This window comes from Pseudarthrobacter sp. RHLT3-21, assembly GCF_059383495.1.
The window spans coordinates 1-53848 of sequence record NZ_JBWZCI010000027.1 but is presented as its reverse complement, the minus strand read 5'-3'; the positions used below and the strand labels follow the sequence as shown (position 1 = coordinate 53848).

Below are 53848 nucleotides of genomic sequence, written 5' to 3'. Positions count from 1 at the left end.
CGTCGGGGCCGATCACTTCGACGGCTTTGCGCACCAGGACCCGGCGTACCGGCTCGGGCTTCCACGGTGAGGACGAGACGAACTGCTGCAACTGCTGGTAATCAATCCCCAGCCGGCCGCCCATCGGCTGCATGGATTTCCGCCGGCCGTCCAGCATCAGACCGTGTAAGTACAGGTTCCCCTTGTTCCGCTGATCCGCCCGCGGAAGGGAGGCGAACACATCCGCCACGAACGCTTCCAACTCAGTCCTGGTCTCGGCAAGCTCATCGGGTTTCATGCCTCGAAAATTAACAGGATCGGCCAGGGATTAAAAGCCGCCGCGCCGGACCTAACTAAGTACTACTAGTTGGAGGGGAAGTTGTAGGAAGCGCCGGAGGCGTGGCTTGCTTCGGGCCAGCGCGAAGTGATGACCTTGCCGCGGGTGTAGAAGGAAACGCCTTCCGGGCCGTAGATGTGCTTGTCGCCGAACAGCGAGGCCTTCCGGCCGCCGAAGGAGTAGTACGCCACGGGGACCGGCAGCGGGACGTTGATGCCGATCATGCCGACGTCGACGGAGCGCTGGAACTTCCGGGCCGCCGCTCCTGACGAGGTGAAGATCGCGGTGCCATTGCCGTACGGGTTGGCGTTGATCAGCCTGATGCCCTCTTCCATGTCCTGGACGCGGACCACAACGAGGACCGGTCCGAAGATTTCCTCGGTGTAGGCGGTCATTTCGGTCTTGACATGGTCAATGACCGTAGGGCCCACCCAGAAACCTTCCTCGTGGCCGGGGACCACCAGGTCGCGGCCGTCCACCACCATCGCGGCGCCCGCGGCTTCGGCTTCGGCGATGGTTCTGACGATGAAGTTCTTGGAGTCTGAACTGATCACTGGACCCATGTCGGCGTCGGGCTCGGTGCCGTTCTTGACCTTCACAGCCAGGGCACGCTCTTCGACCTTCTTGACCAGCAGATCGGCGGCGTCACCGACGGCGACAGCCACGGAGATGGCCATGCAGCGCTGGCCGGCGGAGCCGAAGGCCGCGGCGGCGAGGTGGTCTGCCGCATTGTCCAGATCGGCGTCGGGCAACACGATGGCGTGGTTCTTCGCACCGCCCAGGGCCTGGACCCGCTTGCCGTGCGCAGTGGCTACCTCATTGATGTGCTTGGCAACCGGGGTGGACCCAACGAACGAGATGCCGTCCACGTCCGGGTGGGTCAGGAGACCGGAGACAACTTCACGGTCGCCGTGCAGGACCTGGAACACGCCGTCGGGCAGGCCGGCCTGCTTGAACAGCTTGGCGAGCAGCATCGCTGCGGACGGAACCCGGTGGGAGGGCTTGAGGATGAAGGCGTTGCCCGTGGCGATGGCCATCGGGGCCATCCACAGCGGCACCATGACGGGGAAGTTGAACGGGGTGATCCCGGCGACCACGCCGATCGGTTCGCGGAAGGAGAAGACGTCGATGCCGGTGGAGACCTGGTCCGAGTATTCGCCCTTGAGCAGGGTCGGGATGCCGCAGGCGAACTCGATGACCTCCAGGCCGCGGCCGATTTCGCCCTTGGCGTCGGAGAGGACCTTGCCGTGCTCGGCGGTGATCAGTTCGGCGAGCTCGTCCACGTGGGCGGCCACGAGTTCGCGGAACTTGAAGAGCACGGCGGTGCGCTTGGCCAGCGAGATGTCGCCCCACGTGAGTGCCGCGGCCTTGGCCGCGGCGACGGTCGCGTCGAGATCCTCGCGGTTGGCCAGCCGCAGCTCGGCGCTGACCTGGCCGGTGGCCGGGTTGTAGACAGGCTTTGTCTCGGTCCCGGTGCCTGCAGCCTCGGTTCCGCTGATGAAGTGGTTGATGGTGGAGGTGACGGTCGTCGTGTTCATCGGTTTTGTTCTTCCTGGCTTGAGCATCGGGCGTTCATGCGGCCGCACATGCAATATCTGATTAGAGAGCTGTCTCTTGCCGCCCCGCAGCGGGAGCGAGAGGAGGATGTATTGGGATTGGCTAGGCGTAGATGCTGGCGTAAATGTCTTGGATTTGCTGTGCATCGGGAATGACGGGATTGTTGGCGGGTGAACCGGAGGACAGCGCCTGTTCGGCCATGAGCGGAAGTTTGGATTCCCAAGCATGCCGGTCGATGCCGAAGACCTCTGGGGTGGGAACGTCTAGGTCGGCATTGATCGCATGCAGTTCGGCCACGAGCGCTACCGAAGCTTCTCGGTCGGTTGCTGCTGCGGAGGCTACGCCTAGAGCACGCGCGCATTCGGCATATCGTGACTCCGCGGCAGTTACTGAGAATTCGGTTACAGCTGGAAATAGCATCGCATTCGCCAGCCCGTGTGCCACATGGAAGTGAGCACCTATGGGCCTACTCATGCCGTGAACCAACGCGACGCTGGAGTTGGAGAATGCGATACCTGCCTGGGTGGCGGCCAGCATCATGGCCTCCCGGGCTGCCTGGTTCGAGCCGTCTTCGTAGACCTTTCGGAGGTTCGTCCCGATGGTCTTGATAGCTGACAGCGCGAATGCGTCTGAGAAGGGACTGGCCTTCTTGCTGACAAAGGCTTCAATGGCGTGGGTCAGCGCATCGATGCCTGTATCAGCAGTGAGCCGGGGTGGCATGGACAGGGTAAGCGTGTGGTCGATGACAGCAGCCGCAGGCAGGAATGCTATGCCGGCGCACAGCATCTTTTCGCCGGTCTCGGAGTCGCTTATGATCGTAAACTGCGTGGCTTCGGAGCCACTTCCTGCTGTGGTGGGAATTGCGACAACGGGAAGCGCAGGGCCAGTGTTGTTCCTCGGTGCCTTGTAGTCCCGCATCTCGCCGCCTTGCCGGCTTAGGATTCCAAGTGCTTTGGCTGTATCGATTGCGCTGCCGCCGCCGAGACCGATGATGATGTCAGCCTCGTGTTCATTTACCGCTCTCACGCCGTCGCTCAGGGAATCGGTGGTGGGATCAGGGACCGTTCCTGAGAATACGGCGACACTCAGCCCGGACTTCCGCAGAGTTTCGATCAAACTGCTAACCACGCCGGAAGCAACCATGTAGGCGTCGGTGACTATAAGCGGGCGGTGTCCTCCGAGGTCGCTGACTAAGGAGCCCGCCTCGTGGATGGCGCCCCCGCCTGCTCGCATTAGGCGGGGAAGTGCAATGTTGGCAACCATGAAACACCTTTGTTTGAACACGCCTCTCATATCGGGCGGTTTGGATTCGAATTGCTACCACGCTCTCATGGTACGGATGCCCAAACAATGACCAAAAGTGCCCTTTGGTGTGCATTTTTGCACGGTAAGATAATCGGATGATCTCTGCTGACGACTTACGCTTCTTCTTGGAGGTGTCCCGTACGGGCAAGCTGGTGGCAGCGGCACGTGGACTGGGCGTTGACCACACGACGGTGGGTCGGCGCATAACCCAACTTGAAAAGGCTAGCGGTGCGAGGTTGTTCGTGCGCGCCCCGGGAGGGTGGGAGCTCACGGAAGCCGGGGAACGCCTGGCCATCCATGCTGAGGCTGTGGAGTCATCCCTGCTGGCCGCCGCCGAGGAACTCGGTTCCTCGGCAGGGCGGTTGTCCGGAACCTTGCGGATTGCGGCCCCTGATGGGTTCGGAGCTTTCGTACTCAGCCCGGGACTGGGTAATCTACGAGCACGGTATCCCGACCTCAAAGTGGAAATAGTCACGGCCACCCGCCTCAACCTACTGGCCTCAAAGGAGTTTGATGTCGGCATCTCCCTGGCACGGCCGACGATCCGGGGGGTTGAGTCGTTCGAACTTGCAGAGTATCCGCTCGGCCTATATGCAAGCGCACAGTACCTTCAACGTCACGGGCCCATATCTAACGTGGATGAGCTCCTCGAGCACTCCGTCATTGGCTACGTGGATTCGCTTCTGGACATTCCTGCGCTGCGATTTCTGGACGCAGCACTCCCTGGAGTCCGCCCGGCCATCCAAACGAACAACATCACGGGGCAATGGATGGCCGCAGTTGCGGGGCTGGGTGTTGCAGTCCTTCCCTTTTTTATTGCTGAGCCTGATCGCCGGCTCGTCCATATCCTGGATAAATCGGTAGCTATTCGGAGGAAGTACTGGCTGGCTGTTCCGCGTGAGCTGCAGCGGTTGGCCAGGATCCGGGCGGCCCATCAGGAACTCAGGGAGCTGGTCCTCGCCCATCCGTATCTTGAGGTAAATTCTTCCACCGGGCACTAGCGACCTATAGAACCGTCCGCCCGAAGCTCCGCCTTCTTCGGCCGCTACGCTGGCAGCAAACACTTCGCCGAGGATCGGGTGCCCGACGATACGAACTTTGCGGCGGATGTGTTCGTTCACGACACCCAGACCGGGCTCACGGAGCGCGGATCAACCAGTAGGAGTAGAAGGCCACGTGGCGGCTGTCCATGCCGATATCCGGGCTGACCCCGCCGCCGGCCTCGTCCACGCCGCTGGTGACACCGGGCAGCCCGCTGTCCGCCTGGACCCCGCGCCAGCTACTTGAAACACTGACCCACTGACCCACTGTGTCACTCCGGTGGCCCTGTCCCGGACAGTTACGTCATACCCGGACTCGTGGAGTCCAGCCTTACTGTGACAGGTCATTCGTCGCCAGATTCTCCGCCGTTGAAATGAACGGGACGTAGCGTGGGCCGGCGCTGAACGATGGCTGATCGCTGTCCCGGTCCGCTGAACACCGCCGCCGTTCACGCTAACGAGCTAGGTGAAGCCGGACGCTACACTCGTCAGCCCCTGCAGGAAGAAGCAGGGCTGCCGCTGCAACTGCCGCCATGACCCTCAGTGGTGTCCTGCCCGGGCCATGCGACTGGTCCCTTTTGTATGGTGGGGCGCCATCGCCCGCCTTCGGTTTGTGATGTCATCTCAAACCAACGCCTACAATCAGCAAGAATGATCCGCCGCAACAAGCGTCGGCCTCCACCCGTCGAGATGCCCGGCCTGTTCTCGAGGCTGGCAGCTGCGCCTTGGACAGAAGTGTGCATACCTGTGATGGCAAGTGCCACACCCTCATTTCTGGGTGACGGGGGCTGTGGTCCCGGTGCTCCGTACTGACGGGAGTCGAGTTAATCCAAGGGGCGGTGCACCCGGGGCCTTGCGCTAATAGCTCCGACAGTTGCTACAAGGGATCGCCCAGTAGTCCCTTGGAAGGGAAATTCTGCGCTTACTCAAGGCCTTCCTCGCTGAAGATGTCGCTGCACGGGTGTATCTGGACTGTTTTGTGTTGCCTCGTGTTTTGGGTGACGGTACGGGCCGCTGCGGATGATCCGGTCGGTGTTGATGTGGACTGACAACATCCCGCGTCCGGCTGCGAGTCATTCACCGACCGTCACCACGGCCGCTGCATTTTTGCCTACCGGGCGCCCCGGGATTTCCGGACGGCTCTAGCAGAAAAGTCCAAGGGTGGGTCCCGGTTTGCCCACTTGGCTCCCTGACACTGAAATGTAGGTCATCTTGGGTGGCCTTCTGGCCCACGAAGGCGATCAAGGGCTGGTAGCGGCACGTTGCCCAGTCGACCAAACGAATACGAACGCGGCGGTGACCCCGATTGCAACTCCTGCGAAAGAAAGCAGCGGATTCTCCCCTGGCGGAAAAGCTGCGATCCACGCATAGGCGACGGCCATGCCCGAGAATTTGAGCATGTTGTGAATTCCGATCCCTAGGCCGGATCCTCCGGGAGGCGAGGCTGCAAGCGTCTCTGCAGACATGCTTTGTACGACTGATATTCCGAAGCCGGCGAGGGTGAGCAGAAGAGTCGCAGTCGCGATGGTCGCCTCCGGTGCTGGCAGAAGATACACCACGCCCATGCCGATGGCAGCGACCACGTTGGCCAGCAAGCCGAGCCGCATCACCCCATTGACCGTCAGCCGGCGGCACAGAACGCTCGCCAGTGGACCGCCCAGGCTCATGGCAATCGCAAGGCAACACAGAACGGCACCGATGACGTCCGGTCGTCAAGATGTGCCGAGAGGAACAACGGTGTGGCTACAAGGAAAGATCCCATCGCAAACATCGCCGCCGCCGCTCCGGCTGCACTTCCGGCAAAGCGGCGATCGATCAGGTGGCGAGGGTCAATGAGCGCATCCGGTTTTTGACGGGCCACCCACACGAAGCCCACGAGCAGCACGCTGCCCAGTAGCCCGCTGATTATCGCGGAAGATGACAACGTCCGCTGGGCAAACAGCGTGAAGCCGACGACGACTCCTGCGGCTCCCGCTGCCAACAAAAACAGGCCAGCAATATTTGTCCGGACCGTCCGGTCTATAACTGCCGGCAACGTCGCAAGGAGCAGGCACAGCATCAAGGCGCATAGCAGCGAATGGACGATGAACACGGCCCGCCAGCCCAGCGTCTGACTAATGGCCCCGCCAGCCAAAGGTCCCAAAACCTGACCGACACCCAAGGCCGAAGCCCACAAGGCAAGGGAGCGTCTCCGCAAAGAAGGCCAGATGACGATTAGCGATTTCTGCACTCCGGGGGCAATGAAACTGGTGGCCAGTCCCTGCACGGCACGCACCGAAACGAGCATGCCCACTGTGTCTGCCATGAAACCCACGACGTCCGCGGCAACCATCAGCGCGAAAGCCCACAACAGCATACGCCGGCTACCGAAACGGTCGCAGCACCATCCGGCCACCGGGACCGCGACGGTCAAGACGACAGTGAAGGCGCTGACCATCAGAACAATCTCAGCCACCGTGGAGGAAAGTTCCGACCTAATGATCCCCAGAGGCGCGTTGAGTATGTTGCTGGATAACGTCGCCAGTGTAGAGGATCCCAGCAGCCCCCAATAAGCAAGGTTCGAGGGTTTATCGGACAGCCGCCGCAAAGGTTTCGTAAAGCGCCATATGCCCACTTGCCTGCTCACGGTCCAACCCGACAAGGCGGCGGCTTGGACCGCTGCAAAGACCGAGATTGGCGCGGGCGAAAGTCACGACTCGTCATTGCTGTCAGAGATCCGGCCAGAGCTCAGGCTGCACGAATCATCAGCGGAGACAACTGCACCGACAACCGAGCGCCTGTCCTGTCCCAAATAGTCTGCGGAGTAAAGCCTCGGACCGGTGTGCGGTCAATTTCATGGATAAAAATACCGTGGCAGTTTTGGGCGACGAGGTATGGATCAACAGTCGCGATAAGGGCCCCCTGGCTTTGGCCTTCGGCAAGGATAGCTCCGACCATGCGGATCGACCGGTCGCCCTGGGCGATGTTCCGCGCTCCGGTCACACTGCCGACCTGGAAACCTTCCCGCATATAGAGTGCGGCATTATCAGGATTACGCCGGTAGAACTCGCAGCGGGCACGGTAGATGCTGTAGATACGGTTGCAGTATGACTCCCCGTCTTCACGCCTCAGGGATCCGGAGGATGCCAGCACGGCATCCTCCCTCTCGATCTTGGTCAGTATGGCGTCCATCTGATCTCCGTACACCATCATCAGGAGTTCGCGTTTGCTTCCGATGTAGCGGAACAGCGTGGCTTCACCGATTCCCGCGAGTTCCGCGACCTCCCTGGTGGTGATTTTTTCGATGCTCCGTTCGCTGAGGAGCTGCTCGGCGGCCGCCCTGATCCGTTCAGCCTTCCCCAGTTTGGACCGTTCCCGAAGGCTCAGCTGCTGCTTCTTGCCAATCACTGCTGTTAATTGCTTTTGGCTCACGATTGCTGCCCCTTTGAGAGTCTGATCCGAAACATTCCACCTAGTAAATCAGAACCCGCCCGGGGAGGCCATCGACTCGGGGACGTTGGAGCCGGGGCTACCGAGAGAGCGCTCCAGGTTTGCAAGTTCCTCGGCGACGGCTGCGTCGATGAACACCAAGCCTTCTCCGGCCGCGCCCCGGGCATTCCACTCAGGCTCTCCTGGGGTGAACAAGGCGCTAACACCAGGGGCGCGGTGCGAAGTGCGCACACGAGCGGTCATGGTCGCCACCTGCTGGCGGAACTCGTCCGGGTCCGTGAAGGCCTCGATATTCAGGGCCAGAAAGAAGTGGGAACAGTCGTTGGGGTTTTCGGGCCCCGTATACAGGCCTTGGACCCCTCCACCCCAAGCGCCACCGGAGAGCATTCCCGTGAGGACATCCACCATCATGGCCAGGCCAAAGCCCTTGGGGCCGCCCACGGGAAGCAAGAGTCCACGGATCGCTTCGGCGGGGTCGGTTGTCGAGGACCCGTCCGGCCCTGTCGCCCAGGATTCCGGGATGCGAGTCCCGTTCTGCTCAGCTGCTTTGATTTTGCCGAACGCCGCTTCTGAGAGGGCCATATCCAGAACAAGGTGGAGTCCGTCGGCGCTCGGCGCGCCGATGGCCAGCGGATTGTTGCCGACGACGGCTTCTGCGCCGCCGATGGCGGCCATGAGCGGGCGCGTGTTTGCAGCGGCTATGCCAACGTAGCCGGCGTTCGCTGCCTGCAGCACATACCGGGATGCGGCACCGAAGTGAAAGCCGTGTCTGACTGACACGGCACCCACGCCGAACGCGGCAGCTTTCTCCATGGCCAGCGCCATCGCCTGATCAGACGTCAGCGAACCAAGGGCGTGGCGGGCATCCAGAACACAGACCGCGCCCTGCTCCCGCACCACCTCCGCCCGCTCATGCTGAGAGACAGAGCCGGCCCGGATGCGCTCAACATACATAGGCACCCGCATCGTGCCGTGGGACCGAACACCGCGGAGGTCCGCCTCCACCAGCGAATCGGTAACGCTTGCCGCCGAGGCGGGGGAGTAGCCCAGCGAGCCGAAGATGCACTCGACTTTCGACCGAAGCCAGGACTCCTCAACTGAAACCAGGTCTCCTGCCATGGTCATCGTCCGCCGGCGAACATCGGCTGGTCTTGGTTCGTATGGGTCTTCACAACGTAACCGGCATCCTTGAAGGTCCCGTTTTCCTTCCGGAACTGGCTCATAAAATCCGGCCAAAGCGTGGTCAGCCGGCCGTTTCGCGGGTCCACGTACCAGCTTTCGCAGCCGCCCGAGAGCCAGACAGTGCCTTGGCTGCGTTCATCAATGGTTTTCACGTACTCCTCCTCAGCCTCGGCGGTCACCTCAAGGGAAGAAACGGAGTTCTCGCGCATGTACTTTAAGGCCCCCGCTATGTAGGAAATCTGTGTTTCGGCCATGTAGATGATCGATCCTGCGCCCAAGCCGGTGTTCGGTCCAAGCATCACAAAATGATTTGGAAAGCCGCTGACCGTGGTGCACGCGTATGCCTGTCCGCCGTTGCTCCAATGGTCTGCGAGCGAGGCACCGGCATTGCCGTAGATCCGGTGGGAAATCGGAAGGTCGCTTGCCTCGAATCCGGTGCTGAGGATGAGGACATCCAGCTCGTGGCGCTCACCGGCCCGTGTGATGACGGCGTTCCCTTCAATGTGGCTGATTCCGTCCGCTTCCAGGGTGACGTTGGGTCGGCCCAGGGCGGGGTAGTAATCGTTGGATATCAGGATCCGCTTGCAGCCGATTGCGTAGTCCGGGGTGAGCTTTTTGTACAGGACCGGGTCCGCAACCTGGCCTTTGCGGTGGTTGTCGGCAACTTCGGTGATCTGGTCGATGAAAGCAGGGACGCCCCTGCGCTGAGGGAACCGGGCCTCGTTGCCCCAGAAGAGTTCATCCCTGATCGCCTGTGCAGTGTGGGGAAACTTGCGGAACATTCCGCGTTCGGCGTCGGTATAGAAGTAGTCCAAGCGGGGTATGACGTACGGAGCGGAGCGCTGAAAGACTGTCAGGTGAGTAGCAGTTTCCGCGATTTCCGGAACGATTTGGATCGCGGACGCTCCGGACCCGACCACTCCGATGCGTTTGCCCTCCAGCTGGACTTCGTGGTTCCACTGCGCCGAATGGAAGATCTCGCCTGTAAAACCGTCTATTCCCTTGATGTTGGGGAATTTTGGATCCGAAAGGTGGCCGGACGCCGTGATCAGGGACTTACCGGCGAAGGTTCCCCGGGGTGTGGAGACAATCCAGCGTTCCTGGGTCTCATCCCAGCGAGCGTCCAGCACTTCAGCCCCAAAACGGATATGCGGGATGAGTCCTTCTTCCCGGGCCGCAGCCTGCAGATACTGAAGAATTTCGGGCTGGGTGGCGTAGACCCGCGACCAGTCCGGGTTGGGCCGAAAGGAGTACGAATACAGATGCGACTGAATGTCACACGCCGCGCCTGGATAGGTGTTGTCACGCCATGTTCCACCGACATCGGCAGCGCGCTCAAGCATGACGAACGATTTGTTATTCTCACGAACCAGTTGAATGCCCATGCCAAGGCCGGAGAAACCGGTACCGACGATGATCACATCGACGTTGTTTAACGGATCAATGTCGTGGCTGCGGCCGGCTTCGGAAGTTACTGCGGTATCAGGCTTTTTCATCGGTAGTCCTCGTTTCTGTGATTCTGGCTCAGGCGTGGACGGGAGCCAGCACGGCCCCGGCACCATCGGAAGCATGTCCCTGGACGAAATTGTCAATCCGGGTGAAAAGTTCGGCGGGCCGCTCATGGACCACTGCATGGCCGCTGGAAATTTCGACAAAGCGCGAGTCATCAATCGCGCCGAACAGGGCGTGACTGTGCCGAATGGGAGCCATCTGGTCATCGGAGCATCCAATGACCAGCGTCCGTGCCCGGACAGCTGAGAGTTTGGCGGATATGTCCACCGTTCTGTTGAGGCGCATCTTGCGTGCCCGGCTGGGACCGGCCTTAATACCCGCAATGAGCTTTTGGAGCTCGGCCGGCGGACGTGTGGCCACGAAGCGGGAGCTGAAAGCGGTGAGGAGCATGAACTCGGCCAATGCCCCGGATTGCGAATCGTGAAGTTGCTGCCAGACGGAGTTCCTCAGTTTCTGCTGCTCGTCCGTTTTCATCCACCCCGCGACCAGAACAAGATTCCGGACCAGTTCGGGCTGTTCGGCTGCTATTACAGCGGCGACGACGGCCCCAAGGGAATAGCCTACGAAGGTCACCGGCCTGCCCGGTGAAAGCCTGTTGATAACTGCTGACGCCTGCCTGACAAAGTGGTCCAGGGCCAGCGGCCCGGATTGTTCCGGAATTTCATCGACGAAATCGAGTGCGATCACGCGGTGCCGGAACGACAACATAGGCAGCAGGGCCGCGAAGTTGTTTTCCGCGCTTCCTCCTGTCCCGTGGAGCAGGACGATGGGCGCCCCACCGCCGGGCTTCTCGCCCGAGTCGTAATACCTGACCTCGACGCCGTCAGCTCTGACGGTGCCCTCGGTTATGCCCGGATAAAAACTCACGCTGCTTCCTTTCACCACGCGTCGCGGAACTATCTAAAGTTTTGATAGAGCACTCACAATGAAGTGTACTATCATTAGTACCATTGTTGTGGTGCCGCTCACAAGTTAAAAACGGGATCTGCCAAAAGGAGTGTTGTTTCATGAGCGTAGAAAACCAGCTGCGCATGCGAGCGGTTAGTCCCGCCCTCTGGGGCCCGCCCGAGGTTCTCCGCGAAATCGAAGTGGACAGGCCCTCGCCGCAGCCGGGCGAAGTGCTGGTTCGGGTCAAAGCGATTGGGGTGAACCCCACGGATTGGAAGAGCCGCGCTACCGGCGGCAGAAAGCTTTGGAAGAACCCGCCCATCCTGGGGTTTGATGTCTCCGGCGTTGTTGAGGAAGTGGCCGAAGGCTCAGTTCTCTTCCATCCTGGTGACGAGGTCTTCGGGATGCCTTTATTCCCTCAACAGGCCGGCGCCTACGCGGAGTACGTTGCCGGGCCGGCCCGGCAGTTCGCCCGCAAACCCACAGGTTTGGACTATGTCCACGCGGCTGCGCTTCCCTTGGCCGGTCTCACCGCGTGGCAGTCCTTGGTTGATGCAGCCGGAGTGAGGGCCGGCCAGCGCGTCCTCGTCCATGCGGCGGCCGGCGGCGTCGGTCATCTGGCGGTACAGATTGCGAAGGCCTCGGGAGCTTACGTCATCGGCACTGCCCGACAGTCCAAGCACGAGTTCGTACGCGGCCTTGGCGCCGATGAAGTGCTGGACTACACCGAGACCGATGTCGCCGAAAGCCTGGACAAGGTAGACATTGTTATTGATCCGATAGGCGCCGGAACCGGACAGCATTCCATCGGTGCTCTGCGCCCCGGCGGAATTCTCGTTTCTTTGATTCCCCGCAGGCACGGCCCCACAGCTGCAGCGGCTTCCGCTGCCGGCGTCCAATACACCTTGGTGGTCGTCGAACCCGACAGTGAAGGGCTGAAAGCGCTGGCCCGGCTGGTTGAATTGGGAGAGCTCCGCCCCCACGTCTCGGCCGTCCTGCCGTTGTCGGACGCTCGGGTCGCCCACGAAATGGGCGAGACCGGACGCACGACGGGCAAGATTGTCCTGACGCCGTAGCCCTTGGGGGCGCTTACGACAACGAACCCTGCAGTGGGGCCGCCGTCCCTTCCTGCGTCCGGGAAGGACTGCACAGTGTCAAAAGCTGTGCCGCGTCGGCATGATTCTCCAAGGTGAATACGAATTCCGTCAAGGTCGCCATGGCCTCCCACGAAAGTCCGGAGGCCGGCAGGAGATCGCGGGCCAGGTTAAGAACACCACCCCGGTCGTACTCGACTGCACGGGCACGGCCCGAACTGATGCAGCGCCCGTCAAGCAAGCGGATCTGCACTGCTGCCCGATGATCCGCCCGTTGGGCTGGCCTCGTATCCAGGGCTTGTTCAGGCCCAGTCTCAAATTTTACTTTTGCGGCAGCCCTCAGCACGGCCGGATCTCCGTGATCTGCCAGATGGCTGACATCGACACTTCCGTAGACGAGCGCCACCCCCAGGGAGAACTGCATACTCATCATTGCGGCCGTAGGTGTGGACGGACAGCCCGGCGCATCGACTCCCGGGTAGGTCCGGTCACTCTGGGCCAGGGTGACGACGACTTCAACGACATCCGCGGCCATGAAACCGTGGGTTTTTCTGAGCTCTAGAACTCTTTGAACGGCAGCCTGGTTGATCGCGCAAACGGGGAAGGGCTTGAGAATGACTTCGCTGATCGCCCAGCTCCTTAAACCGCCCAGGATCGTCTCCCGGTTCACGCATTCTTCATCTGCAAAGGCCCTGTAAAAACCCGCGGTTCCTTCCAATGCATCGGGTGCGCCCAGCGCTCCGGCCTCTGCGAGCATTGCTGAATTGAATCCGTTCCTGGCGGCTGCAGCTGTCTGATAACGCCATTCGTCCGTTCCGCGTTTCCACATTTGCGTGATGCCTGCTGAGGAGCTGGCCGCTATGGCAAGCGCATTGGCGATTTGCGTCGCTCCTCCCCCGCGCGCTTTTGCGACGGCGCCCGCCCCGGCAAAAGGACCATAGAGTCCCGTGGGTCGGAACCCGCGCCGTGTGGTAGCCGCTACCGAACTACGGCCGATGGCGGCGCCCACTTGGTAGCCTGCGACCATGGCGACAAGGAATGCCCGGCCATCCAAGGATCGGTTCTCCGCTGCGGCCAACAGCGGCGGTATCACGCAACTGCCGAAATGACTTACCGATCCGGGGTGCTCATCGTGCTGGGCGCGTGCTCCCATAAGTAATGAGTTCGTGTAAACGCTCGCCTCGTTCGGACCGCGCAGGGCGTCGGTCAGCCGGGTCGCTGTGGCCGCGCGGGGCGCACCATCTGGCCAGGCCACCCGGTCTTGCCCGGGAACGCTGAGGTTTCGCGCCCCGAGGGCAACAATGAGGTTATGGCAGAGAACAGTCTTGGCCTGTTCGACAACTGTCGGCGGCAATTGCTCGTAGCACAGGCCGTCAAGATAGGCCGCCAGTCCGGCGATGATAGATGGTTTGCCTTCAGCGATCACGGCACAACTCCCTGTATTGACGAAACGGCATCCGAATTGAGGGTCACCGGCCCGAAGGCGGGTCCGCTATTCGGCGGCCACCTTCTCCTGTTTGTCGGCACCAATCCGTGCCGACAGGCGCCGGCGGCGTTTGCCCACAAATCCCAGAATCACGCCAGCGCCAAGTGCTATGAAGATAGTCAGTGATATCGGGTCCGTAACGAAGATGGTGAAACTGCCACCAGAGAGCAGGAGCGACTGCCGCACGGAGCTCTCCAGGATCGGTCCAAGAACGAAGGCAAGCACCAGCGGTCCTGGGTCAAACCCAGTCTTTTTCATGAGCCAACCGATCACGCCGAACACGAGCACCACCCACATGTCGAACACGTCATTGCTGATCGAGAAGACACCCACCATGACAACCAGCAAGGCAAAGGTGACGAGGATGCCGGCACGGATCCGGAGCATCTGGACGAAGAACCCGACCAAGGGAATGTTCAGCGCAAGCAACATCAGGTTGCCGATGAACATGGAGGCAATGACCCCCCAGAAAACCTCAGGGTTATTGGTCATCATCTGCGGCCCGGGCGTAATGCCGTGGACCAGCAAGGCCCCGAACAGCAAGGCAAGAACCACGTTCGAGGGGATTCCAAGCACGAGCAGCGGGATGAACCCGGAAGTCGAGGATGCGTTATTGGCGGTTTCGGGTCCTGCGACTCCTTCGATGGCGCCATGCCCAAATCTGCTGGGATCTTTGGCCCGGCGTTTCTCCATGGCATAGGACGCAAGGGAGGAAAGCACACCGCCGCCACCCGGAAGGATGCCGATGAAGAAGCCAAGTACAGAACCACGTGCTATAGCGCCTGACGAATCCTTAAGATCCTTTCGGGAAGGCCAGATGTTCTTGATCTTTGAGGTGAACGCCTGTACCTTTTCCGTCCGCTCCAAGTTATACAGAATCTCACCAACACCGAACAGACCCATGGAGACGGCCACAAAGTCCAACCCATCGAACAGCGACGTCTGACCGAAAGTGAACCGCGGCTTGCCCGTCACCAAATCCTGGCCGATAGCTGAAAGCAGGAGCCCCACCGCGGCCATACACAGCGCCTTGATCGTGGATCCTGTGCCCAGGGAGGTCACGAGGAAGAGCCCGAGTACCATGAGCGCCACGAAAGCCGGAGGGCCGAAAGCAAGCGCCGCATCGGCAAGCACGGGAGCCAGCAAAACCAAGCCGATGACGGACACGGTTCCGCCGACGAACGAACCAATCGCGGAGATTCCGAGAGCCGGCCCTGCACGCCCTTGCCTGGCCATCTGATAACCGTCAAAGGTCGTCACTACGGAAGCGGCTTCACCCGGCAGCCTCAGCAGCACCGAAGTGATTGTTCCCCCGTACATGGAACCGTAATAGATACCGGCCAGCAGGATGACGGCAGCAGTCGGGTCAAGGGTGAGCGTCACGGGCAGAAGAAGCGCGATCGTGGCAGTCGGCCCCAGCCCGGGCAGGACGCCGATGGCAGTACCCACAACCACGCCGATGAACACGTACAACAGGTTCATGGGGTCAAATGCCACCGAGAACCCCAGGGCAAGATTGTTCAACGCGTCCATATCAGACTCCCAAAGCCGAGAAAAGTGTAACGACGATGTCCTTCGGGAAAGGAACGCCCAACGCCACTACGAAAAGAAAATGCATGACCACCGCTCCGGCGACGGCGAGCGGCACTGCCAGCCGCCATGGTTCCTCGCCAAAGGTCTTCAGCCACAGCACGAGCATCAGGAACGCCGGGATGAGAAACCCGATCATCTGGAAAAGTACGATGAATAGTCCCAGGCTTGCCAAACCCGCGGCAATTCCCAGGGCGCGGCGATTCCACTGCTCGCATTCCGACGGGTCCTGGACAAAGAAGAGAACGGCGGCGGTTAGCGTCAGAAACGCTCCGACGATGAAGGGCCATAAACCGGCTCCCGGCTGATTCAGCTGCCCCAGTGACAGCTGGTATGCACCAATCATGGCGGCCACACCGACCAACAGTAAGATGATCGGAATGACACGAGGCCATTGTGAACGGGCCCGATTTGTGAACACCGTGACCTCCTGTGGTGCTTTGCTCCCTGTCGTGGAAGTCATGATGCTCTGCATCCCCTTTTTGCGACTTACTTCTTCAGCATGGTCTTGTAAACCGTGGCACCCTCGTCGAGGATCCCCTTGAGAGTCTCGGCGTCATCAAACTTCTCCGGGACAAAGCGTTCCCCGATGATCTCGACCGTCTTCGAGTCCTTGAGGCACGTCTCCAAGCTCCCGGCAAGCTTAGAGGTTGCTTCCTCCGGCAGCCCGGCAGGGCCGGCCAGTGCGTAGGTGGTGACAGCCAGGGTCAGGTCAGGGTAGCTGAGCTCGACGAGGGTGGGAGTGTCCGGCAGGTGCTTCTGCCGCTCTTCAGAGGAGACAGCAAGCGCCTTAAACGAACCGTCCTCGATCCGGTCAGAGACTTCGGGAGCATCGTTGATGAACGCCGCGTCCGCGTGGCCGCCCAACAGTGCTGTCGTCGCCCCCGCGCTGCCATCGAAGGGCACCACCGTGATGTCCACTCCGTACTGTTCCTCGAGCCGCTGCAGCTCTATGGCCTGGGGTGTGGACGCGCCGGATACACCGATGTTGAGCTTGCCGGGATTAGCCTTGGCTGCAGCGATGAACGCCTCGGCGTCCTTGTAGGGCGAGTCCTTCCCGACCACCAGATTCATCGGTACATGGGAAATGACTCCGATCGGGGTGATGTCGTCCTTCGAATAATCGAGACCGTTGACCAGCGGCGTCAGGACAGTCATTCCCGTCGACACAATCGCCACTGTATGTCCGTCAGCTTTCGAGCTGATCAGCTTCTGCATTCCCAGCGCCCCGGAACCGCCCGCTACGTTCTCAGCGACCACTGACTGCCCAAGCTCCTTGCCCAGACACGGAGCAAGAGCGCGGGCCGTAACATCGGTCGGTCCTCCGGCGGCGTAGGGAATGATGAAGCGGATCTTCTCGCTCGGGTACCCGCCGCCCGATTGGGCGCCAGCAGTATTGCCGCAGCCTACGACTGCAACCGACATAATTCCAACGCTGGCAAGTACACCAGCTGTGCGGGCGATTTTCTTATTCATGAGGTCTCCAGTCGCGGTGTGAGCTTCGTTGCTTACTCGTCAGCTAATAGAAGTGCACTATCAAAACTTCAGTTTCACTGAGGTTAGGGGAAAGATTAGATGTAAGTCAAGTCACATCTATGCATATGTAGTGTGTGCGAATTGGCAACCTGGAACTTCCTCTCCTACCGGAAAGTGGCGGAAGGCGTGACTCAGGTGCACCACCATTGCCATCTCGACTGCCCTCTGCTTAACTGGATCTCTGAATCGGACCACACTCTCAGGATGTCGAAATCCGAGGGAACCGTGTTTTGGGCTCATCATCGAAGTCAGGACGGAATATATGAAAGAACGTGTACTGGTCACGGGCGGAGCGGCTGGAATCGGGGCAGCGATCGTTGACCGCTGCCTCAAGGAGGGCTACGAACCTGTCGTCATTGACCGGGTGGGCTCCGGTTTTAGAGCCGATTTATCGGACAGCGAGGCCACCGCCGTGGCACTGCAGCAGGCCTTGGCGGACGGGCCGATCCATCGGCTCGTCAACAACGTCGGCATGATTAGAGTCGCTTCCATCGAAACTGTCAGCACGGAGGACCTGGAACTTACGTGGTCAGTCAACGTGCGCTCAGCCATTCAGTGCCTGCAGGCTGTTCTTCCGGCTATGAAGGAACGCGGGTTCGGACGCGTGGTCAATATTTCTTCCCGGGCGGCCCTGGGGAAGGAAGGCAGAACAGCATACGCCTCGTCGAAGGCGGCCTTGCTGGGGCTATCCAGAACCTGGGCGCTGGAACTAGGCAAACACGGCGTAACCGTCAACGCAATCGGCCCGGGACCAATCCGGACAGCGATGTTCGATGCGGCAAACCCGCCGGACGCGCCCGGTACGCGCGCGATCATCGATTCCATCCCGGTGCAGCGGATGGGGGAGCCCGAAGACATCGCCAACAGCGTGCTTCATTTCCTCGACGATCGATCCGGTTTTGTCACTGGGCAGACACTGTATGTGTGCGGGGGCAAGACGGTGGGCAGTGCGGGAATCTGACGTCCCTGTCCCAAGCTCAAAATCCAACAACAACGATCTGCATGCCGGAATCCGGCCAGCAGGCACCTACTGGAGGTTTCAATGAGGGCAGTGCGCGCAAGTAGACCGGGAGGTCCGGAAGTACTTGAAGTTGACGAGGTCCCCATTCCTGTTCCTGCGCCGGGCGAAGTGCTCATCGACGTGGCCGCCGCCGGGCTCAACCGGGCAGACGCACTGCAACGCCAAGGCAACTACAAGCTCCCTGCCGGTGCCAGCGATATCCTCGGCCTGGAAGTGTCCGGCACGATCTCAGCTCTCGGGGACGGAGTGACACAGTTTTCAGCGGGCGATGAAGTTGTAGCACTGCTCATCGGTGGCGGCTATGCGGAGCACGTCGCAGTTCCTGCGGGCCAGGTGCTGAAAGCGCCGAGCGGCATTGACCTTGTGAGCGCTGCGGCCCTGCCAGAAACAATGGCTACCGTATATTCCAACCTCTTTATGTCGGCTCGGCTTGTTCGTGGTGAGACAGTACTGATCCATGGCGGAGCAGGCGGCATAGGAACCACTGCCATCCAGCTGGTGAAGGCATTCGGAGGCAACGTAGCCGTCACGGCCGGATCGCAGGAAAAGCTGGACGCGGCCGCGGACCTGGGCGCCGACATCCTGATCAACTACAAAGACCAGGATTTTGTGGCCGAAATCAAAAAAGCTACGGCCGGACGGGGAGCCGACGTCATTCTCGACGTGGTCGGTGCAAAGTACCTGTCCCGCAATATCGATGCCCTAAACTTTTCCGGCCGACTTGTCATCATCGGGCTGCAAGGCGGAAACAAGACCGAATTCGACATCCGCTTACTGATGACCAAGCGTGCCAGCGTGATCGGCACGCTGCTGCGACCGAGGCCAGTGGAAGAGAAGACGGCCATCATGGCGGCTTTGGCCAAGCACGTCTGGCCGCTGGTGGCTGCAGGTACGGTGAAAGTGCCCGTGAACAAGACCTTTCCCCTCACGGCGGTGACCGCCGCCCACAGCTACTTCGACTCGGGCACCCATATCGGCAAAGTCCTGCTTACGGTCTAGCGGTACCAGACGGCCGCGGGAACACGTTTGGCGTCCAAACTCTGCGACCCGGCCGGGCGAGGTGAACATTGGCCCCGCCTCCATGATCACCGGCCACCCCCTGGCCATCGACGGAGACTACACCATCATCCGCTAAACCGGTCCGGTCTATCCGATCTGCCCCGGACCGTCTTTCCTAGGAGGATCTTCATGACAAGCATCGACACCATCACAACCGCGGCCGTTGTCGGCTCGGGCTACATGGGCGGGGGAATTGCCCAAGTTCTGGCGATGCACGGCTACAAAGTCGCGCTGGGTGACGTCGACGGCGCGACGGCCGAACGCGCACGCTTCAGGCTCGTTGAACAGGCTCGGGGGTTCGAGGCCCGCGGGTTGTTTCCGGAAGGGGCCTCCGAGGTCATCGAAGGAAACCTCACCGCTGCGGGCAGCATAGAAGAAGCCGTGGCCGCGGCGGACTACATCGCCGAAGCGGTTCCCGAAGAACCCGCATTGAAGGCCGGTATCCTCCGCAGGATCTCGGCCGCCGCACCGCCCACGGCGGTCATCGCCTCTAACACCTCCGCCATCCCCATCGAAGAACTTGCCCTATCGGTGGTCGGTCCGGAGCGGTTCCTCGGCGTCCACTGGATGAATCCTGCCCCCTTCATCCCGGGGGTTGAACTCATACCCGGCCCGCACACCGCCCCCGGTGTCGTTGACCTCGCCGAGGAGCTCGTTCGTGGCCTGGGCAAGACACCGGCCCGGGTGGCAGACACGCCAGGATTCGTCGCCAACCGGCTCCAGTTCGCCCTCTACAAGGAAGCAGTCCGGATCGTTGATGACGGCGTCGCCACACCCGAGCAGATCGACTCCGTTGTGAGCAACACGTTCGGATTCCGCCTCGCGCTCTTCGGACCCTTCGCCATCGGAGATATGGCCGGACTCGACGTTTACGAATCCGCGTACCGCACCCTCGAAAAAGCGTACGGCGATCGTTTCTCCGCCCCGGAGGCGCTTTCAGCGACGGTCAAGGGCGGAAACCTAGGGCTGAAAAGGGGTCGCGGTTTCCTAGACATCGACACCGCAGACCAGGCAGCCCTCCTGGCCTACCGAGACAACGCCTATGCACGCTTGTCGCAGCTCCGTGCAGACCTCGGCGAGGCCCCCGGGCTCTAACCAGCTCTGGGACAACCGCCAAACCACCACCACGATCCTTATGGAAGATCCGGCGGAACTACCGGAAAGAGCGGTTCTCCCCCGCTGACATCAAATTTGCGGCGCGTAGGACCTCCCGCCTGGTCCCGCGTCTTCCGCTGGCGCCCGGGCTTGCCCCGGCAGTCGCGGCAGGCCTGCTGGATGCACGGCTTAGTGCAACGGAGCAAGACAAGGAACTTGTCGCCCGCTGAGTCCGAAGTCCCGCAGAGGCCTTGGATCAGACTTCTGCGGGACATGGTCAGTTGGACGACGAGCGCCTTGTAGCTATGGGTCGGGGAGGCCCCTTCTAGTTGCCAAGCAACTACTGGTACGCGTGCATATTCGATTTCGAACTGTTCGTGGCTGTGGAACAGCGCTGTAGGACCATGCCTGCCTAAAGTTAGGCGAGGTCGAACACGGCCTCTTCTATAGCCGGACCCGGACCCGGAAAGTCCGGAGAACCCAGGGCATGGGCCAAGAGTTTCGTCCAGTTGGGGCATGCCCCATCTGGGCGTCAGGAATGAACCACCTCTCACGTCAGGCTGGGGTTGCCTTACCGTAAGTTGACGCCCGCCGCCAGATGTCTTGGAGCTCAACCTGACACTGGACAGAGGCGCTGTTATCAGCGACTACACAGATTTAATCGGAACTTCGTGGGTGATTAACTCACGAGTGAGAGTGCCGGAGGTCCCGACGGCGGTGTCCAAGTTTCCGCTCAGCTGACGGACGATGCGTTCCAGGAACGCCGGGGCCAGCGGGGCGGCCCCGCACCCTTCGTTCTCAATCGCACGGCGCACCAGCTCGGCGGGGGACCTGCTCTCTGTCTGGTCAAGGATCAGGGAGCGGGGGCAGCCGGCCATGGTCCATTCAGCCGGCACGTCGGTGTAGGGCAGGCTGACCTGGTACACACAATGGCTGCTTACGCGTGATCCGAGCTGGTTCTCGAGCCAGTTCTTGAGCGCGTGGAGTGAGCTTGGCGACTGCGCCACGGGGCTCTGAATCTTGCGCTTATTGGCTCGGTCCGACTGGTACCACTGTCCATCCGCGACGGTGACCTGACCGCCTTTGACCTCGATGGCCGCCATGCCCACCCCGGGCCAGAGGACCAACAGGTCAATCTCGTATTCGTTCCGGCCGTCGCGGACATGGACGGAGTGGGCAAGGACGACGTCGTCCGGGAGGCTTTTCCTCAGCGCGTCCCAGACCGCCTTCTCCGCGAGCTGTCCGTCGCCGAATTTCGGTTCCTCCGGTATGCACCTCATGGCTGCCCCCAAAACTAGTTCGCTTGAGTCTACGATGACGGACAGAATAAATCGGAAATATCATTCCGACTCGGCCCATACCAGCCTCAGGACCCGGCAAGCCAAGACAATTCGGAAATATTGTGCGGATTCGTAATGTCTAGGGGACAATAGGCGGTGAAAGCAGTCAAATGAGCACTATTTTTCAGAAAGGTGGCGCTATGGAGGACATCGCGGCCATAGGCGCCAGCATACAGCGCGCCCGCAAGGAGGCCGGTGTTACCCAAGGGACGCTGGCGGACCTGATCGGTACGTCCTCCCGGACCATCCACGCCATCGAAACCGCGACCGGTAATCCTTCGCTGGTAACGGTCGCCGCCGCGGCCAACGCTGTGGGGCTGCACCTTAGGGCCACTGGTGACTGAGGACCTGGGGCGCCTGAAATTTGTCCGCAGCGCGGACGTGTACAAGGCGGGCGTCCTGGCCGGTAATCTGAACCGGACCGGCCGCGGCAGTGTTGTCTTTTCCTATAGGCCCGACTACCCCGCCTCGGGCGGCCGGACTGTCGCCACCACCCTGCCCGTCACCGCGGAGCCGGTGGAAGCCCCCAGTGGTGCACTGCCCTGCTTCTTCTCTGGCCTCCTGCCCGAAGGCCACCGCCTTACCGTGCTTAAGGACGCCGTGAAGACGAGCCTGGGCGATGAACTGAGCCTTCTTCTGGCCGTCGGCGCCGACGTTCCCGGCGACGTTCAGATCGTACCCACTGGGGAATTTCCTGTGGAGCCCCGGCCGCTGGCGGACACGTCGCACCCGGAGGATCTGGACTTTGCCTCCCTGGCTGAAGCGGTAGATCCGCACGGGCTGCCGGGGGTCCAATCCAAGGCCAGCGCGTCGATGTTGACGACGCCGCTCGCCCTGGCCAACCGCCGGTACCTGCTCAAACTGGATCCGCCTCAGCACCGGCACTTGGTCCTCAACGAAGCAGCCCACCTCACTGGGGCAAAAGCCCTGAAAATCCCGGTTGCCAAGCACAGTGTTGTCACCGACCGGAACGGCCTGCCCGGCCTGCTTGTTGAGCGGTTCGACCGCACCCAGGGCGACGGGCTGCTGCGTCTGGCCCTGGAGGATGCCGCGCAGGTCCTAAACCTCCCTCCGGCATCAAAATATGCTGTGAGCTCGGAGGAAGTAGCGCTGGCACTGGCCGGGCTGTGCAAAGCTAAAGTCATCGCCGTAAGGAACCTCTACCTGCAGTTCGTCTTCGCATGGCTGACCGGCAACGGCGACCTGCATGCCAAGAACGCGTCGGTCCTGGAGGGCCGGCATGGCGGCTGGGTAGTGGCACCGGTCTACGACATCCCGTGCACGCTGCTTTATGGTGACGACACCATGGCTCTGACTGTCGCCGGCCGGGTGAAGAACCTCAAGGCCAGGCATTGGCAGGAATTCGCCGCCAGCATCGGGCTGCGGGAAAGAGCGGCCACAGCCGCCAACAAAATAGCCCTGACGGCAGCCGCCGCCATCGACCTGGACACTCTGCCCTTCACCGGATCGCCGCTGAACGGGGCGCTGCGGGAACTGCGGTTCCGCCGCGCCGAGCTGATCCCGAGCGTCGAGTAGCAGGAAGAGCCTACGACGGCGGCACCTTGCTTGGCTGCCGCCGTTCGCGTTCAGGCGGCCAGGTCCATATTTCCCTGGTCGACGAGGCCGGCCGCCATGCGCAGAGTGTCATCTGCCGGGAGATTGGCCTCCTTGTGCCTGCGGGCCATGACCGCCAGCCGGTCAGCGAGAATGTTCAGCTGGTGATCCGCGTGGCCTTTGACCCAGAGGAACTCGACGTCGGCGAATGCAACCAGCGTCTGGATCCGCTGTACTTCCTCGCGGCAGGCAAACGTCGGTTGTCCGCGATGGCAGCCGCTGTCGTCGAGCATCCTGACGGCCGTGAGGTTGTCGGAGGACACGGTGACGGCGCAGCGTCCGTCCAAGACGCCCGTGTACGCGTTCTTGGCAGCACCGAGGGCCAGCCGGATCGCCCGCAGCTCGCTTTCCAGAATGCTTCCGCCGCTCACGGCCTTCAGGCCTGGACGAAGCGGCAGCCCCTTTCCGAAATCCAACACCCAGCCGTGCCCTGCCCACGGCGTACGGTGCCCGATCGAGGCGTCTGTGGCAATCTCCAGCCGGCAAAACAGTCCACTAAGTCTCTCGGCGACGGCCTTTTCTGTGGCCACCACCCCCGCCGCCGGAGGATAGGAAAAATCAACAGGAAGCCCAAGCGCCAGCAACCGTTCGCCCGCAGCATCCAGGCCGGAAAAGACGGGTTCGTCCCGGCCTGGAGCCAATTCGGATACGGCGTGAACGGCCTCGGCGTAGGCTTTGCCCCAGTGCGGTCCTGCTGCGGCCTCGGTGATCCAGCCGGATCGTACTCCGAGCACGGTTGCTTCAACCGTTCGTGCCACGGCCCACAGAACGAGGCCCCGCCGGTGCACGACGAGAACGGTGAGCCCTGAACGCTTTGCGACAGCTTCTGCGGCCGAAAGGGCTCGGCGTAGCGGCGGGGCGGGGAACGGCATTTGGACCTCCTTGCAGCGGAATAACGGTTGCTGGGAAGGCTACGCGCGACCACTGACATTTTGTGGCAGGGTTCCTGGGCTTAGGCCGGTGTCCCGTCGTGGACTGTCACGCTGGACAGTTCGATGAGGCCGTCGGCGCACTTCCAATAATGGAGGCGCCGTGCCGCCGCAACATTCTGTTAGATGGAGAGTCTCCAACAGACGTCCTGGCCGTTGTTGCGGGTCATGACCGCGGATCCTCCGGAAGCATTAGTGCGGAATTGGTGGGCTTCCCGGGCGCTGAGCTTTGCTGGATCGTTCACCAGGAGGTCAACGACGGCTTTGAAGGCTTTCTTCTGCTTTTCCTTGGGTTGCGCGCTGAGGCTCTGGAGAAAGTCCTCTCCGATCCGGTAGCGTCGCAGCGGCAGCCGGTGCAGGAAGCCGAAGTTTTGTTCCGGGTCCAGGAACACACGTTCAGGGGTTGCCTCCTCCTTGCGGACACCGCGCAACTTCTTCCTCAAATCGGAGAGCTGCTTGTTTGCGGCGGCCAGGTCACGGAGAAGACGGCGGGTCCACCTCGATGATTTCGCCTTCGCCGAGCAGATCGGCGCCCTTGGGTGCCATCTCAAACCGGGACCCCGGCGTCCAGTCCGACTTGATGTTCATGCCGAACTGGTACTTGCCGCGGATCTCGCTGTCCGTGATGGCTTCCCAGAGCCGTTCCGGGGTGGTTTTGATGTAGATTTCGAAGATCTTTTCCATGGGACTTTCCAATCTGGTTTGAGGTCGCTGAGGGCAGCGGCCCATGGTTGTGCGTATTTGCTGACCCAGCGGTCGTGGACCAGGCGGATGGGCACCGGATTAAGGAAATGCAGTTTCTCCCGGCCCCGGCGGCGGGTGACCACCAGGCCGGCTTCCTCCAGTTGCTTGAGGTGCTTCATGACCCCGTAGCGGGTCATGTCGAAGCGTGCCTCGAGGGCGTGAAGAGTCTGCCCGTCTTCCCGGACGAGCTCGTCGAGGAGGTCTCTGCGGGTGGGGTCGGCCAAGGCCTTGAATACGGCGTCCACGCTTCTTACATCAGCTGCCGCAACACTGCCCGGCAGAATCTGGCGATGACCGCCCCGATAATCCAGGGGCTCGGACCCTCGCAAAAGCTGGGATGACCGCCCCGGTGCTTCAGAGCGTCCCGTTGCCCGGAAGCGATGCGCCCGCTGACTTTGTGGTCGCGTTTGTCCTCCCCGGAGGCTTGACTGCCGAAACGGCGCCGGTCCCAGCGGACCCCGAGGTCAGGATCCGGGCGGTACCGGGCTCCGCTGGCCGCGGCTGTCCGCTTCTCGGGCAGCGGCTCCGAAACAGCCTTTGCGCGCCGAAACGACGGGTTGCAGGCTGCTCTGACCCTGGCCGGTCTCACGGCTGCGGGGCCGCCGCGGTTTGCCCGCTTCGATCCGCCCTTCAAGCCGTGGTTCCTGCGCCACAACGAGGTCGTACAAGTCGTGGAGGAGCCTCTCGCTGCTCCCGGAACGCCCGGAGTCTGACGGCGAAATACCACCGCTCGTCGTGAATTTCCTACCGCCTGGCGCACTAATCGTACGTTTGCTTATGTTCTGCACCATGATTGCCGGAGGCAGTGGCCCCACATAGGGTCATTCGCCTCAAGATCGTTGGACACCGATGTCTTCGACAAGCAATGGGAGCAATATGGGCTGGCTGGACCGTGAACGAACTGTTGCCCCGCCGGGATTCAACCGGTGGCTGGTGCCGCCCGCGGCGCTCGCCGTCCACCTCTGCATCGGCCAGGCTTACGCCACGAGTGTGTACAAGACGGCACTGGTCAAGCATTTCGGGGCCAGCCTGACCGAAATCGGCGTGATCTTCTCGATCGCCATCGTGATGCTGGGTCTCTCGGCTGCCATCATGGGCACGTGGGTGGACAAGAACGGTCCGCGCAAGGCGATGTTCACCTCGGCCATGTTCTGGGCCAGTGGCTTCCTGATTGGCTCGCTCGGCATTTTCACAAACCAGCTGTGGCTCGTCTACCTCGGCTACGGCTTCGTCGGCGGCATCGGCCTGGGCATCGGCTACATCTCGCCCGTGTCCACCCTGATCAAATGGTTCCCGGACCGGCCCGGCCTCGCTACCGGCATGGCCATCATGGGTTTCGGCGGCGGCGCGCTGATCGCCAGCCCGGTGTCCCAGGCCCTGCTCAAAATGTACGATCCCGACTCCGGCGCCCCGGGCTGGGTGGCCAGCGGCGACGCCGTGGGCAAGCTCTTCGTGACCCTCGCCGTCGTCTACCTCGCATACATGCTCTTCGGCGCCTTCACCATCAGGGTCCCGGCAGAAGGCTGGCGGCCTGCAGGTTTCGATCCCGCCAAGGTCAAAGCCGCCACGCTGGTCACCAATGAGAACGTCTCCGCCAAGAACGCCATCAAGACTAGGCAGTTCTGGCTGGTGTGGGTTGCGCTCTTCTGCAACGTCACCGCCGGCATCGGCATCCTGGAACAGGCCGCGCCCATGATCCAGGACTTCTTCAGGGGGTCCGACGGCGTGTCCCTGGTCAGTGCCGGCGTCGCCGCCGGGTTCGTGGGGCTGCTCTCCATCGGCAACATGGCGGGCCGCTTCGCGTGGTCCGCCACCTCCGACGTCACCGGCCGCAAGCGGATCTACATGGTGTACCTCGGCGTTGGCGCTGTGCTCTACACGGTGCTGGCGCTGGCCGGTTCCACCACCACCGTCCTCTACGTGGCGCTCGCCTTCGTCATCATTTCCTTCTACGGAGGCGGCTTCGCCACCGTTCCCGCCTACCTGCGGGACCTCTTCGGGACCTTCCAGGTGGGGGCTATCCACGGCCGGCTGCTGACCGCGTGGTCTGCCGCAGGAGTCGCGGGGCCGCTGATTGTCAACGCGTTCCTGGACGCACAGGGCAAACCGGGCCAGCTGAACGCCGCCTCCTACCAGCCCGCGCTGCTGACCATGGTGGCGCTGCTGGTGATCGGGTTTGTGGCCAACCTGCTGGTCAAACCTGTCGACGCACGATTTCACGAACCCCGCCCCGACGCGCAGCCGGCACGAACGAGTCATGGAGGCCTGAAATGAGCACAGCACACAACCCTGGCGCACAGGCGCCCGTCAAAGCGTCCACCGGCAGGCTGGCCGTGGCCTGGGCCCTCGTGGGGGTGCCGCTGGCCTACGGTGTCTATGAAACCCTGACCCGCGTGGCGGCACTGTTCGGGTGAGCGCAGGGGTGAATGAGCGCTGAGTGAACCGGGACATGAGGCCGTGCCGCAAGCTACTCGCCGGATGCCTGCGACTGTAATGACCCTTGAGCCGCCGGCCGCCTCCACAGCGCCACCGGGAGGACCGCGACCCACAGCAAAAACGCCCCGATGCTGATTCTCGCGCCGATGCCCGGCACCAGGTTCGGTCCCGGTGCCGCCTTGGCTCGCCGGAAATGCGCCAATGTTGCCGCCCTACCGGCGGAGGACCCGCCGTCGGGCATTCACGACGGCGGCACCCGTGGTGGGTGCCACCGGTCACCTTAGGTGTACATGAGCGAGCCGGGGTGGTGAGCTTTCGCCAGTTTCCAGCCGCGTCTTCAGGTCCCCCTCGGGGAACTCGAGACGAGTCCGGAACGCCTTGTGCCCGACATAAGCGCGCAGGGTGGCAATGCCGTATGCCAACGGCCCGATATGCCGCGTCAGGCGGGGGCTGAGAGCTTCGGTAACAGCCACCGACAGGCCCACGGACGCGACGTTGAGGAATGGCTCACCGTTGGCCCGGCCGAGGTCGATGTCCACCACCTTCCCGTCTGCGACGGTAGCGCACGCCTCGGCCAGATTATTCGGTATCTCCAGCCTGCGGGCGAAGTCATTGGCGGTGCCCAGCGGAAGAACGCCGAGCATAACGTCGGTGCCGGCAATTCGACCGGCGGCGCAGGTCACCGTCCCGTCGCCGCCACCGACAACGATCAGGTCGTGCCCGTCCGCAACCACCCGATCAAGCGTTTCGACGAGCTCTGCCCCCGACCGCACGTGGTGCACGGCGGAGATCGGGACGCCTGCCTCCTGCATCGTGTCCACCGCAAGTTCGTGTGCCGCCCCTCGGCGTGATCCGGCGTTGATGACAACGGCGGCAGAGCGGGCGTCCCGGGCAGCCTACATGTGGGACATGTTAGGTCGTTGACCCGTGAATTCCCCTAGCCCGAGTGGGTGTGGGATCGAGTGCAGTCCCGGCCTCCCTGCCCATGACCCTGGCGGCCGAAGCGCAGTCCCTCGAAGCGGGGGACCGGGTCCTCTGCAGGGGCGTCGGATCCGGACTCAACCCATGATGGAAATGGTTTGGTAGCCGCCAAAAGGCCCGGCGTGGACCCGGAATGGTCGCGCAAGATCGATGTGGTGTCCACTTCAGGCGCCGATGCGCCGGTCACAGTGCGCCGCTGGCACCTGCTGGACAATGGTGCGCAGCTATCCCGCCTCGGCCTGGCTCCCGCCGGAACGCTGGTGTGCGGCCGCCGGCGCCGTTCGTGGAAGCCCCGGTAAGGCGTTAACCGCCAATCTCGGTGTCGGGGCGGTTGTCCTCAAGCCACTTGGCTATCCGCTGCCCCCGTTTCGCGATGAACTTCAGAGTGGCCTCCCGGTACGTCACGTATTCATCGGTTGTGGTCGGTGTCCCGGGACGCTTGAAGTTGTCGAACGGCAGGTAGAACCGAACCTCGTCGTAGTCGGGAGTCACGAGGTCTTGTAGGTGGAAGAAGTCCACGAACTCCGTGAACCCTTCGAAGAGCGCGAAGAAGTCCGCGTAGGCGTTGATGACATCGGCGAGGGGGCTCTCTGGTTCTCCTGCGTAGTGACGCCGGATGCACTCAAGGGTGAGGTCCATGCGGTCAGCGATCAGCGACCTGAGCCCTCGTGCCGTGTTCATGGTGGGCCGGTCCTTCGACCTGACGGGCCAAATCATCGAACTGCCGATCGTGTACGGCGGGTTGAGGTAGCGGGCCCGCTGCTCCTCGTTGAGAGCGGCGATGGCGTCGACCAGAGGCCTCGGACGTAGCCAGTTGGTGTAGGAGTTCGTGATGGTGTCGCTGCCGTACCAATGCCTCGCTCCGGAGGTGTCCGTGAAGATGAGGTAGCCGTCCCGACGAGCCGGTGGCGCTTTCGGGGCGAAAACGACGCCGGAACGCAGTTTCTGGGTCCACAGCAGCTCATGGAGCGACCGGAGCTTCGGACTGTCCCTGTCCGCGTCGGGCCTGGTCCTCGCAGGCTTGTCGGTCTTGTAGTCGAATGAAGTATCGAAGACCCGCACTTCGGGGGAGTGTGGCTGCCACCCCCGGACTTCGTCAAGCACACGGATGGGTTCTCGCGTGCGATAGGACCGGGCGGCGTTGCCGGGAAACTTCTTGTCGCTCAGGTTCGAATCGTCCTCGAAGGGGCCGGTGGGTTCCACCCGGTAGATCCTGCCTAATCCCTCGCCCGCGCTGAGTTCAGCGCCCCACCTGGCCGCATCGAGGGTAGGGGTGAAGTAGATATGGTTGGTCGCCTTCCGTCCCCCGAAGTTGGAGGCGTAGCCGGGGACTAGCAGGTTCCCGGCTTGCAGGTTTGCCTTGGTGCCGTGGTAGAACGGCCCTGGATCATTGGGACCGGCCATTGCCTTCCGCATGACCATGTTCACTCATCGTTTTCCCCCATTAGTCTGTGCAGCTAATGCCGTGATGCTAGTTCTTCATGGGATTGAAAGATTCGTTCTTGAGGCAATTTTGCGCTGATCTTTCGCCCACCCCGTTCTGGTCGGCCGCCCGGAACGGTGAACCAACGGCGTAGTCTGCAAGGCCCCGCGGCCGCCAGGGTCAGCCCGCCACCGCCGCCTTCGCGGCCTGCGAGGCCTCCATCCACTCGCTCAGCCAAGGGGCCCGCACGCTCGACGTGATCCGGCAGTCGGCCACGAAGGTTCCCTTGGCACCGGCGTCGATCCAGTCCTTGAGCGCGGAAAGGTCCGCCAGCGAGCGGATGATTGCCGACGTGGCACCGAGCGCGCGGGCGATGCCGCTGAAGTCCACCTCGGGGATCAGCATCGGCTTTTCGGTCAGGCCTTGGGAGCCGTACTGATGGATTTCGGCTCCGTAGGCGGCATCGTTGTAGATCACGACGACGGCGCTGCTCGCCGCCCCAATCAGCGATTCGAGGTCGGACAGGCCCATCAGGAAACCGCCGTCACCGGAGGCCAGCACCAGGGTGCGGCCGTCCTCCACTGCGCGGGCTGCCCCGACGGCGCTGGCAAGGCCCAGCCCGATGGCCTGGTAGGCGGTCCCCACCATGACCAGGTCCTGCGGCCTCGGGATGCGCCAGTACATGGGTGCCCAGCCGACGAAGTGCCCTCCGTCCTGGACCACCGTGCGGCGCTCCGGCAGCACCGCATCCAGTGCCGTGGCAAGCGAGCGCGGGTCCAGCCGTCCGTCCGGCGTCTCGGCTGAGCCTGGATGGTGGGCCGGTCCTTCGGCCAGGCGCTTGCGGGCTTCCGCGCGCCAGGGTTCTGCGCGGCTGGGGCTCGGCGAGGCCGGGCCATCCAGCATCCTCAGGATGTGTCCCGCAGCAGACTTCACGTCCGCGCTGACGAAGGTATCCACCCGGGGGTGTGTCGGCTGCAGGGCGGCATCGATCTGGATGACGGTGCTGTCCGGGCCGAGCAGGTGCCCGAACCGCATGGTGAAGGGGCTCAGGCTTGCCCCGGCCACGAGGACCACATCAGCCTCACCCATGAGCCCGGCCGCGGTGTCCGTGCCGAAGCCGCCCGCGACGCCGAGATACCCCTCGCCCTGGAGGAGGTTGAGCGCCAGGGCGGTTCCGGCGGTCAGCGCGCCGAGGCGGTCGGCGAGCTCCCGGAGCTCCGGGCCGGCTCCGGCGAGATGCGCACCGCGGCCGGCGAGGATCAGCGGCCGCTTCGCCCCGGCGAGCAGGCGGGCTACCTGCCCGAGGCGGCCGTCGACGTCGTCAATCACCGCCGCTGCCAGCGGCTCGGGAAGCTCTTCGTCCGCAGCCTCGAGTGCCGCGAGGTCGTAGGGAATGGCAATGACGACGGCGGTGCGCTTGGTCAGTGCGTACTCCACCGCCTGCTGCGTGATGGAGCCCGCGGCTTCGCGGGTGACGGTGAAGGTCGCCGCGCCGAGGGCTGCGGCGATTGCCGCCTGGTCCACGTCCCAGGGCCGGGCGCCACTGCTGGGAGCGTCCCCGGTGACCAGCACCACGGGGATTTGCGCCTGGACCGCCTCTGCGAGGGCGGTGAGTGCATTGGTGTAGCCGGGGCCGTAGGTGGTGGTGCCCGCGGCGAGACGTCCTGAGGTCCGGTAGTAGGCGTCGGCCGCGGCGATGGCGGCGCCTTCATGGCGGACGGGGGAGAAGCGGAGGCCCAGCTTTTCCGCGGCGTCCAGGAAGTAGACGTTTCCGTTGCCCATCACGCCGAAGACATCGCTGAGATAGCTGCTGAGAACCTGCGCCACGCGGCCGGAGACGGTAAGTGAAGTCATGCAGGAATCTTCTGCTCTGGCTCCAGGATAGGCAAGAGAGCCAAGTGTGGGTGGGATATTTGGCAGGGAAATGCAGTCACAAATGAAAATTTGCCCACTTGTGGCGTGCGTCACCTGTGTTTACTTGGAAGGGCGGGATTCCTGCTCCGATAGCCGGCTCAGGAGGCCGTCGTAGCGGGGCGGCATGAGTTCCAGCACAGAAATGGCCGTGCTGGTCCGTTGGATCCCCTCGATTTCCAGGATCTGGTTGGTGATGCGGTAGAGATCGGCCGTACTGCGTGCCACCACCTTTGCCATGAGGTCCGCGTCCCCGGTGGTGGCGTGCACCTCGATGACCTCCGGGATCGAGGCGAGCCCGTCTTCCACCGCGCCTGTCCGGGTCTGGCTGATGGACAGTGAGAGGAAGGCCATCAGGTCATAGCCAAGCGCGGCGGGGTCCAGCCTCCGGCTGAAGGAGCGGAGGGCGCCGCTGCGCTCGAGCCGTGCCAGCCGGGCATGGACCGTGTTCCGTGCGACGCCGAGCGTCCGCGAGAGTGCCAGGGCGCTGGCTTCGGGATCCTTGTCGAGGGCCAGGATGATCCTGCCGTCGAGGGAATCCACGGTGCGGGGGTTCGGGATGGTCATATTTTCACCACAGACAGTAGAAGTTGAGCAGAAGTCCCAATGGGTTGAGCGTATCTTGCAATGTGGGCCGGGTCACAACATGATCGTTCCTCATGACCCGTGATCAGCTCCTGACCGCACCGGACACCGCGCTTCCCACCCTTCGTGGCGCTGTGGCCGGACTTCCGTCCTACGTTCCGGGCCGGCGCAGCGCCGGCATGGCAGCCCTCGCCAGCAACGAAAGCCACTACGAACCACTGCCCGCTGCCACCGCCGCGGTGGCCGCAGCGGCCGGTACTATGAACCGCTACCCTGACAGTGCCGCCGTCGAACTCCGTGAACGGATTGCGCAACACCTCGGCGTCACGGCCGGAGAGGTCGCGGTGGGGCCCGGCAGCGTCGGCGTCCTCCAACAGATCGTCACCGGACTTTGCGACGCCGGAGATGAAGTGATCTTCGCGTGGCGCTCCTTCGAGGCCTACCCCATCCTGATTGAGCTGGCAGGCGCCCGGCCGGTCCGCGTTCCACTGGACGGCGCTGAGGGCCACGACCTCGATGCCATGGCCGCGGCCGTCACTGCCCGCACGAAGGTCATCCTGCTGTGCACTCCCAACAATCCCACCGGCGTGCCGATCAGCCATGAACGCATCGAGGCGTTCCTGCAATCCGTCCGCTCGGACATCCTCGTGGTGATCGACGAGGCCTACGTGGAATACGCCGAAGCGGGCAGCGGCCCCGATTCCCTGGCGCTCTACCGCCAGTACCCGAACGTCTGCATCCTGCGCACCTTCTCGAAGGCCTACGGGCTCGCCGGCCTGCGCGTGGGATACGCCGTGGCGGCGCCAGGCATCGCTGAGGGGCTGCGCCGGACCGCCCTTCCCTTCTCCGTGAGCGCGCTGGCCCAGAAGGCGGCCGTCGCGTCGCTGGACGCCGGAGAGGAGATGGAAGCCCGGGTCACCGCCGTCAAGCAGGAGCGCGCCCGGATGGCGGCCCAGCTGGAGGCCCAGGGCTGGAAGCTGCAGGCGAGCCAGGGCAACTTCCTGTGGATCCGTGCGGATGACCGCCTCCAGGCGAGGCTGGTGGATGCGTTTGACCGCGCGGGCATCCTGGTCCGGGCGTACCAGGGGGACGGTGTGCGGATCACCGTTGCCGACCCGGCCTCCAACGATCGCGTGCTCGGGCTTTTGGAAACCCACGCAGCCTCGACAAACGACTGACCTGAAACCTCATCCGTTCCACTAACAACCAGAGGACTCTCCATGGAACAACAGACAAAGACGTCTGCCCGCCCACTCGGCGCCGCACTCAAACCCCGCCAGCTCACCATGATGGGGCTCGGAAGCGCCATCGGCGCGGGCCTCTTCATTGGCTCCGGCGCGGGCATCCAGGCTGCCGGCCCGGCCGTGCTGATCTCCTACCTCGTGGCCGGCACCCTCATCATCCTGGTGATGTGGGCCCTCGGCGAGATGGCCGCCGCCAATCCGGACAGCGGCGCCTTCTCCGTCTATACCGCCAAGGCCTACGGGCCTGTGGCCGGTGCCACGGTGGGCTGGCTCTGGTGGCTGCAGCTCGTGGTGGTCATCGCGGCCGAAGCGCTCGGTGCGGCAGGCCTGCTTTCCACCATCTTCCCGCCACTCCCGGTGTGGCTGATGGCCTTCGTGTTCATCGTGGTGCTCACCGCTGTGAACCTCACCAGCGTGAAGAACTTCGGCGAGTTCGAGTTCTGGTTCGCCCTGCTCAAGGTCGCAGCAATCGTCGGGTTCCTCCTGGTGGGCGCGGCCCTGCTGTTTGGCTGGCTGCCGGGCGTGCAGTCGCCGGGCCTGGCCAACTTCACCGGAGACGGATTCGCGCCCGATGGCTTCGCCGGGATCGCCACGGCACTTTTCGTGGTGGCATTTGCGTTCGGCGGCACCGAGATCGTGTCCGTGGCGGCAGCTGAGACCGCCGAGCCTGCCCGCAGCGTGCGGACAGCAGTCCGGACCGTGCTGTGGCGCATCCTGGTCTTCTACATCGGTGCGATCTTCGTTATTGCGGCTGTGGTTCCCGTGGGTTCGGCGGGGCTGAAGAGCCCGTTCGCCGCCGTGCTGGAAGCCGCGGGCATGCCCGGCGCCGCCACCGCCATCACCCTGGTGGCCGTCGCAGCACTCCTCTCCGCCCTCAACGCCAACCTGTACGGTGCGTCCCGGATGGCGTTCTCCCTCGCCGAGCGGGGTGAAGCGCCGCGTCTGCTCGCTTCCGTGTCCAAGGCGCGTGTCCCGGTTGTCGCAGTCCTGGCCAGCGTCGCTTTCGGCGTTGTCACGGTTGTGCTGGAGTTGGCCTTCCCGGAGAAGGTCCTTCCCATCCTGCTCAACATCGTGGGTTCGACGTGCCTGCTGGTGTGGACGTCCGCGCTCCTCGCCCAGCTCGCGCTGCGCCTCCGCGCCGACCGCGAGGGAACGGAGCTTCCCCTGCGGATGCCCGGCTTCCCGTGGCTCACCTGCTTTGGCCTGCTCATCCTCGCGGCGATCTTCACGGTGGGCTTCATCGGCGAGGATTCCCGCCCCCAGCTCCTGAGCACTTTCGGACTCGTCGCGCTCTTGGCTGTGGCGAACTGGCTCCACCACCGTTCCGGCAAGGTTTCGCCGGTTGTCGAGTCTTCGGACCGAGCCAAGGACCCGGTTCTCATCGACTGAATCTTGTGCCGTCAACCAGTTGGCGGTTCACGGCATACGAAGGGCGCGTCCGGTCTGGCCGGGCGCGCCCTTTGCCATGCATGCCGGGGTGGCGATGTTGCCGGGCTAAAGGCGGTACGTGGCCGCGCTGGCTCCGGCCGCACATCCGAACGCTGGAGACGGCCAAGCGACGCTAGCGCTGCGGCACATCAGGGCCCAAATCCTCTTGCATGGGAACCGAAGGCAATTTTCAGGATTTTTTACTGAAAATATATTTTCTGTAGACATTCGTGAAAACCTATGTCATCGTGTATCTATCAAACCGCTTCAAGAGGAGGCAACAGTGAGCTCGCGAGTCCCAGCCCAGCGTTCATTGCACCTGATCGACATCGAGAACCTAATTGGAGCGGGGCAGTTCCTGCCCGAGGCCGCTGCCACCGCTCTGAGCGCCTATCGAAACTTGGTTCGTGTGGCGGGGGACGATCATGAAATAGTTGGCGTGTCGAGTCGTCGGGCCCTGCTCGCTGTTTACTCGTCAGGGTTTAGAGGGCGCGTTGTCTATGCCGAAGGCCGCGATGGAGCGGATCGCGCTTTACTTGAAGTCCTGATCAGCGAAAGCGTGCCCGAGCGCTTCGGAAAGCTCTACTGTGCTTCGGGGGATGGCATATTTGCGGAAGTGGTGGCGCTCATGGGACTTCGCGGCGTACATGTGACCGTCGTGGCCAATCCAAAGGGGTTGGCTAAACGGCTTAGACTCGCGGCAGGAGACGTGCTGTCGATTGATATTTGGGCGAACGACGAGGAGGCGGCGTAGTGGAAAGTCGGGGGACTAGGCAACATGTTTCGCCGTCGCAAGTCGCCGCCCTGGCTGGTGTAGCTCCTTCAACAGTCAGTAATTGGCGTGCGCGTTCAAGCTCTTTTCCTTCTCCTTCCGGGGGAAGTAGCGCCCGTCCACTGTTCGACATGGATGAAATCCTGACTTGGCTGAAGAGTTCGGGCAAAGTCATGGCACTTCCTGAAAAAAGTGCCACTGCCCTAAGGGTTGGTGCTTTGTTGCAGCGCCTTGCCCCTACGGCAGACCACTTGGCGCTGATGCTCCCGCTTATGTGCATAGCTCATGCCGTTCGGTCGGGACGTTTGGTCCTCAAGATTGGCGATTTAACCGAGGTCTCGGTTCTCAAGAAGCTGAGAAAGGCGGCCCTAAAGCTGCCCCATGCTGACTCTGTGATCAAAGAGGCAGTTGAGGATAGTCTCGAATTTTTTGTTGGCCATGAGACCGTTTTGTTGACCTTGTGGAGACTTTTTCTTGAGCAGGATCTACACACGCTTGAGGAGGAACTGCTGCGAGCCGCCCGGAAGGCAGCTCGGCAATCGCAGTATTCGGGGGACCCGAGAGACCTAGCCGAGTTGCTCACTGGCCTGTTTGGTCCGGTAACGGGCCGCTTTGGTGATCTTGCATGTGGATACGGTGAGGTGCTCTCGTTGCTTGCCGATTCAAACTCCAGGGCGGAGCTCCATGGAATTGATGTCGATACTCGCGCCGTAACCGTCTCTTCCTGCCGTATGTTTCTTCGCGACGTTCAAGCTCAAGTAACTCTGGCGGACGTTCTGACCCGCGAAGGCAGTCACTATGACGCCCTCGTTTTGTCACCGCCTTTGGGCCTGCGGCTGAGTGAGCACCGAAGCTTGGAATCCGGCGTGTTTCCTTTCGGATTGCCTAAGGACCGCAGCATGGACCTAGGCTGGCCGCAAATTGCTATTGAACGTCTCCATGCAGATGGAACTGCGGCCGTCGTGGTCCCAGCGACTTCTCTATATAGGGCAGGCAAGACTCGCGAGATCAGACAGAAGTTGCTAAGCCTCGGGTGTATCGAGGGCGTTATGGGTCTTCCGAGGGGACTACATTTTGGTACAGGCATTGCTTCGGCTGTTCTGATCGTGCGGAAGTCAGGTCAGTCGCGGCGCAAGGGCGAGGTTTTTATGGCCGATCTGGAGTCAGATCAGCGGGGCGGGCTGCGTGGAATTGACCGTGCCATCGAAGACTTCAAGTTGTGGCTTGAAGGGTATCTCATCCCAACGTCCGCCTCTGTGTCGGTGCCTGTCCTGTCACTCCTCGCTCCTGAAGCAAGTCTGAATCCCGCCTACTGGCTGGCGACGGCTAACCCAGTTGATGTTGGAAAGCTCTTGAAGGAATACGATTCCGCAGTGGAAAAATCTCGGAAGAGCTTGCATGACCTTATTGAGGTGAGCTCAAAACCTCGCAGTCTGCGTAGGGTAGGGCCTCATGATTTAGTGAATGTTAGTGAACTAGGCGTTCGTATTATCCGAGGTCTCCCCATACCCGGGAAGGTGGATATTACGGCCTCACTCGGAAATGTCCCGGTATTGACTTCTGAAGGCGTAGACGGTGTCGCTTGGGTTTCTCACTACGCAGATAGCGATGAGATTCCCAGCCAGGTGCGAACTATGGTGGGCGATGTGGCTATTGCAATTCATAACGGTGAGATGCAAATTGCAGTTTGCGAAGAAAGCGGGTTTCTCGTGGACAAAGGCGTTACGCTTTTGCGTCCCGACCCTAATAGCGTTGATTCCTACTATCTGGCTGCTGCACTTCTATCTGAGGCCAATAGCAGCACTGTCGTGGGCAACCTGACGATGCGTATTGACGCTGAGCGACTGCGCGTTCCTAAACTTCCATTTGAGGAGCAGCAAGGCATCGGCAACGAATATAAGGAGGTCCTCCATCTCCGCGAAAGTATTACTGAAGCCTCCGTGGGCATTAGTCAGCTTCAGGAGGCGATGGCGCGTGCAATCGCGTCAGGGACAACCGCATTTGGTTGACCTAAGAACCATTTGCGATTAAAACTTCGTAGGTAAGCGCACTGTTGGATACCTATAACGACTGGCGGGTTACAAAAAACGCTTAGCGACTAAGAACTTTTTGTAACTCAAGGAATGTCCGGGGCGGCGGCTATGTTGCTCGCATGGCTAAAGACGAAGCGACAAGGAAAAAAGCTGCGACAAGGAGGTGTCCGGTCTGTGGGCATGAGGCTTGGCGCATCATTTACGGCATGGTTATGCCCGATGCCAGGGAGCAGTATCCGAAAGCGGAGTTTGCCGGCTGCGTCATGGTGGAAGAACAACGGATCTATCTTGCCACCGGCAAAGTTGAGTGGGGAACGCCGGACTGGGCGTGTCAGAATCCCGAGTGCGGCCACCGCTGGTGGTAGCCGCACCAGTGTTCTAGACCTCGCTGATCTCGTAGACACTTCCCAACGCTGGGAAGTGGATCAGGGTCCGTAACACCGGCTTTCCTGTCGCAGCGAGAACCGCGCCCCGGTAGGCCGCCATTTGGCCAAGGTACTTTTCACGCACATGGCCTTCGGGATCGTTGCCCGGATACGTCTTGTGATCCACAAGCACGAATCCCTCCGGACCCTCAAGCAAAAGGTCGATCCATCCCTCCATCACCCTGTTCTCCGCCCGCCAGCCTATTGCGGCCTCGCGATGCCGAATCCAGCCGGGGAACTCAGAGTCCAGGTACTCCTCGAAGCGCGTTCCTGATGTCACCAGAAGCTCAGGGGCCACCAGATGTCCGATCTTCCAACGCTCAACGATGCGTTCAGCCAGGTCAAGCTGCTGCCCGGCATCGAGGGCGGCGTGTGCCGTGCCGAGGTAGGCATGGACGGCGCTGCCCACGGCGCCCCATTCGTCCGCGCCATGCGCTGCCAAGCGGGAGCCCAGCTCCGCAACCAGGAGCACCGTTGCTTCGTTACCGTCGGAACCCTCGGAGCTGGCGGTGAGGCGCGACGGCAAATGTAGGGCGAGGGGTAGCTGACTCGGCGCATCCGTGAAGCGCGCTGTCCAGGCCGCCGGGGCGGCAGCCTGCTCCACAGGTTCGAGTGTCGCCACCCGGGCAGGAAACGCGGCACCGCCAGCAACGCTCAGAGTGCCCGAGGTGCCGGGCCCCTCGGGTTCCCCCGACCGGTCGGCGTCGGAATCGTTGGCTTCGGACTCCTCGGCCACAGACCAGGACAGCAGGGACTCGACACCGAGATTGTTCAGCAGGCCGGGGATGTTGCCCTTCCCCGTCAGCACATTGGTCTCTACAGCCCTGGTCATGCCGACGTACATCAGTCGAGACATGTTCCGCCGCTCGCGCTCCTCGGCGTTCAAGGCCACTTGGCTTTGCTTGCCGCGGGCATCGAGCGGTGAGCCCGAATAGGGGAACGGACTGGGCCAGAAGCGAATCCAGCGTCCGGCGAGGGGCTGCTCAAGATCGAGGGTTCCGTCCTGCTCCACAGCGGCACCGAAGGCCGCGAAGCGAAGGTCCTTGTCCAGTGCCTCCATGACCACGACAGGCCACTCCAGCCCCTTGGCTTTGTGGTAGGTGAGGACGTTGACGACGTCCGGGCCTGCGTTCTCAGCCGACTGCTGCTGTTCCGAGCCGAAGAAAGTTAGGAATCCTCGCAAGGTGGCGGGCGAGTGGAGCGCCAGGCAACGCTCGTAGTAGTCCTCGAGGGTGCCGCGGAATGCGTCGAGGTTGCGCAGTCGTGTGGCAGGGGCAGACCAGGAGTTGATAAGCCGCGGAAGACCGAGCACACCCACCACGGCTTCGAAGACTTCCGTCGGTGTAGCCGTTTTGGCCGGCGTTCGCAGGGCGTCCAATGATGTCAGCAGAGGTTCCGTATTCCAGCGTTCAAGCACCGGTGCGGGGTCGACGGCGGGCAACAGTTCCTGCTGCCACATCCCGTTCGCGGGATGGTCAGGATGGAGGGCAACGATTTCGGTGAGCGCGACGGTGTCGTAGCCGTCCGCGACATAGGCCATGCCGGCGCGGGCCAGCTGGATCTCGCGGGCCTCGGCGAGCTTGCGCGGATTGCGGCTTGCGCGGATGCCCAAGGCATCAAGGGCAGCCGAGAGCGCTTCGACGTCGGCATTGGACCGGGTCAGCACAGCAACGTCTCCCGGCTGGATCTCGGCGCGGCGCGCCAGAAAATCAGCGACGCCGGCCGCCGTCGCACGCAAGCGCTCGGCGTCGTTGCTTTGCGGACGCGTCCACGCCTCGAGGTTTCCGGTGGACCAACCTTTGTGATCTTCCGGCAGCTCCAGGTGAACGGTTTCGTGCGCCATTCCGTGTTGCGCGAATACGGGCTCGAAAACGGCATTGGACAGATCGACGACGGCTTGGTGGGACCGCCAGGAATGCGAAAGCTGCCGCCTCGTGGGCACACGATCCACCACAGCCTGCATAAGGTCCGGATCGGTGCCGCGGAATTCGTAAATCGATTGCTTCGGATCGCCGACCCACACGGCTTCCTTTACCAAGCGGCCGAGCTGGAGGAAGAGCTCAAGCTGGAGCGGGCTCGTGTCCTGGAACTCGTCCACAACCAGGAAGCTGATGCGCCTCGCGAACGATGCGCGGAAGGCTTCGCTCTCCCGGGCCAGCCGGAGGACGAGCGTCTCCTGGTCCACGAAGTCCATGAGTCCATGAAGTCGTTTGAACTCGGCGTAGGTCCTGAGGCATTCAGCGGCACAGGCAAAGATGCGCCGGATGTATTCCTCCAAGTCCGAATGGAACGCCGGGTTGGAGAGGAGCCCCTCGTGAATGCGCTCGCGCAGGTCCCAAAAGATGGACTTGATCGGGGCGGCAGGGGCGGACGCGATGAAGCCGCGCCAGATCTCCCACGGGGTTTCGGCGACGGTGACCGCCTGATCGATCTTTTGGATCACCTTGGGGTACTGCTCGTTGAAACCCTTCGTGTTGATTTTCGCCGCTTTGCCGTCTGGGCCGATCCCAGTCTTCGCAAGAGTGTCGAGCTGTGCGCGCCGCTCAACAAACTCCCGGCGCCATGCCTCTCGATAGTCCTGGCCCGGGTCGTCCAGTAATTCCCGCAGCCCGCGCCAGGAACGCTCTGCGCAGGCAACAAGATCGTCCGCATTTAGGAGGTTGGTCCGGGCGGCGTCGACGATCCCGCGAACAGTCTCCTCCCACGGCTGTGCGTCCCGCGCCCCGTTTCCATCCGTACCCATTCGGCGCGCGATGGGCAGGATGTCTGTCCCATGCTCAGCGAGGATGGCGTCAGTGGCTAGGTGGAAGATCCCTTGGAGTTGCTCGTCACCGATTACTTCGAGCGCGGGGGAGAGCCCTGCATCGATCGCGTGCTCCTGGAGCAGTTTTCCGCAGACGCTGTTCACGGTCCCAATAAGGCTTGCGGGCAGTTGCTGTGCTGCGAGCTGTAGTGACTCCGCGAGACTGGCTTCTCCGGTGGAGGCGGCAGCTCCAGATTGCTCCAGAAGCCGCGCCCCGATGCGCTCCTTCAGCTCACCTGCCGCCTTCCTGGTGAAGGTGGTCGCCATGACGGCGCTGGCGGGCAATCCGTCCTCGATCTTCTCCGCGATCACCTGGGTGAGATGGAAAGTCTTCCCGGTTCCGGCACTCGCCGAGACCATGGTGACGTTGTCCAGCAGGTTCATGAGAAGTCCCCCTTCAATCCGCAGAGCACACCGAAGTCGCAGAAACGGCACGGCGGCTTGATGTGGTGCCGGCCGGCGTCGGCGTCAACTTGCGCGCGGTCAGGCGCATCCTCGGCGCGGGCGTCGTCGGCTGGCTGCGTTGCTGTGATCCGGCCGGCGAGCACCTCCTCGATGGTGAATTCTGCCGCGGCCACTGCCTGTGTCCAAAGCTGTTCGGGTCCTTGGGCCCGGGGCAGAGGGGTGCCGAAGTGCGTATGGGCCGAGGCGAAAGCGCCCTGTTTGAGGAGGTAGAACGCCGTCGGATCATCGGGTGGGGTGTCGCCGGAGTGGAGAGCCCACTGGTAGAGGGCCAGCTGGAGGGCAGTGCCCTGCTGGATTTCCTCGCGGCGGTATTTGGCGTTGTTGGTCCATTTGAGGTCGACGACGACGGTGCGGCCTTCGGTATCTATACCCACCGCGTCTGCGCTGCCTTTCATGGGGACGCTGAATTCTTCGTCGGCGGCGGACAACCGGATTTCCTTCTCGAAAGCCTGTTCAACCTCCTGGAGAGTTATGCCGCCGCGTGAAAGCTGGGTGAAGAAGGTGCTGATCGAAGCCACGAGCGTGGCGGTGACGGCGGCTCGGCGGCGGCGCTGGCCCGGCAGCAGCAACTCTGAAGCGTAGTGGGGCATTAGTTCGTCGACGGTTTGCCGGATCTCTGTTTCGTCCGGAACTGCGCGGTTCTCCGCGCGAAGGCGACTGTGGAGGACCTCGACTACCTTGTGCGCGAAGCTCCCGAGCATCTGGTTGTCTGTCGGGATACTGGCGGCGTCGGCTACGTGCAGTTGTGACTTCTTTTCAAGCACCCAGGCGAGGGAACAACCAAGAAGAGTCGACAGCTGGCTGAAGGACAGGCGATCGGGCCGGAGTGAGGGGTTGGCGTCCACTTCCTGGACCGGTGCGGGCTGAACCGGGCGATGCGGATCCACGCGAACCAGCAAGGTGCTCCGTCCAGCAAACTGCCAGTGCCCATCAGGACCCGTGAGCGCTCCGGGTTTGATGCTGAGTCGTTCGAGCCGTTCGGGGAGGGATCCTGCAACGCCATCGACCCGGACCGGCTGGGCGGCGACAAGCGCCTCAAGGAGCGGGTTGCCTTCGGTGCGTTCACCATTGAGCTGCTCGACCTGGACGATGACCAGGTTCCGGCAACGGCCGGCGGCGGCGAGAGTCTGCTCAATCGACAGAGCCGCAAGGTGTTCCGGCGACGGCACGTGCACGCCCACCCTGGCGAGGGTCTCGACGTCATGGGCGTCCCAACGCCGCCCCGGCGCCGTGGAAGCGTTGCGGAAGCCCCACCACAGGACGTTCTGGACGTCTTCGCCGAGTTCGTGCAGGTGGTTGAGCCGGAGCCAGGGGCTGGCTTCTGCGGCAACCAAAGGGTTGGACGTCGGAGTCACCACGGCCGAGACGATGCGCAGCAGCTCGCGGCGGGAGACACGCGGGAGGGGCGCGACGAGCTCCAGTATCCGCTGGAGTTGGGTGGACGCGGACTGCAAGACGGGGTCGACGGCGGCGCGGGCCCGCAGCCGGCCTGCGAGCCACATCGCGGTCCCTGCCAGTTTGGCTCCACTGACGGTGTCGCCGTTGATCAGCTCGGAGTTGAACGTGCGGTCGAGGACGGTGGCCAGCTCGGGGCCCAGATGATCGTCGTCGGAGATCTTTTGGATGGCTTCCTGCCACGCTTCGCCCCCGATACCGGGCGCCTGTTGGAGCGCGTGCAGGAGGTGACTAGCCGCTTTCCGTTTGACGGGGCTGCCGGGGAGTGTCAGGAATTCAGCGAGGAGCCGAACGTCGGCCGGGGCCCAGATGAGCTCGAAGAACAGTGGAATCAGCTGGTCCTGTGCCCGCCAGGGGGAGCGAGCGCCCACGCCGAGGCGGGGCAGTCCATGCCCAGCGAGGTACTGGTCAAGGACGGAGGTACTGTCCGAGCACACCACCGCGGTGCTGGCGTTGTCTCCGTTGGCAAGCCAGCGGGCTGTTTGCTCGGATGCGTCCCACTCGGTTTCGGCGGTGAGGACCGTTAGGTGTGGCTGGACGGTTGCGTGGGGCGCATCACCGACGCGGACGCCATGCCCTCGAAGCTTGGCGATAATACGTTGCCAGATAGCCGGGAAGGACGTCTCGGGGTGTTGGAGGATCAGTTGTTCGATCCCGAGCGGCAGAGGAGTATTGAGGGCTTCGAGCAGCTCCAAGGTGTCGTCTGCGAGCGAGGGGGCCAGGTACCCGGCGGCACGTTCCGCAGCGGCGAGTGTGCGAAGCAACGGCGAAGGATCCGTGAGGTCCGGATCATCTTCCGGCAGCGTGCCGTCCCAGCCGTTGCTGACAGCGTCGTCCCGGCCGTCGAGGAGCTCACGTGCGGTGGACCATGGATCCACCGCGAGCGAGTCGTGGAACCATTCGCCTGGTGTGTCAATTGACTGCAGGCGTTGCAGGTACTGGCTGACGCGCTCCGCATGCGGGGTGTCGGGGCGGGTGATGCCCAGCCGTGTCTGCAGCAGGGTGGTGAAACCCTTGCGGCCCACCCGCACATGGTTGAGACCAGGTTGGGTGTAGGCCCACGGCGCCCGGTCCAGAAACCACCCGAACTCAACGATCATTGTTGCCCCCAAGCTTTGTTGCTGGCTGTTGTTCCACGGTATGGCAGGGGCCTGACAGGATTGCTATCGACTCACCGTGCCGTTTTCTTAGCCGCTGTCCCCGCCAGACTCTGCGGCGGCGGCAAGCAGACGGTCAAAGCTCGTTATCCCATAGTCAGGAGGGGTGGCCGTGATGACGACCCGCGTTGTCCGGACCACGTTGTCCACACGCTTCACCGCGGGATTCCGCAGCGGCACAGCCGGTTGCTCCCTGACTGCCTGGAGCTCCAGCCCGGGAACACCGTTGACGAGCAGCGGGAGGGGTTCGCCGTTTTCGATCAGGGCCCTGAACTGTTGGGCCGACAACCGGTGGGCAATATTTCCTGTCAGCCCCACAATTATGTCGTTGACAGTTGCGGTCAGGTCCTCCAGAAATTTGCGTTCGGCAGAGGCCTTCCCCTTAATCGCGAGCGCCGTGAAGACGACGGCGAAGGCAGCGGTAAAGAGAGTGAATGCTCCACCGCTCCTGAGGCCGGGCACGAAGATCATGAGGACCAGGCACAGCACTGCGCCGATGATGGCGCACCCAATGAACAAGTTTCCGCCGTCCTGCGCTGGCCGGCCGCTCCACTGTTCGGACGTAAAGCTGCTGAGCACGATCCGCTCCGGCTGGGGATTTGGCATTACTTGTCTCCTTTCGCTTCCAGCAGGGCTTCGGCCAAGATGATGGCGTGCCGTGCGTCCTGGAGATCGCTGCGCAGGCCCGGGTCCGGGTTTACCACTGCAGCCGCGTCCGCCATCCCGCTGAGTTCGCCGATCGCCCTGCTGAGGTTCTCGCGCTCCTGCGAGAGCATCCTGGACGACGTCAGCTTGATCTTGCTCTTCTCCAGCCCGTTCAGGGATCTGTTGATCTCCTCGCAGCGTGCCCGGACCGCAGCTAATCGATCCTGGACCCGCTGCGTCCGGCTCCTGAAGAGGGGCTCCATTTTGAGCGCAATCTCGTGGAGCTCGATGATGGCAGCTCTTCGCCCAGGCTTTCCGGCGGTGTCTGCCAACAGCTCGTCGAACGGGCTGAGCCGCCGCTCCCAAAGCTGATGACCGATGTTGTTCTGGCGAAAAAGCAGCGTCAGAATCTCAAGGGTTTTGTTCAGGGTGTCGCGCCGCACGATGAGTTTGGCGCTGGCGGCGTCAAGCCGCCCGATGAACTCCGCGTAGTTGTCCACCTGCGCTGTGCTCTTGAGTGACCATGGCACTTTGTTTGGCTCCGACATCACGCCGCGCCCAAATCGGTGCCGTTGCTCGCCGTGACGCTGCCAAAGTTGTACTCGCGAAGGGACAGGGAACGCTCTGGTTCTTTGAGCAGCGCCATGGTCTTGGATTCGATCTGGCGGATACGTTCGCGGGTCACGCCGTAGACTTTCCCAATCGCATCCAGCGTCTTTTCCTCGCCATCGTCCAGGCCAAAGCGCATCGCGACGACGCCGGCTTCCCGCTCCTTTAGAGTGTCCAGGACCGCGTGGACCTGGGCTTTGAGCTGTTCCATGACGATGCGGTCTATGACGTCCATGTCCGATGGATCCACCAGCTGGTCCGCCAGCGGCTCCAGGCCACCTCTGCCGTCCGGGACGAGGACGTCCAAGGAATGCACGGACTTGTCCAGGGAGAGAAGATGATCGACTTTATCCGCGGACTGACCCGTGAGCTTGCCGAGCTCTTCAGCGGTGTGGACAAGGCCCTTCTTGGCGGCTTCGCGCTGTACAGACTGCACCTTGTGGATTTGCTCCACCATGTGAACTGGGAGCCTGATGATCCGTCCCTGGTCGGCCAGGGCCCGGGTCACAGCCTGCCGGATCCACCACGTTGCGTACGTGGAGAACTTGAAACCCAGCGTGTAGTCGAACTTGCAGACTGCCCGATGGAGGCCGATGTTGCCCTCCTGGATCAGGTCCAGGAGATCCATGCCCTGATACACGTACTTCTTGACTATGGACACGACCAGCCGGAGGTTGGCGTTGAGCAGAGAATCGGCGGCGTGCTCACCCAACTGTGCGATGGCCCGGAGCTCGCGGGACTCCCGGCGGCCGCGGGGAGTCGAGTCTCCCAGCAGGTGTGTGGCGTAGAGTCCTGCCTCGATCTCCTGGGCAAGCTCCACTTCCTGCTCGGCTGTCAGCAGTTCGGCGCGGCCCGCCCGGCGGAGGTAATCGGACACCGCATCGTCGCTGAAGCCCTCTGTGCTGGCAAGTTCCTCAAGCCACTCCTGGTCTTCAAGATCAAAGGATGAGGGCTGGGGCTCATCAACAGGTTCATCGACCGCGGTTACCGGTGTGGGTTCGGAAACCTGAGGTTCGTCAACCTCCGCCCGTCTGAGGAAGTTCTGCAACCGGTCCAGGTCCGTCTTGATGTCGAAGAAGTCAACGTTGCGCGCGAACGGCAGTACCTGGCCAAGGAATTCCTCGCCCTGCACGTCGGGATCCTCAACGGTGCCGTTGGAGTAGAGAACGACGAGACGGCCGACCCGGCCGTCGGCCTTCTTACGGATGACACGCCCGAGCCGCTGCACCATCTGGCGCTGGCTGCGGTTGGCCGCGACGATGATCCCGAGGTCTGCTTCGGGGACGTCGATGCCTTCATCGAGCAGCCGGGGTGCGGCAAGGATCTGCGACGCGCCGCTGCGGAAGTCCTCCATGCCCTGCCTACGGTCGTCCTTGGCCATCCCGCTGAACAGCGCCGAGGCCTTGGACCCCATAGAGGTGTACAGCTCCTGCGCCCGGCGCGCGGACTCCTGGGTCTGCGTGAAGATGAGCGTCCCGCGGGACGCATCGACCGTCTCCTTCAGGGCTGCCAACGCGTGGTACTTCGTCTTGGCCTCGGCCAGCAGTGTGAGCCGGGACGCCATAGCCCGCATGTACTTGCGTGCAACCGTCGCTTCCCTGCTCGGTGACTCCGATCCGGCGAGCGTGGCTACCGCAGCGATGAACTGGTGGAAGGGCCGCCGGGGGATTCCGGCGTAGGACTCCAGGTTTCGGGCGGCCTCGGACATCGTGCTGGAAAATTCCTCGTAGTCGATCTGCTCGGAGGGCGTCAGATCGACGCCGACGAGAGCGATGTCGAAGGGCGCAATGACCTCGTCCTTCAGGGCCCGGTCGTACCAGAGCTTGTAGATGACTCCACCGAAGTAGGGCGTCAGGAGGTTCTCGTGCTCACCGTCGGACCTCTCATAGGTTGCCGTCAGCCCAAGACGCCACGCGTACCCTTCCTGCAGGGCGCCGGTGAACATGGGAGCCGCATAGCGGTGGCACTCGTCCGCAATAATTAATCCGGCCTTGTGGGTACGGAGCGTTTCCCGGTTGGATGCCGAATGCACGATGGCCACGAGGATGTCGACGTCGTCCAGCGAGTCCGCGCGGCCGTCACCGAGCGCACCACGCCGCGCCTTAGGCAGGTCGCGCTTCAGGGACGCCAGCCATTGGCGCTGGAGCTCAGCCGTGGGCACCAGAATGAGGACCTTAATGCCCTGCCGGACCGCTTCGAAAGCAGCGGCGATTCCCACCCGGGTCTTACCGGAACCGGTGACTGCCTCCACCACGCCCCGGCGGGCGTTGGAGTGCCAAGCCTTCAGCGCTTCCTGCTGCCATCCGTACAGGAAGGCGTAGTCGTAGGAGGCAGGCACTGACGCGGGCGCAACCGCGGTGGGCACCCGCGGAAGCGTCGCGATCGGGTGCGGCCCGGCGTCGACCAGTTCTGGCATTTTCATCCCCCATTGGACGGTTCTGGATCTACTGCCTGAAGACTATGGCGTGGCACCGACATTTAAGGTGAGCAGTGCCACTACCCGTCTTTCAGCGCGGGCTTCCATACTTGGGTCCGCGACAAAGCGGACTTCAGCGCCCGTCCACCCGCCTCCTCCAGCAACCCGGAATCGCCAACCACCACCAGCAGGCTCCGCGCGCGGGACAGCCCGACGTAGAGCTGCTCGGCCGCCCGCTCCATGTCCTTGAATCCGTTGACGCACAGCACCACGACCGACCGCTCCAGCCCCTTGAACCCCAGAACATGGCCGTAGAATTCGGATTCGCCTGCGTGGAAGTCGCGCCAGTATTCTTCGGTGGCTTCGCGTTCGAAGTAATCCAGATGTATTGGATGACGCTCTTTGGTGGTGAGGAGCGCGATCTGGTTGTTGGCCCAGCCTTCGTCGATAAGCGCTTCTACACAGTCTCCGGCGATTTCGAGTGCCTGGTCGGTGGGGCAATCCACGAACCGGACGGGCAGGCCGGTACTTCCCCGCGGCGTGAAGTGTTCGCCGGCAAGTGGTTTGAAAGTGTCCGCTATCTTGCGGGTGTTGCGGAGGTTTTCGTCGATGTGGATGGGCACGAAGGTGGCCATCGGGCCATCGGCGAGGTCCGCCGTCGCGCCTCCCCACCTGCGGTAGACGTCCTGGCGGTCGTCCATGAAGGCATAGACCTCGCCGCGTTCGGGGTCCTTCGTGCAGGCGAGCAGCGCGTCCCACCACAGCGGGGCAAAGTCCTGGGCTTCGTCCACGACGACGGCATCGAGCCGATCCTGCGGATCCATGGTGGCTGCCAGTTCCTTCAGCAGACGGGGCATCTCGACGTCGAAGTAGTCCTGCCCGGAACCGTCCGGAACGCCCAGCCCGCGGACGTACTCGTGGAACTCGCCGGTGAACACGGGCTTGGCCTGGCGCCACGGGGAGACGCGGTCCTGAAGATACTGCCCCAGGCCCTTGTTGTAGCAGAAGAGGCCCACCCGCTTACCCTGTTTGCTGAGCAGGCGGGCCTTTTCGACGGCGAGCCAGGTCTTTCCGCTTCCCGCACCGCCCGTGAAACGGATGCGGGGGAGTGAGCGTGTGGCCTGGAGCAGCACGGCCTGGCGCTCGGTGAGGTGGTCCTGGGTGGCCTCATCTTCCGCCGGATTGCCGGAAAGTCCGACGGCGGTGTCCAGGTTCCCGCTCAGCTTGCGGACAACGCGGTCCACGAAAGCCGCGGCCAGCGGGGAGGCGCCGCCTCCTTCGTTTTCTATCGCCCGGCGCACGAGTTCGGCGGGCGACTTGCTGTCGGTCTGGTCGAGGAAGAGCGTGCGCGGACAGCCGGCCATGGTCCAGTCGCGTGGCACGTCGGTGTAGGGCAGGCTGACCATGTAGACGCTGCGGCTGCTCACGCGGGAACCGAGCTCGTTTTCGAGCCAGTTTTTCAGCGCGTGGAGTGAGCTCTGCGACTGCGCCACGGGGCTCTGAATCTTGCGCTTGTTGGATCGGTCTGACTGGTACCACTGTCCGTCGGCGATGCTGACCTGGCCGCCTTTGACCTCGATGGCGGCCATGCCCACTCCGGGCCAGAGAACCAGCAGGTCTATCTCGTATTCGTTCCGGCCGTCGCGGACTTGGACGGAGTGGGCCAGGACGCACTCGTCCGGGAGGCTGTTCTTCAGTGCCGTCCAGACTGCCTTTTCCGCCTGCTGTCCGTCGCCGAATTCCGGTTCTTCCGGTATGCACCTCATTGTCGCCCCCAAATCAGATGAACCGGTTGTCCGGCCTTGCGCTGATTCAAACGTTAGCGGGGAGCGGCTTCTTCGCCGGCGCGACACGAACACTGCCGGTTAGGGCAGCGTTCCGTCGTGGACTGTCACACTGGACAGTTCAATGACGCCGTCGGCGCACTTCCAATAGTGGAGGCGCCGTGCCGCCGGGACATTCTGTTCGATATAGAGCCGCCAGCAGACGTCCTGGCCGTTGTTGCGGGTCAAGGTAACGGATCCTCCGGAAGCACTAGTACGAAACTGGTGGGCTTCGCGGGCGCTCAGCTTTGCTGGATCATTCACCAGAAGGTCAATTATGGCTTTGAAGGCTTTCTTCTGCTTCTCCTTCGGTTGCTCGCTGAGGCTGGTGAGAAAGTCTTCTCCGAGCCGATAGCGTCCGAGGGCGAGCCGGACCTTGTCGACGGCCGAAATCTGCACCGCCCATGTGGTGTTAAGCAGGAATCGAAAGTTCTCTTCCGGGTCCAGGAATACACTCTCCGGGGTTGCCTCCTCCTTGCGGACACCGCGCAACTTCTTCCTCAAATCGGAGAGCTGCTTGTTTGCGGCGGCCAGGTCACGGCGAAGCCGATCGGCTTCCTGCTGCACACCGGAAAGCTCGGCTGCCTGCTGACGGCCCAGCATGACGTCCGCGTCCAGCTGAGCTGCCTGCACCTGGTGCTGATGGTTCGCCGACCGCAGACCGGTGAGCTCCAGCTCGAGCTGCTGCCGCCTGCCCCGTTCGGCAGCCAGCGCGAGTTCAACGGATTTCAGCGCTGTTGCCCCTGAGCCCGGACTCGGGCTCTGCGCACCCTTGGCTTGCGGGATCAGCCGGGTGTGCGGGGCCTCGGACACCTTCTGCAGAAGATCGCGGCCGGGAACCAGCCAGGGCCCTCCGCCCGGAACGAGCTCAGGAGCGCTTAGCACGGGTTCGGAGTCGTCGACGTCGAGCATCGACAGCCTTATCTGACCGCTTCTTCGGTGGAGCCTAACTGTGACAACTTCACCCACCGTCAGGAGGTCGGCCACTGAATCCAGCTCATTGGAGGAGATGCTGCTGAGAGCTGCCGTGTGGGAGTGTCCGGGAACCAAAGCCAGATCTGCCGAGCCTGACCCCACTGACCGGACAAGCGCCGGCACCAAATCGCCGTCAGTGCGACCTTCGCCCGGGGCAGGCAGTTCGATGGCGGCGATCGAAAAGATTCGTTTCCCTGTGTCGAATTCACCGGAAATGGCCATGCCCTCGCGCAGGATCCAATGCAGCGGGAGGCCAAGCCCGGTGGCCTCCTCTGGCAGGAATACTTGCGACCCGCTGCTTAGTTCCACAACAGCCCGGGAGCCGTCGCGGGCAATGCTTTGGACCAGTCCGGACTCCCGGGGGTCACCTTTGCTGGCCGGACTGGCTGTCTTCCAGCCGCCTGAAAATGCGAGATCCTCGGCGTCGCTGATAATTTTCGCAGTTACGGGCCCGATGTCGGCCCGGCACCGCACAAGCCGAAGAGGGCTGCTGTACGGATCCTGGATCCATTTCACGCCGGGCGGATAAACCCTGGCGGCGCTGCCGAAAATGTGGGTGTCAACGGGGAGGAGGCCCTCAAGTTCATAGGTCGCTGGCCCGTTCGTGATAACCACGACGTCGGCAATCCCCTTTAGTTCCAGCGCGATGCTTTCGCTGTCCAGCCGGGGAGAGTCCTCATCGAAGAACCGGGAGATCACAACCACCGGCCGCAGGCGCGAGGGGTCCAGCAGAAGGGCAGCCAAATCCTGTGGCTTCGGATCCGTGCTGGGACGCGTGGGAGCGACGTCACGTGGCTGTTCGGCGGCAAGAGTGGGCTGAGAAGACTGGCGATGGCGATGACGCTTTGGCATTGCTTGCTCCTCGAACGATTCTCAGCTTGCGCGCCGCAGGTCCCGGACCACGCCGCCGGTTTCGTAGTCCAGGATGACGCCGCCATCGGGACCGGGGCCGCCGGGGAATTCTCCGCTGTGCCACCGGATTTTTTTGGGATCATCGCAGCGCCGGCCGTATCTCAGAGTCTCGAGTAGCTGGTGCCCCGCCTCCACAGCCGGAATGCCTTGCTTGTACCAGTTCGGGACTTCCCCGTCTGGCGCGGACCAACCATTTCTTACGAGGTAGTCGGTATCAATTGGCCACTCGTCAGCGGAAAGGAAGTCCTCCGATACGATCTCGCACCAAACCCCGTCCGCGCTCGGATTGGCCTGAGCGTAGGGCAGGCGTGGTCCGTCACCTTCGTCACCGTAGTCGATACCCAGGAAGGAGTTCCATGGCATGTTGGCGAGCACTTCACTGACCAGTTCGCCCGCCCTCGCCCAGTGTTCTTCGATGGCATTTTCTTCCCTGAGATGGTTGACCATTCCGTCGAACTCATCTTCAACTTCGGGTGGCATGACCGCCCCGATCACCGACTCCCAGGCTCCGAAGTACCGGCGCATTGCGATAACTGACCATCGATCGCGTCCAGCGGCTGCTTCGGCAGTCACCCAACTGTCGTAGCTGGACACATCCTTGGGCGATCCGAAATAGCTGTACACCCTCAAGAAGGTTCGGGATGCCTCCTCATAATCAACTGGGCTGAACCGCTCCTGTGGGGATGGCGGTGTCAGACCAGCGGCCTCAAGGGCAATTGCCCACGAGCCCCGGCCTACCTGCTCGCGAATCACGGACGCCGGAACCAGCCATCCAAGCCCGCTGTTGTCCGGTTCCTGTGCCAGCAGCACGGCTGTATCCCCGTAGTCCGAATAGGAAATTCCGGCCGCTTCCCCTGTTCTGATGGCCTCGGCTGTTTTTTCAACGGTGGCAATGACTTCGGCTATCTGGGACGCAGTTAGTCGCCCTGTTTGCAGCTCCCGGAATTCTGCTACGCCCGGTAAGGGAATTTTCCCGAGCGCATAGCGATAATCGGGGTCCACGCCGCGATGCCGCCCCGTAACGTATAGCAAGCTAAGCGTCTCGATTGACCGCACCTCCGGAACATGGGCCCTCCTGACGTGGGACACCCGGTGGTGATTGTCCTGGAGAAACTCGAATCTTCGGAACAACTCGACAGCGATGTCAACGTCGAGGGGCACTCCGAGGGCAGCCACGACCTTGGGTACGTCCAGGGCGTCGATCCCGGCGCTCATCAGCCGTTCGGCTCGTTCCATTTCCTCAACAAGGAGTTGCGCCGTCACCGAGCACCGTTTCCGGAGTGCTCTTGAACGCTGCTCCTCGCCTTTGTCCGCTACTCGAGTGCTGAGCAGACGCAATAACTGGTAGCTGTCCATATCCAGGGCGGCCGCAATGCACCTCAGGGGGTCGCCGGCGAGGAATGACGTCATGGCTTGAACGATCGGGCTTCCCGGGTCACCGGTAGCCATTGGATCGAAGTGTCCTGTCATGTGGGGATCCCCTCGGGTGATGTGTCAATTGTGTGCTTGATTCGCCGCGGCCTGCGCCGATGCACAGTCATCCCGCATTTCTCAGAGTCTGAACTTCGCCGGCCAGAGCGTGTTCGATGGTCACGCCGTGGTCCCGTTCCGGTCCGCTGATGGGCTGCCGGGTGCCCCAACGGAGCTGCCATGGATCAGGGCACAGCCGCCCATACCTCAGGCCGTTGAGGAGTTGATGCCCCGCCTCGTGGAAGGGCACTTTCTCCTTGCACCAGTTTGGAACCTCGTCATCCGGTGTAATCCAACCTTCTGACTTCAAAAGATCTGCATCGACCGGCCACTGATCGGCAGGCAACAATCCCTCGGAGACTACCTCGCACCAAATGCCGTCGGCCCCGCGCGTAGCCTCCGCATAGGGCCGCAGTGATACATCGGCGTCGCCGTACTGGATATGCAGAGACCTGTTACGGGGCATGTTCGCCAGCAGTTCGCTGATGTAGTCGCCCGCGCGCACCCAGGCCGCTTCCAACGCTGAATCCGTGCAATCGAAGAGGGTTGCATCATCAGAGCCAGGATATGAACTGGAACCCTTCTCGCACCCTGCATCGCCCTGGTAATCCAGAACCTGACCGAGAGCCTCATTCCAGCCGCCATAGTGGTCTATGACCTCCAGTGCTGACGGACGGTTGCCTCCCAGTGCAGTCTCCGCTGTGACCCAGCGGTCATAAACCTCGAGAGTTAACGGAGAGTCAAAGTCGGTACATTCTTCGGAGTAATCGCTGAGCGCCGCGACGAAGGCGTCTGCTCCCAAACGATCAGCGGCTTTGAGTAGCTTCAGCCGGACTGTGTTCAGGGCCTGCTCCCAGCTTCCAGCACCGAGGCGTCGCACCAGGGTTGAGGCAGGTGGAGGCCATGGGTAGGTGTCATCGGAGATGTAATCTCTGAGGCGCCTTGCAAGTAAGTCCGCCGTCGCATCATATTCCGTGACGGACAGGGACGTGGCGGCACGTGCACGGATGGCTAACTTGGTGGTCTCAGCGACCGCTAAGCCTGAATCCACCGGTCCGCTGGGGCGGGTAGCCCGTTTCTGAATTTTGGCGGTTTTCCTATCTCGGGCAGGGCGGCGTTCCGGGCCTTTCTACCCTTCGGTGT

46 protein-coding genes and 2 pseudogenes are annotated in these 53848 nt (G+C 62.5%); 16 read left to right on the top strand and 32 right to left on the bottom strand.

From position 1 onward, the window contains the following. The 3 genes from AC50YA_RS20255 to AC50YA_RS20245 form a co-directional block, all read right to left on the bottom strand. Window positions 1–277, bottom strand: a 277-nt coding sequence (locus AC50YA_RS20255) for a transposase (protein ID WP_494983988.1), incomplete at its 3' end; no start/stop codon positions are given. Window positions 278–342: 65 nt separating this feature from the next. Then, the gene (locus AC50YA_RS20250) at window positions 343–1854 is read right to left on the bottom strand and encodes a CoA-acylating methylmalonate-semialdehyde dehydrogenase (RefSeq protein WP_494983987.1); all 1512 of its coding nucleotides are present in this window, start codon (window positions 1852–1854) and stop codon (window positions 343–345) included. Between the two features lie 121 nt (window positions 1855–1975). After that, the gene (locus AC50YA_RS20245; protein WP_494983993.1) at window positions 1976–3106 is read right to left on the bottom strand and encodes an iron-containing alcohol dehydrogenase; all 1131 of its coding nucleotides are present in this window, start codon (window positions 3104–3106) and stop codon (window positions 1976–1978) included. A gap of 167 nt (window positions 3107–3273) precedes the next feature. Between AC50YA_RS20245 and AC50YA_RS20240 the strand changes: the two genes are divergently transcribed. Continuing rightward, on the top strand, window positions 3274–4179 hold the full coding sequence (locus tag AC50YA_RS20240) for a LysR family transcriptional regulator (RefSeq protein ID WP_494983986.1): 906 nt from the start codon (window positions 3274–3276) through the stop codon (window positions 4177–4179). A 136-nt stretch (window positions 4180–4315) separates the two neighbouring features. Here AC50YA_RS20240 and AC50YA_RS20235 read toward each other — a convergent pair whose 3' ends face one another. From AC50YA_RS20235 to AC50YA_RS20205, 7 genes are all read right to left on the bottom strand, one after another. Beyond that, a complete protein-coding gene (locus AC50YA_RS20235) occupies window positions 4316–4486 on the bottom strand; it encodes a hypothetical protein (protein ID WP_494983985.1) in 171 nt (56 codons plus the stop codon). Window positions 4487–5459: 973 nt separating this feature from the next. After that, window positions 5460–5885, bottom strand: a complete 426-nt coding sequence (locus AC50YA_RS20230) for a hypothetical protein (protein WP_494983984.1) — start codon at window positions 5883–5885, stop codon at window positions 5460–5462. Continuing rightward, window positions 5882–6844 carry an MFS transporter gene (locus tag AC50YA_RS20225; protein WP_494983983.1) on the bottom strand — a complete coding sequence of 321 codons (963 nt, stop codon included), beginning with the start codon at window positions 6842–6844 and terminating at the stop codon, window positions 5882–5884. The genes AC50YA_RS20230 and AC50YA_RS20225 overlap by 4 nt, the downstream gene beginning before the upstream one ends. Before the next feature lie 101 nt (window positions 6845–6945). Then, the gene (locus AC50YA_RS20220; RefSeq protein ID WP_494983982.1) at window positions 6946–7629 is read right to left on the bottom strand and encodes a TetR/AcrR family transcriptional regulator; all 684 of its coding nucleotides are present in this window, start codon (window positions 7627–7629) and stop codon (window positions 6946–6948) included. A 48-nt stretch (window positions 7630–7677) separates the two neighbouring features. Then, window positions 7678–8766, bottom strand: coding sequence for an Ldh family oxidoreductase (locus AC50YA_RS20215; RefSeq protein ID WP_494983981.1), 1089 nt, complete (start codon window positions 8764–8766; stop codon window positions 7678–7680). 2 nt (window positions 8767–8768) lie between these two features. Further along, the gene (locus tag AC50YA_RS20210; RefSeq protein WP_494983980.1) at window positions 8769–10325 is read right to left on the bottom strand and encodes a flavin-containing monooxygenase; all 1557 of its coding nucleotides are present in this window, start codon (window positions 10323–10325) and stop codon (window positions 8769–8771) included. A gap of 28 nt (window positions 10326–10353) precedes the next feature. Continuing rightward, window positions 10354–11208 carry an alpha/beta fold hydrolase gene (locus AC50YA_RS20205; RefSeq protein ID WP_494983979.1) on the bottom strand — a complete coding sequence of 285 codons (855 nt, stop codon included), beginning with the start codon at window positions 11206–11208 and terminating at the stop codon, window positions 10354–10356. A 140-nt stretch (window positions 11209–11348) separates the two neighbouring features. On the opposite strand from AC50YA_RS20205, the gene AC50YA_RS20200 reads away from it, so the two are divergent. Continuing rightward, complete coding sequence (locus tag AC50YA_RS20200; protein ID WP_494983978.1) at window positions 11349–12305, top strand: NADP-dependent oxidoreductase; 957 nt, start codon at window positions 11349–11351, stop codon at window positions 12303–12305. A 13-nt stretch (window positions 12306–12318) separates the two neighbouring features. Here AC50YA_RS20200 and AC50YA_RS20195 read toward each other — a convergent pair whose 3' ends face one another. From AC50YA_RS20195 to AC50YA_RS20180, 4 genes are all read right to left on the bottom strand, one after another. Then, window positions 12319–13749 (bottom strand): MmgE/PrpD family protein, encoded by a 1431-nt coding sequence (locus tag AC50YA_RS20195; RefSeq protein ID WP_494983977.1) that lies wholly within the window; start codon window positions 13747–13749, stop codon window positions 12319–12321. 66 nt (window positions 13750–13815) lie between these two features. Beyond that, window positions 13816–15342 (bottom strand): tripartite tricarboxylate transporter permease, encoded by a 1527-nt coding sequence (locus AC50YA_RS20190; RefSeq protein WP_494983976.1) that lies wholly within the window; start codon window positions 15340–15342, stop codon window positions 13816–13818. A 1-nt stretch (window position 15343) separates the two neighbouring features. Continuing rightward, the gene (locus AC50YA_RS20185) at window positions 15344–15862 is read right to left on the bottom strand and encodes a tripartite tricarboxylate transporter TctB family protein (RefSeq protein ID WP_494983975.1); all 519 of its coding nucleotides are present in this window, start codon (window positions 15860–15862) and stop codon (window positions 15344–15346) included. A 26-nt stretch (window positions 15863–15888) separates the two neighbouring features. Beyond that, window positions 15889–16875, bottom strand: a complete 987-nt coding sequence (locus AC50YA_RS20180) for a tripartite tricarboxylate transporter substrate binding protein (RefSeq protein WP_494983974.1) — start codon at window positions 16873–16875, stop codon at window positions 15889–15891. Between the two features lie 322 nt (window positions 16876–17197). On the opposite strand from AC50YA_RS20180, the gene AC50YA_RS20175 reads away from it, so the two are divergent. From AC50YA_RS20175 to AC50YA_RS20165, 3 genes are all read left to right on the top strand, one after another. Then, window positions 17198–17896, top strand: coding sequence for an SDR family oxidoreductase (locus tag AC50YA_RS20175; protein WP_494983973.1), 699 nt, complete (start codon window positions 17198–17200; stop codon window positions 17894–17896). Between the two features lie 81 nt (window positions 17897–17977). Beyond that, on the top strand, window positions 17978–18955 hold the full coding sequence (locus AC50YA_RS20170) for an NAD(P)H-quinone oxidoreductase (RefSeq protein ID WP_494983972.1): 978 nt from the start codon (window positions 17978–17980) through the stop codon (window positions 18953–18955). 189 nt (window positions 18956–19144) lie between these two features. After that, a complete protein-coding gene (locus AC50YA_RS20165) occupies window positions 19145–20110 on the top strand; it encodes a 3-hydroxyacyl-CoA dehydrogenase family protein (RefSeq protein WP_494983971.1) in 966 nt (321 codons plus the stop codon). 647 nt (window positions 20111–20757) lie between these two features. Here the strand turns inward: AC50YA_RS20165 and AC50YA_RS20160 are convergent. After that, the gene (locus AC50YA_RS20160) at window positions 20758–21390 is read right to left on the bottom strand and encodes a nuclease-related domain-containing protein (protein WP_494983970.1); all 633 of its coding nucleotides are present in this window, start codon (window positions 21388–21390) and stop codon (window positions 20758–20760) included. A gap of 170 nt (window positions 21391–21560) precedes the next feature. Here AC50YA_RS20160 and AC50YA_RS20155 point away from each other — a divergent pair, with 170 nt between their 5' ends. Together AC50YA_RS20155 and AC50YA_RS20150 are read left to right on the top strand one after the other, a co-directional pair. Continuing rightward, the gene (locus tag AC50YA_RS20155) at window positions 21561–21794 is read left to right on the top strand and encodes a helix-turn-helix transcriptional regulator (protein ID WP_494983969.1); all 234 of its coding nucleotides are present in this window, start codon (window positions 21561–21563) and stop codon (window positions 21792–21794) included. After that, complete coding sequence (locus tag AC50YA_RS20150) at window positions 21787–22986, top strand: type II toxin-antitoxin system HipA family toxin (RefSeq protein WP_494983968.1); 1200 nt, start codon at window positions 21787–21789, stop codon at window positions 22984–22986. The genes AC50YA_RS20155 and AC50YA_RS20150 overlap by 8 nt, the downstream gene beginning before the upstream one ends. A 50-nt stretch (window positions 22987–23036) precedes the next feature. On the opposite strand, the gene AC50YA_RS20145 is transcribed toward AC50YA_RS20150, so the two are convergent. The 3 genes and pseudogenes from AC50YA_RS20145 to AC50YA_RS20135 form a co-directional block, all read right to left on the bottom strand. Beyond that, complete coding sequence (locus AC50YA_RS20145; protein ID WP_494983967.1) at window positions 23037–23936, bottom strand: ribonuclease HI; 900 nt, start codon at window positions 23934–23936, stop codon at window positions 23037–23039. A 179-nt stretch (window positions 23937–24115) separates the two neighbouring features. Further along, window positions 24116–24436: a hypothetical protein gene (locus AC50YA_RS20140; RefSeq protein ID WP_494983966.1), complete on the bottom strand. Its 321-nt coding sequence runs from the start codon at window positions 24434–24436 to the stop codon at window positions 24116–24118. 43 nt (window positions 24437–24479) lie between these two features. Next, window positions 24480–24982, bottom strand: a pseudogene (locus AC50YA_RS20135) (ArsR/SmtB family transcription factor); the annotation flags it as partial. A gap of 183 nt (window positions 24983–25165) precedes the next feature. On the opposite strand from AC50YA_RS20135, the gene AC50YA_RS20130 reads away from it, so the two are divergent. The 3 genes from AC50YA_RS20130 (at window position 25166) to AC50YA_RS20120 (ending at window position 27151) form a co-directional block, all read left to right on the top strand. Beyond that, a complete protein-coding gene (locus AC50YA_RS20130) occupies window positions 25166–25450 on the top strand; it encodes a heme-binding protein (RefSeq protein WP_494983992.1) in 285 nt (94 codons plus the stop codon). Between the two features lie 163 nt (window positions 25451–25613). After that, complete coding sequence (locus AC50YA_RS20125) at window positions 25614–27011, top strand: OFA family MFS transporter (RefSeq protein ID WP_494983991.1); 1398 nt, start codon at window positions 25614–25616, stop codon at window positions 27009–27011. After that, on the top strand, window positions 27008–27151 hold the full coding sequence (locus tag AC50YA_RS20120; RefSeq protein ID WP_494983965.1) for an MFS transporter small subunit: 144 nt from the start codon (window positions 27008–27010) through the stop codon (window positions 27149–27151). The genes AC50YA_RS20125 and AC50YA_RS20120 overlap by 4 nt, the downstream gene beginning before the upstream one ends. A gap of 297 nt (window positions 27152–27448) precedes the next feature. Here the strand turns inward: AC50YA_RS20120 and AC50YA_RS20115 are convergent, their stop codons facing one another. Next, window positions 27449–28036: a diacylglycerol/lipid kinase family protein gene (locus AC50YA_RS20115; protein WP_494983990.1), complete on the bottom strand. Its 588-nt coding sequence runs from the start codon at window positions 28034–28036 to the stop codon at window positions 27449–27451. 216 nt (window positions 28037–28252) lie between these two features. Between AC50YA_RS20115 and AC50YA_RS20110 the strand changes: the two genes are divergently transcribed. Then, complete coding sequence (locus AC50YA_RS20110) at window positions 28253–28453, top strand: hypothetical protein (RefSeq protein WP_494983964.1); 201 nt, start codon at window positions 28253–28255, stop codon at window positions 28451–28453. Window positions 28454–28457: 4 nt separating this feature from the next. On the opposite strand, the gene AC50YA_RS20105 is transcribed toward AC50YA_RS20110, so the two are convergent. The 4 genes and pseudogenes from AC50YA_RS20105 to AC50YA_RS20090 all read right to left on the bottom strand — a co-directional run bounded on the left by AC50YA_RS20105 (window position 28458) and on the right by AC50YA_RS20090 (window position 32055). Further along, on the bottom strand, window positions 28458–29216 hold the full coding sequence (locus AC50YA_RS20105; RefSeq protein WP_494983989.1) for a DUF6994 family protein: 759 nt from the start codon (window positions 29214–29216) through the stop codon (window positions 28458–28460). Beyond that, a pseudogene (gene arr, locus AC50YA_RS20100) lies at window positions 29214–29576 on the bottom strand (NAD(+)--rifampin ADP-ribosyltransferase); the annotation flags it as partial. The gene AC50YA_RS20105 and the pseudogene arr, both read right to left, overlap by 3 nt. A gap of 181 nt (window positions 29577–29757) precedes the next feature. Next, window positions 29758–31431 carry a thiamine pyrophosphate-binding protein gene (locus AC50YA_RS20095; protein WP_494983963.1) on the bottom strand — a complete coding sequence of 558 codons (1674 nt, stop codon included), beginning with the start codon at window positions 31429–31431 and terminating at the stop codon, window positions 29758–29760. Window positions 31432–31551: 120 nt separating this feature from the next. Further along, window positions 31552–32055, bottom strand: coding sequence for an Lrp/AsnC family transcriptional regulator (locus AC50YA_RS20090; protein ID WP_494983962.1), 504 nt, complete (start codon window positions 32053–32055; stop codon window positions 31552–31554). A gap of 92 nt (window positions 32056–32147) precedes the next feature. Here AC50YA_RS20090 and hisC point away from each other — a divergent pair, with 92 nt between their 5' ends. The 5 genes from hisC (at window position 32148) to AC50YA_RS20065 (ending at window position 37915) form a co-directional block, all read left to right on the top strand. Then, window positions 32148–33251 carry a histidinol-phosphate transaminase gene (hisC, locus tag AC50YA_RS20085; RefSeq protein WP_494983961.1) on the top strand — a complete coding sequence of 368 codons (1104 nt, stop codon included), beginning with the start codon at window positions 32148–32150 and terminating at the stop codon, window positions 33249–33251. Window positions 33252–33293: 42 nt separating this feature from the next. Next, entirely contained in the window at window positions 33294–34706 is a 1413-nt protein-coding gene (locus tag AC50YA_RS20080; protein ID WP_494983960.1) for an amino acid permease, read from the top strand. A gap of 118 nt (window positions 34707–34824) precedes the next feature. Next, the gene (locus tag AC50YA_RS20075) at window positions 34825–35499 is read left to right on the top strand and encodes a hypothetical protein (protein WP_494983959.1); all 675 of its coding nucleotides are present in this window, start codon (window positions 34825–34827) and stop codon (window positions 35497–35499) included. A gap of 149 nt (window positions 35500–35648) precedes the next feature. After that, window positions 35649–37526, top strand: coding sequence for an N-6 DNA methylase (locus tag AC50YA_RS20070; RefSeq protein WP_494983958.1), 1878 nt, complete (start codon window positions 35649–35651; stop codon window positions 37524–37526). Window positions 37527–37669: 143 nt separating this feature from the next. Beyond that, window positions 37670–37915, top strand: coding sequence for a hypothetical protein (locus AC50YA_RS20065; RefSeq protein WP_494983957.1), 246 nt, complete (start codon window positions 37670–37672; stop codon window positions 37913–37915). A 13-nt stretch (window positions 37916–37928) separates the two neighbouring features. Here AC50YA_RS20065 and AC50YA_RS20060 read toward each other — a convergent pair whose 3' ends face one another. The 9 genes from AC50YA_RS20060 to AC50YA_RS20020 form a co-directional block, all read right to left on the bottom strand. Then, complete coding sequence (locus AC50YA_RS20060; protein ID WP_494983956.1) at window positions 37929–41162, bottom strand: UvrD-helicase domain-containing protein; 3234 nt, start codon at window positions 41160–41162, stop codon at window positions 37929–37931. Further along, complete coding sequence (locus AC50YA_RS20055) at window positions 41159–43810, bottom strand: PD-(D/E)XK nuclease family protein (protein WP_494983955.1); 2652 nt, start codon at window positions 43808–43810, stop codon at window positions 41159–41161. The genes AC50YA_RS20060 and AC50YA_RS20055 overlap by 4 nt, the downstream gene beginning before the upstream one ends. A gap of 75 nt (window positions 43811–43885) precedes the next feature. Next, window positions 43886–44461, bottom strand: a complete 576-nt coding sequence (locus AC50YA_RS20050; RefSeq protein ID WP_494983954.1) for a hypothetical protein — start codon at window positions 44459–44461, stop codon at window positions 43886–43888. Then, on the bottom strand, window positions 44461–45030 hold the full coding sequence (locus AC50YA_RS20045; protein WP_494983953.1) for a hypothetical protein: 570 nt from the start codon (window positions 45028–45030) through the stop codon (window positions 44461–44463). Before AC50YA_RS20045 ends, AC50YA_RS20050 begins: the two co-directional genes overlap by 1 nt. 17 nt (window positions 45031–45047) lie before the next feature. Next, on the bottom strand, window positions 45048–47525 hold the full coding sequence (locus AC50YA_RS20040) for a sigma-70 family RNA polymerase sigma factor (protein WP_494983952.1): 2478 nt from the start codon (window positions 47523–47525) through the stop codon (window positions 45048–45050). 80 nt (window positions 47526–47605) lie between these two features. After that, on the bottom strand, window positions 47606–49291 hold the full coding sequence (locus AC50YA_RS20035) for a nuclease-related domain-containing DEAD/DEAH box helicase (RefSeq protein WP_494983951.1): 1686 nt from the start codon (window positions 49289–49291) through the stop codon (window positions 47606–47608). A gap of 99 nt (window positions 49292–49390) precedes the next feature. After that, window positions 49391–51175, bottom strand: a complete 1785-nt coding sequence (locus AC50YA_RS20030) for a hypothetical protein (protein WP_494983950.1) — start codon at window positions 51173–51175, stop codon at window positions 49391–49393. 21 nt (window positions 51176–51196) lie between these two features. Next, window positions 51197–52705 (bottom strand): TY-Chap domain-containing protein, encoded by a 1509-nt coding sequence (locus tag AC50YA_RS20025; RefSeq protein ID WP_494983949.1) that lies wholly within the window; start codon window positions 52703–52705, stop codon window positions 51197–51199. A gap of 67 nt (window positions 52706–52772) precedes the next feature. After that, complete coding sequence (locus AC50YA_RS20020; RefSeq protein WP_494983948.1) at window positions 52773–53585, bottom strand: TY-Chap domain-containing protein; 813 nt, start codon at window positions 53583–53585, stop codon at window positions 52773–52775. Between the last annotated feature and the right edge of the window lie 263 nt (window positions 53586–53848).

What these genes read in the sequence shown, in the direction of transcription:
- AC50YA_RS20250 (WP_494983987.1), bottom strand. Translation starts at nt 1,854, where the DNA reads ATGAACACGACGACCGTCACCTCCACCATCAACCACTTCATCAGCGGA.
- AC50YA_RS20245 (WP_494983993.1), bottom strand. Translation starts at nt 3,106, where the DNA reads ATGCGAGCAGGCGGGGGCGCCATCCACGAGGCGGGCTCCTTAGTCAGC.
- AC50YA_RS20240 (WP_494983986.1), top strand. Translation starts at nt 3,274, where the DNA reads ATGATCTCTGCTGACGACTTACGCTTCTTCTTGGAGGTGTCCCGTACG.
- AC50YA_RS20230 (WP_494983984.1), bottom strand. Translation starts at nt 5,885, where the DNA reads ATGAGCCTGGGCGGTCCACTGGCGAGCGTTCTGTGCCGCCGGCTGACG.
- AC50YA_RS20215 (WP_494983981.1), bottom strand. Translation starts at nt 8,766, where the DNA reads ATGGCAGGAGACCTGGTTTCAGTTGAGGAGTCCTGGCTTCGGTCGAAA.
- AC50YA_RS20210 (WP_494983980.1), bottom strand. Translation starts at nt 10,325, where the DNA reads ATGAAAAAGCCTGATACCGCAGTAACTTCCGAAGCCGGCCGCAGCCAC.
- AC50YA_RS20200 (WP_494983978.1), top strand. Translation starts at nt 11,349, where the DNA reads ATGAGCGTAGAAAACCAGCTGCGCATGCGAGCGGTTAGTCCCGCCCTC.
- AC50YA_RS20190 (WP_494983976.1), bottom strand. Translation starts at nt 15,342, where the DNA reads ATGGACGCGTTGAACAATCTTGCCCTGGGGTTCTCGGTGGCATTTGAC.
- AC50YA_RS20185 (WP_494983975.1), bottom strand. Translation starts at nt 15,862, where the DNA reads ATGACTTCCACGACAGGGAGCAAAGCACCACAGGAGGTCACGGTGTTC.
- AC50YA_RS20180 (WP_494983974.1), bottom strand. Translation starts at nt 16,875, where the DNA reads ATGAATAAGAAAATCGCCCGCACAGCTGGTGTACTTGCCAGCGTTGGA.
- AC50YA_RS20175 (WP_494983973.1), top strand. Translation starts at nt 17,198, where the DNA reads ATGAAAGAACGTGTACTGGTCACGGGCGGAGCGGCTGGAATCGGGGCA.
- AC50YA_RS20170 (WP_494983972.1), top strand. Translation starts at nt 17,978, where the DNA reads ATGAGGGCAGTGCGCGCAAGTAGACCGGGAGGTCCGGAAGTACTTGAA.
- AC50YA_RS20165 (WP_494983971.1), top strand. Translation starts at nt 19,145, where the DNA reads ATGACAAGCATCGACACCATCACAACCGCGGCCGTTGTCGGCTCGGGC.
- AC50YA_RS20160 (WP_494983970.1), bottom strand. Translation starts at nt 21,390, where the DNA reads ATGAGGTGCATACCGGAGGAACCGAAATTCGGCGACGGACAGCTCGCG.
- AC50YA_RS20155 (WP_494983969.1), top strand. Translation starts at nt 21,561, where the DNA reads ATGAGCACTATTTTTCAGAAAGGTGGCGCTATGGAGGACATCGCGGCC.
- AC50YA_RS20145 (WP_494983967.1), bottom strand. Translation starts at nt 23,936, where the DNA reads ATGCCGTTCCCCGCCCCGCCGCTACGCCGAGCCCTTTCGGCCGCAGAA.
- AC50YA_RS20125 (WP_494983991.1), top strand. Translation starts at nt 25,614, where the DNA reads ATGGGCTGGCTGGACCGTGAACGAACTGTTGCCCCGCCGGGATTCAAC.
- AC50YA_RS20120 (WP_494983965.1), top strand. Translation starts at nt 27,008, where the DNA reads ATGAGCACAGCACACAACCCTGGCGCACAGGCGCCCGTCAAAGCGTCC.
- AC50YA_RS20095 (WP_494983963.1), bottom strand. Translation starts at nt 31,431, where the DNA reads ATGACTTCACTTACCGTCTCCGGCCGCGTGGCGCAGGTTCTCAGCAGC.
- AC50YA_RS20090 (WP_494983962.1), bottom strand. Translation starts at nt 32,055, where the DNA reads ATGACCATCCCGAACCCCCGCACCGTGGATTCCCTCGACGGCAGGATC.
- hisC (WP_494983961.1), top strand. Translation starts at nt 32,148, where the DNA reads ATGACCCGTGATCAGCTCCTGACCGCACCGGACACCGCGCTTCCCACC.
- AC50YA_RS20080 (WP_494983960.1), top strand. Translation starts at nt 33,294, where the DNA reads ATGGAACAACAGACAAAGACGTCTGCCCGCCCACTCGGCGCCGCACTC.
- AC50YA_RS20070 (WP_494983958.1), top strand. Translation starts at nt 35,649, where the DNA reads ATGGATGAAATCCTGACTTGGCTGAAGAGTTCGGGCAAAGTCATGGCA.
- AC50YA_RS20065 (WP_494983957.1), top strand. Translation starts at nt 37,670, where the DNA reads ATGGCTAAAGACGAAGCGACAAGGAAAAAAGCTGCGACAAGGAGGTGT.
- AC50YA_RS20060 (WP_494983956.1), bottom strand. Translation starts at nt 41,162, where the DNA reads ATGAACCTGCTGGACAACGTCACCATGGTCTCGGCGAGTGCCGGAACC.
- AC50YA_RS20050 (WP_494983954.1), bottom strand. Translation starts at nt 44,461, where the DNA reads ATGCCAAATCCCCAGCCGGAGCGGATCGTGCTCAGCAGCTTTACGTCC.
- AC50YA_RS20040 (WP_494983952.1), bottom strand. Translation starts at nt 47,525, where the DNA reads ATGCCAGAACTGGTCGACGCCGGGCCGCACCCGATCGCGACGCTTCCG.
- AC50YA_RS20035 (WP_494983951.1), bottom strand. Translation starts at nt 49,291, where the DNA reads ATGAGGTGCATACCGGAAGAACCGGAATTCGGCGACGGACAGCAGGCG.
- AC50YA_RS20030 (WP_494983950.1), bottom strand. Translation starts at nt 51,175, where the DNA reads ATGCCAAAGCGTCATCGCCATCGCCAGTCTTCTCAGCCCACTCTTGCC.
- AC50YA_RS20025 (WP_494983949.1), bottom strand. Translation starts at nt 52,705, where the DNA reads ATGACAGGACACTTCGATCCAATGGCTACCGGTGACCCGGGAAGCCCG.